The organism is Shewanella sp. NKUCC05_KAH (assembly GCF_019345585.1).
GTDB classification, from domain to species: Bacteria; Pseudomonadota; Gammaproteobacteria; order Enterobacterales; family Shewanellaceae; genus Shewanella; species Shewanella oncorhynchi.
Window position 1 is genome coordinate 1 of the sequence record NZ_JAHKQZ010000032.1, and the last position, 44140, is coordinate 44140.

The 44140-nt window shown below is 44.0% G+C and carries 36 protein-coding genes and 3 pseudogenes; 18 read left to right on the forward strand and 21 right to left on the reverse strand.

Going from position 1 to position 44140, the window contains the following annotated elements:
- Nucleotides 1-141 precede the first annotated feature (141 nt).
- Entirely contained in the window at nt 142-1398 is a 1257-nt protein-coding gene (gene mtr / locus KO533_RS21360; protein WP_105250637.1) for a tryptophan permease, read from the reverse strand.
- Nucleotides 1398-3821 carry a glycerol-3-phosphate 1-O-acyltransferase PlsB gene (gene plsB, locus KO533_RS21365; protein WP_105250638.1) on the reverse strand — a complete coding sequence of 808 codons (2424 nt, stop codon included), beginning with the start codon at nt 3819-3821 and terminating at the stop codon, nt 1398-1400. Before plsB ends, mtr begins: the two co-directional genes overlap by 1 nt.
- Before the next feature lie 160 nt (nt 3822-3981).
- Between plsB and lexA the strand changes: the two genes are divergently transcribed.
- The 6 genes from lexA (at nt 3982) to KO533_RS21395 (ending at nt 10106) form a co-directional block, all read left to right on the forward strand.
- Nucleotides 3982-4602, forward strand: coding sequence for a transcriptional repressor LexA (lexA, locus tag KO533_RS21370; protein WP_105250639.1), 621 nt, complete (start codon nt 3982-3984; stop codon nt 4600-4602).
- Nucleotides 4599-5111: a SulA-like leucine-rich domain-containing protein gene (locus tag KO533_RS21375; RefSeq protein ID WP_131524817.1), complete on the forward strand. Its 513-nt coding sequence runs from the start codon at nt 4599-4601 to the stop codon at nt 5109-5111. Before lexA ends, KO533_RS21375 begins: the two co-directional genes overlap by 4 nt.
- 402 nt (nt 5112-5513) lie before the next feature.
- Nucleotides 5514-7049 (forward strand): cytochrome c oxidase subunit II, encoded by a 1536-nt coding sequence (gene coxB / locus KO533_RS21380; RefSeq protein WP_219255998.1) that lies wholly within the window; start codon nt 5514-5516, stop codon nt 7047-7049.
- Between the two features lie 9 nt (nt 7050-7058).
- Nucleotides 7059-8651 (forward strand): cytochrome c oxidase subunit I, encoded by a 1593-nt coding sequence (ctaD, locus tag KO533_RS21385; RefSeq protein ID WP_105250642.1) that lies wholly within the window; start codon nt 7059-7061, stop codon nt 8649-8651.
- A 1-nt stretch (nt 8652) separates the two neighbouring features.
- Nucleotides 8653-9234 (forward strand): cytochrome c oxidase assembly protein, encoded by a 582-nt coding sequence (locus KO533_RS21390; RefSeq protein WP_219256000.1) that lies wholly within the window; start codon nt 8653-8655, stop codon nt 9232-9234.
- On the forward strand, nt 9231-10106 hold the full coding sequence (locus KO533_RS21395; RefSeq protein ID WP_219256002.1) for a cytochrome c oxidase subunit 3: 876 nt from the start codon (nt 9231-9233) through the stop codon (nt 10104-10106). The genes KO533_RS21390 and KO533_RS21395 overlap by 4 nt, the downstream gene beginning before the upstream one ends.
- Nucleotides 10107-10110: 4 nt before the next feature.
- Here the strand turns inward: KO533_RS21395 and KO533_RS21400 are convergent, their stop codons facing one another.
- The gene (locus tag KO533_RS21400) at nt 10111-10329 is read right to left on the reverse strand and encodes a DUF2909 family protein (protein WP_105250645.1); all 219 of its coding nucleotides are present in this window, start codon (nt 10327-10329) and stop codon (nt 10111-10113) included.
- Here KO533_RS21400 and KO533_RS21405 point away from each other — a divergent pair.
- From KO533_RS21405 to KO533_RS21425, 5 genes are all read left to right on the forward strand, one after another.
- Nucleotides 10328-11092 (forward strand): SURF1 family protein, encoded by a 765-nt coding sequence (locus KO533_RS21405; RefSeq protein ID WP_219256062.1) that lies wholly within the window; start codon nt 10328-10330, stop codon nt 11090-11092. The genes KO533_RS21400 and KO533_RS21405 overlap by 2 nt on opposite strands.
- 90 nt (nt 11093-11182) lie before the next feature.
- Nucleotides 11183-11728 (forward strand): hypothetical protein, encoded by a 546-nt coding sequence (locus KO533_RS21410; protein ID WP_219256004.1) that lies wholly within the window; start codon nt 11183-11185, stop codon nt 11726-11728.
- Nucleotides 11728-12705 carry a COX15/CtaA family protein gene (locus KO533_RS21415; protein ID WP_219256006.1) on the forward strand — a complete coding sequence of 326 codons (978 nt, stop codon included), beginning with the start codon at nt 11728-11730 and terminating at the stop codon, nt 12703-12705. Before KO533_RS21410 ends, KO533_RS21415 begins: the two co-directional genes overlap by 1 nt.
- Before the next feature lie 14 nt (nt 12706-12719).
- Nucleotides 12720-13625, forward strand: coding sequence for a heme o synthase (gene cyoE / locus KO533_RS21420; RefSeq protein ID WP_105250648.1), 906 nt, complete (start codon nt 12720-12722; stop codon nt 13623-13625).
- A gap of 47 nt (nt 13626-13672) precedes the next feature.
- Nucleotides 13673-14305, forward strand: coding sequence for an SCO family protein (locus tag KO533_RS21425; RefSeq protein WP_173497969.1), 633 nt, complete (start codon nt 13673-13675; stop codon nt 14303-14305).
- Here the strand turns inward: KO533_RS21425 and KO533_RS21430 are convergent, their stop codons facing one another.
- On the reverse strand, nt 14306-15352 hold the full coding sequence (locus KO533_RS21430; RefSeq protein ID WP_219256008.1) for a polysaccharide deacetylase family protein: 1047 nt from the start codon (nt 15350-15352) through the stop codon (nt 14306-14308).
- Nucleotides 15353-15374: 22 nt separating this feature from the next.
- Here KO533_RS21430 and KO533_RS21435 point away from each other — a divergent pair, with 22 nt between their 5' ends.
- Together KO533_RS21435 and KO533_RS21440 are read left to right on the forward strand one after the other, a co-directional pair.
- Complete coding sequence (locus KO533_RS21435; RefSeq protein ID WP_219256010.1) at nt 15375-16742, forward strand: MATE family efflux transporter; 1368 nt, start codon at nt 15375-15377, stop codon at nt 16740-16742.
- Between the two features lie 80 nt (nt 16743-16822).
- Nucleotides 16823-18760, forward strand: coding sequence for a S9 family peptidase (locus KO533_RS21440; RefSeq protein WP_219256012.1), 1938 nt, complete (start codon nt 16823-16825; stop codon nt 18758-18760).
- 84 nt (nt 18761-18844) lie between these two features.
- On the opposite strand, the gene nfuA is transcribed toward KO533_RS21440, so the two are convergent.
- Together nfuA and KO533_RS21450 are read right to left on the reverse strand one after the other, a co-directional pair.
- Complete coding sequence (nfuA, locus tag KO533_RS21445) at nt 18845-19423, reverse strand: Fe-S biogenesis protein NfuA (RefSeq protein ID WP_006079591.1); 579 nt, start codon at nt 19421-19423, stop codon at nt 18845-18847.
- A gap of 241 nt (nt 19424-19664) precedes the next feature.
- The gene (locus KO533_RS21450; RefSeq protein ID WP_219256014.1) at nt 19665-20456 is read right to left on the reverse strand and encodes a ComF family protein; all 792 of its coding nucleotides are present in this window, start codon (nt 20454-20456) and stop codon (nt 19665-19667) included.
- 32 nt (nt 20457-20488) lie between these two features.
- Between KO533_RS21450 and bioH the strand changes: the two genes are divergently transcribed.
- Nucleotides 20489-21283 (forward strand): pimeloyl-ACP methyl ester esterase BioH, encoded by a 795-nt coding sequence (bioH, locus tag KO533_RS21455; protein WP_219256016.1) that lies wholly within the window; start codon nt 20489-20491, stop codon nt 21281-21283.
- Nucleotides 21284-21344: 61 nt separating this feature from the next.
- Entirely contained in the window at nt 21345-21902 is a 558-nt protein-coding gene (locus KO533_RS21460; RefSeq protein ID WP_173248241.1) for a hypothetical protein, read from the forward strand.
- 99 nt (nt 21903-22001) lie between these two features.
- Here KO533_RS21460 and KO533_RS21465 read toward each other — a convergent pair whose 3' ends face one another.
- The 3 genes from KO533_RS21465 to greB all read right to left on the reverse strand — a co-directional run bounded on the left by KO533_RS21465 (nt 22002) and on the right by greB (nt 27214).
- The gene (locus tag KO533_RS21465; protein ID WP_219256018.1) at nt 22002-23966 is read right to left on the reverse strand and encodes an LTA synthase family protein; all 1965 of its coding nucleotides are present in this window, start codon (nt 23964-23966) and stop codon (nt 22002-22004) included.
- 218 nt (nt 23967-24184) lie between these two features.
- Nucleotides 24185-26548, reverse strand: a complete 2364-nt coding sequence (locus tag KO533_RS21470; protein ID WP_219256020.1) for a Tex family protein — start codon at nt 26546-26548, stop codon at nt 24185-24187.
- Nucleotides 26549-26710: 162 nt separating this feature from the next.
- Entirely contained in the window at nt 26711-27214 is a 504-nt protein-coding gene (greB, locus tag KO533_RS21475) for a transcription elongation factor GreB (protein WP_219256063.1), read from the reverse strand.
- 359 nt (nt 27215-27573) lie between these two features.
- Between greB and KO533_RS21480 the strand changes: the two are divergent.
- A pseudogene (locus KO533_RS21480) lies at nt 27574-28007 on the forward strand (transposase); the annotation flags it as partial.
- A gap of 232 nt (nt 28008-28239) precedes the next feature.
- Here KO533_RS21480 and KO533_RS21485 read toward each other — a convergent pair.
- Nucleotides 28240-29439 (reverse strand): cytotoxic necrotizing factor Rho-activating domain-containing protein, encoded by a 1200-nt coding sequence (locus KO533_RS21485; RefSeq protein WP_173248247.1) that lies wholly within the window; start codon nt 29437-29439, stop codon nt 28240-28242.
- An 865-nt stretch (nt 29440-30304) separates the two neighbouring features.
- Between KO533_RS21485 and KO533_RS21490 the strand changes: the two genes are divergently transcribed.
- On the forward strand, nt 30305-31237 hold the full coding sequence (locus tag KO533_RS21490; protein WP_251073514.1) for an SGNH/GDSL hydrolase family protein: 933 nt from the start codon (nt 30305-30307) through the stop codon (nt 31235-31237).
- A gap of 280 nt (nt 31238-31517) precedes the next feature.
- On the opposite strand, the pseudogene KO533_RS22685 reads toward KO533_RS21490, so the two are convergent.
- Nucleotides 31518-31625 (reverse strand): annotated as a pseudogene (locus KO533_RS22685) (transposase); the annotation flags it as partial.
- A 22-nt stretch (nt 31626-31647) separates the two neighbouring features.
- Nucleotides 31648-32568 (reverse strand): LysR substrate-binding domain-containing protein, encoded by a 921-nt coding sequence (locus tag KO533_RS21495; protein WP_219256024.1) that lies wholly within the window; start codon nt 32566-32568, stop codon nt 31648-31650.
- 1175 nt (nt 32569-33743) lie between these two features.
- Here KO533_RS21495 and KO533_RS21500 point away from each other — a divergent pair.
- Nucleotides 33744-34292, forward strand: a complete 549-nt coding sequence (locus KO533_RS21500; RefSeq protein ID WP_219256057.1) for a winged helix-turn-helix domain-containing protein — start codon at nt 33744-33746, stop codon at nt 34290-34292.
- 592 nt (nt 34293-34884) lie between these two features.
- On the opposite strand, the gene KO533_RS21505 is transcribed toward KO533_RS21500, so the two are convergent.
- The 9 genes and pseudogenes from KO533_RS21505 to KO533_RS21545 all read right to left on the reverse strand — a co-directional run.
- Entirely contained in the window at nt 34885-35103 is a 219-nt protein-coding gene (locus KO533_RS21505; RefSeq protein ID WP_242068362.1) for a FliM/FliN family flagellar motor switch protein, read from the reverse strand.
- Nucleotides 35104-35739: a hypothetical protein gene (locus KO533_RS21510; protein WP_173248256.1), complete on the reverse strand. Its 636-nt coding sequence runs from the start codon at nt 35737-35739 to the stop codon at nt 35104-35106.
- Between the two features lie 13 nt (nt 35740-35752).
- Nucleotides 35753-36757: a hypothetical protein gene (locus KO533_RS21515; protein WP_173248258.1), complete on the reverse strand. Its 1005-nt coding sequence runs from the start codon at nt 36755-36757 to the stop codon at nt 35753-35755.
- Nucleotides 36744-37139, reverse strand: a complete 396-nt coding sequence (locus KO533_RS21520; RefSeq protein ID WP_251073515.1) for a hypothetical protein — start codon at nt 37137-37139, stop codon at nt 36744-36746. The genes KO533_RS21515 and KO533_RS21520 overlap by 14 nt, the downstream gene beginning before the upstream one ends.
- Nucleotides 37129-37971, reverse strand: coding sequence for an OmpA family protein (locus KO533_RS21525; RefSeq protein WP_219256065.1), 843 nt, complete (start codon nt 37969-37971; stop codon nt 37129-37131). The genes KO533_RS21520 and KO533_RS21525 overlap by 11 nt, the downstream gene beginning before the upstream one ends.
- Nucleotides 37964-39010 (reverse strand): EscU/YscU/HrcU family type III secretion system export apparatus switch protein, encoded by a 1047-nt coding sequence (locus tag KO533_RS21530; RefSeq protein WP_219256059.1) that lies wholly within the window; start codon nt 39008-39010, stop codon nt 37964-37966. The genes KO533_RS21525 and KO533_RS21530 overlap by 8 nt, the downstream gene beginning before the upstream one ends.
- A gap of 4 nt (nt 39011-39014) precedes the next feature.
- Nucleotides 39015-40898 (reverse strand): FHIPEP family type III secretion protein, encoded by a 1884-nt coding sequence (locus tag KO533_RS21535; RefSeq protein ID WP_173248262.1) that lies wholly within the window; start codon nt 40896-40898, stop codon nt 39015-39017.
- Entirely contained in the window at nt 40895-41491 is a 597-nt protein-coding gene (locus KO533_RS21540; protein WP_173248264.1) for a hypothetical protein, read from the reverse strand. The genes KO533_RS21535 and KO533_RS21540 overlap by 4 nt, the downstream gene beginning before the upstream one ends.
- Nucleotides 41492-41628: 137 nt before the next feature.
- Nucleotides 41629-44140 (reverse strand): annotated as a pseudogene (locus tag KO533_RS21545) (hypothetical protein); the annotation flags it as partial.

Consider the following 44140-nt stretch of genomic DNA (forward strand, 5'->3'; position numbering starts at 1 on the left):
GCTGGATGGTAAACGGGAAAGGGCATATCCACGAGTTCTTAAAATGAGCAAAAACAAGTTCCCGGTTAGACCAAGAAAAATGCCGTTCACTCTTAAGTGAACGGCATTACTCACATGGAGGGCTTAAATCATCACAACAAATTAGGAATATTGCGGCAGTAAATTTGCCATCGCGAGCAGATGACATGCACCTGTGACGATGCCAAATAACACCACAAGAATAATCAGCGGTGTACCGCCTATCACTCTAAAACCTGTGCTATCGGGGAACAACTGCCGCGATTTATAGGCCATCAGCGCCGGGACGATTACCGCCCACACAGTTGCCGCTAATGCCGCAAAGCCAATCGCCACTAAGAAGCCGTCGGGAAACAGTAATCCTAAAATCGTTGGCGGCACAAAGGTCACTAACGCGGTTTTCATTCGGCCAGAGCGTGAATCATCAAAACCAAACAAATCAGCAAGATAATCGAACAGACCTAAGGTCACCCCTAAGAAAGATGAAGCCACGGCTAAGTTAGCAAACAGGGTCAACATACTGTTTAACCAGCTACTCGCCATCACCTCAGACAAAGCGCCCACCAACACACCCATATTGCCGCCTTGGGCAATAATGTCGATAAACTGGCTGCGGGGAATATTGCCCATAGTCGCCACTAACCAACAGACATAAATCACCAGCGCGATAAAGGTGCCGACGAAAATCGCCTTGATAATGGTGGAGGAATCTTTGCCGTAATACTTCACTAAGCTGGGGACGTTACCATGGTAACCAAAGCTGGCGAGACCAAAGGGCAGCGCCGCCCACAGATAAGGTGAAAAGCTGTTATTACCATCGGGTTCGAGCAACTTAGTCACATCAATTTCGATCAATAAATTGCCGATAGCGAGGAAGAAGGTAATGATCATACCGCCGAGCATAATCGTGGTAATCCGATCCACGGCTTTAGTACTGATCAACACTATGCTCGCCAATACTATGGCGAACACTAGCCCTGCCACACTTTGCGGTAACTCAATTCCCATGCCCTGCAAGCTGTGATTCACAATCGAACCACCGCCGCTGATATAGGCATAAGTCAAAATATACAACACAAAAGCGATAGAAACGCCGTTCACTATCCGCCAAAACTGCCCAAGAGTTTGCTTGCTTAAGGTATCGAAGCTAGCACCGGGTTCGAAATGTAAATTGGTTTCGAGCAACAATAAACCCGACATCAACATGCAAAACCAAATGCCCAATAACATCAAAATCGAATAGCCAAACCACATACCTGCACCGACCACGGGCAGAGAAAACATCCCAGCACCTACGGTCGTGCCAGCAATAATCATGGCACCACCGAGCAAGGACTTACCTGCGGGCTTATGCTTAGCCGCATTCATATGATTTGCCATTAAACTGTGTGCTCCGCGGTGACACTCGCCACTATCGTTTGTCTCACTGACGGACGTAATAAGCTATTGGCCTGATCTCGTATGCGATTGATATTGGACTTATCTTCACTATCCGCCAGATATCCCAATTCTTTGAGCTTCACGCTCAAAGTACCGTAGAGTTTTTTATCGTAGAACTCAGGCGCGGTAATGCCATGTAAAGCCCCTAAACGCTGGGCGAGTAAATGGCTCTCAGACTCAAGTTCTGAGCGCTCCATCTTAGGTCTGTTCGCTAACAGATTGAAAATAATAGCGTAGCGTTGCAAAGTTTCACTCACTGAACTGGCTAACAACAATAATTGGCTTGAGTGCTCAGGCACGACAGCTAAAGTATCTGTCTCAACTACTAAACCTTGCCCAATCAGGAAATCCAGTACTTGCTCAACATAGGCTGGTAAGTCTTTAATTCCCATGAAGAGTTCGGCTTTCAGCAGTGGATAAAAATCGGCAACGATTGAAACCACTTGCTGGCGCAGGATCTGTTCATTGTGGGTTAAACAACTCGCAATTAATGAAGGAACAATAAATAAGTGAATGATATTGTTACGATAGTAAGTCATAGACACAGCCTGACTCGCTTCGATAGACACTATTTCCCCTAAAGGATCGGCACTAACAACAAACTTGTTCAGCTCTAAACCTTGCTGCACTAAATGCTTACCATCACCTTCGGCAACAGATGTATAAGAAGTGTAAGGCACTTTTTTGAGTAGGGTCAGATACAAATCAAGCTGACGCTCCAGCAGACTACGTTCTAAGGCGTTTTGATCTGTCGCCAGTAAAACTAAGCTGGTCAAAGTCACCGAACTCGCCGCTGCGGCATCATTGATACGCGTCATCACCCGATTAGCCAGCACGTTTACCGCTGGCGTTAACCAACTTGGTTTCTGCTCGGGATCATCGGCCAACTCAGCACGCCAGTTTGGCGCACGCTCATTTAAGAAATTTTGCAGGGTAATAGGCTCGCCAAAATTCACATAACCTTGGCCAAAATTACCTAATTTGCGAATGGCACCGAACACCTGCCACACAGATTCTTTTTTCTTTTTCTTACCGCTTAACTCTTTATGGTAAGTCGCCACTTCCATCACATGGTCATAGCCTAAATACACAGGCACAAGTGTGACAGGACGTTCAATACCGCGCAGTACGCTGTTCATCGTCATGGCGATCATGCCAGTTTTCGGCGCCAACAGACGGCCAGTACGTGAACGGCCGCCTTCGGAGAAGTATTCCACCGAATAACCTTTAGCAAACAGCTGGTCTAAATACTCACGAAATACTGCGGTGTATAGCTTGTTGCCATTAAAACTACGGCGGATAAAGAAGGCACCACCGCGACGGAACATAGGTCCCGCGGGCCAGAAATTGAGGTTAATGCCGGCAGCAATGTGCGGCGGAACCATGCCTTGATAATACAAAATATACGATAACAGCAGGTAATCCATGTGGCTGCGATGGCAAGGCACATAAACAATCTCGTGGCCATCGTGGTGTAACTGCCGAACTTGCTCGGCGCCTTTAATGTTGATCCCGCTGTAAAGCTTGTTCCACAGCCAAGTTAAAAAACGCTCGGCAATACGCACTAAACTGTCTGAGTAATCGGCAGCGATTTCATCGAGATACTCAATAGCCGTCTCGCGCGCTTGGGTCTCAGAAATCTTTTTACTAGCGGCCTCTTCTTGAATCGCTTTGCGCAGCGACTCAGATTTGAGTAACGAATGAAACAGTGCTTGGCGGTTTGGCAGCACAGGCCCTGTCATTACCTTACGTTGACGACGGAAATGCACGCGTGCAACCCGTGCTAACTTATGGGCAATCCCCATGTCGGTGCCATGTTCGTCAGCCATGTAACGCAGGGATACGGCATTCGAAAACTGCACGAAGTTATGTCGACCTAAGAACAAAATCATCAAGCACTTGCGCAGCCAAGTCGGGTTTTCCCGCTCAAATACGGCCGCCTTCATAGTGTCGTCTTCTTTCCCTGGCGTTCGACCCCAATACAAGCTCACGGGCACAAGTTGAATATCCAATTCAGGACGTTCCTTATGCACGGCTAACAAACGCATAAAGCATTCGAGGAAAGGCTCATTACCAGCACGTTCGCCAAACAGTGGCTTACGTCCTTGAAGACAGACAACCCGAGGCGCAGTCACACCATTAGCCACTAGAGGCTCATAAGGGCTTGGTAAGCCTAACTTAGCCGTTATTTCGCTCAAAGCAGCGATGTCACTGAGGGATTCTGTTTTCATCACATAAACAAGGGGTCTGGAAGCATCCAGATTCAGATCGGCAAAGGGATCCTGAGGCACCACAATAGTGTGCACTAAGTGTTTTTGGATCCAACGTAATGATTTCAACCAAAGAGAGTCGTGTTTAGGCATTATTCTTATGCAATTAAGTGCGTTTACTAGCCCGATAGAATACCAGACTATGGGTAATATTCGCTAATTCTCTCCAACATAGCTAAAAAGTGGTTAATACTTGCGCTGCAAACAATACTGTATATACTAACAGTAACTGTATAGAAAAACAGGAAACACCATGAGACCTTTGACGCCACGCCAAGCTGAAATTTTAGAGCTAATTAAACGAAATATTGCCGATACTGGCATGCCACCCACTCGGGCAGAAATCGCAACCCGTTTAGGTTTTAAGAGCGCCAATGCGGCTGAAGAACACCTTAAAGCGTTGGCGAAAAAGGGCTGCATTGAGATCATGCCTGGCACATCTCGGGGCATTCGTCTGCCTGCGGAAATCGAAGATTTGACTGAAACAGGTTTACCGCTCATCGGCCAAGTGGCCGCGGGTGAACCTATCCTCGCCCAAGAACATGTTGAACAGTACTACCAAGTCGACCCAAGCATGTTCCATCCCGCCGCCGATTTTTTACTGCGAGTAAAGGGCGACAGCATGAAAAATATCGGCATTCTCGAAGGTGATTTGCTGGCAGTTCATAAAGTAGAACAAGCTAGGAATGGTCAAGTGGTTGTCGCTAGAGTCGATGACGATGTCACTGTTAAACGTTTCGAAAAAAAAGGTAATGTAGTCTATCTACATGCCGAAAATGAAGATTACTCCCCGATTAAAGTGGATTTAGGCTTCCAAAGTTTAACAATTGAAGGACTCGCCGTCGGTGTGATCCGTAATGGAGATTGGCTATGAATAAACTACTTGGCAATGCCCCCCGCCATCCGGGCCTGTGGCTCGATGAAGTCCGTGATGCCGACTATGACTGGCACCATGCGCCCATCGCCTGCATGCCAACCAAGACTCAAGGTCGCCAAGAATTAATTCATCTGAGTGCACAACTCGCTCAGTTAAGCCAACAGGGCCGTTGGTTAGTGCTCATCAACCCTCCAAGTATTGGCTACAAGCAAATGCTCGCCAGCGCAGGTGTGCGTATGGATAGAGTTTTGCTGGTACATGCTAAAGATGAAGTTGAAACCCTGTGGGCGATGGAAAAAGCCCTGACAAGTGGTACGTCCAGTGCAGTCATTACTTGGACTCAATCATTGGATGCACGGGATAATCGACGCCTACAAATCGTGGCTAAAAGTGCCCGAGCTATGGGCATAGTGCTTGAAGACGTAAACAGTCACTTACATGCAGACGTACGTATTGAGCAAGGCAATCTCTTCGGTCAGCAATCTTTTTTTAGCGCTGTACACTAAATATTCATTTAATTTTTTACCTTGAAAGCCGCCTCACCTATGAATGTGAGGCTTTTTTTGGCAATTTTTCAGATAATTAGATAAATAAGTGATCTTGATCAATATTTAAACAGCAAGTATGGTTGGTTAAGCTGGTGATGATATATCACCTTCCGTGGTCAATGAATCGAGTATTTATCGAACTCGAAGCGCCACTAAAAATAGAGAACAGATTTATTTCAGCAGTATGTGCCAGCGTGGCTAATTACCAGCAGTAACAATACTTGATTAAAAGTAACAGCCGCCAACGCACGTTGAAGTCAAAAAAGCTTTTTTGGGAACTGAAGAGTTTGCATAGAGTTGAGACTTACTGTGTTGCTCTTCTTTGTAGTTGCTATTCGCAATTGGCAGAGGAGAAGTCTTGTGAAGCAATTGTTGTATTGTTTACTCGTGGTGCTTTTCGCACCACCGTTGACCGCCGCGGACATGCGGTTCAACATGACCCCTGGCGTGACCGAGATCAGTGGCAAGGTTTATCACTTGCACATGACCATCTTGTATATCTGCTGCGCAATAGGCCTAGTGGTCTTTGGCGTCATGATTTACGCCATGATCAACCACAGAAAATCCAAAGGCGCTGTCGCGTCCCACTTTCACGAAAGCACTAAAGTTGAAATCGCTTGGACGATTCTGCCATTTATCATTTTGATCTTAATGGCGATTCCAGCGACAAAAACTTTAATCGCAATGGAAGATCCCAGCAACGCCGATCTCACCGTAAAAGTCACGGGTTCCCAATGGAAATGGCATTACAGCTATTTCGATCAAGATATTGATTTTTATAGCATACTGACAACACCCAGAGCACAAATCGAAGGCACCGAAACCAAGGGTGAAAACTATCTATTGGAAGTCGATAAACCGCTCGTTCTACCAATAAACCGCAAAATCCGCTTTCTGATGACTTCAGAGGATGTCATCCATTCTTGGTGGGTACCCGCCTTTGCCATTAAGAAAGATGCCAACCCTGGATTTATCAATGAGGCTTGGACTCGCATCGACAAACCCGGCATTTACCGCGGTCAATGCGCCGAACTCTGCGGAAAAGACCATGGTTTTATGCCTATCGTAGTACAAGCGTTGCCCGAAGCCGAGTTTGAGGCTTGGGTCACAGAGCAAAAACAAGCCGCAGGTGCTGCGGCTGAAGCCGCTCAAGCCGCTTTATCACAAACCCTAAGTAAAGAAGAGTTGATGACTCTAGGCGAACAAGTTTACCTCGGGCACTGCGCAGCCTGCCACCAGCCCAATGGCGAAGGGTTGCAAGGCGTATTTCCGCACCTTAAAGGTAGCCCGATTGCAACGGGATCACTCAGCGGCCACCTTGAAATCGTGCTCAATGGTAAAACGGGTACTGCCATGCAAGCGTTTAGTAAGCAATTGACCGCACAAGAAATCGCGGCAGTGACTACCTACGAGCGGAATGCTTGGGGCAATAATACTGGCGATGCAGTGCAAGCCAAAGACGTCAACGAGTACATGAACGGCAATTCTGCACAAACATCCGCCACGGTACCAAGCAGTACAACCCCGACACCCGCGCCTGCAACAGACGTCTCAGCTGCAGTCGATCCCGCAAGCCTCCCCACACTCAGCCATGACGCCCTCATGGCCGAAGGTGAAACTGTCTACGCGACCTTCTGTGCTGCCTGCCATCAAGTGACAGGTGCAGGAGTACCACCCGCCTTCCCCGCGCTAGTGGGTAGTGCTATCGCCATTGGACCAGTCGCCAATCACATTGATATTGTGATGCACGGTAAAACAGGCACGGCTATGCAGGCATTTGGCAAACAGCTTAGCCCACAGCAACTTGCAGCAGTCATTACCTATGAACGCAATGCTTGGGGCAACAATACCGGCGATACAGTGCAACCTGCTGATATCGCAAGTCATGGACAGTAGGGGATAATGATGAGCACTACGACTCAAGATCAAACCGCAGCCCATGATGACCATCATCATGGTGCGCCAAAGGGCATCATGCGCTGGCTGCTAACCACCAACCATAAAGACATAGGTACTTTGTATTTATGGTTCAGCTTCATTATGTTCTTAACCGGTGGCGCTATGGCCATGGTGATCCGCGCTGAACTCTTTCAACCTGGATTACAATTGGTCGAGCCCAACTTTTTCAACCAAATGACAACTGTTCATGGGCTGATCATGGTATTCGGTGCGGTAATGCCAGCCTTTACAGGGCTAGCTAACTGGCTGATCCCTATGATGATAGGGGCGCCCGATATGGCGCTGCCACGGATGAATAACTGGAGTTTTTGGATACTCCCCTTCGCCTTCACTATCCTTCTCAGTTCGCTATTTATGGAAGGTGGCGGACCTAACTTTGGTTGGACCTTCTACGCACCACTATCAACAACTTATAGTCCAGATAGCACGGCGCTCTTTGTATTTTCTATTCACATCATGGGGATAAGTTCGATCATGGGCGCAATCAACGTGATTGTGACCATAGTGAATTTACGCGCGCCAGGCATGACATGGATGAAGTTACCATTGTTTGTCTGGACTTGGCTTATCACGGCATTCCTACTGATCGCGGTTATGCCCGTACTCGCGGGCGCAGTGACTATGGTGCTGACAGATAAGTTTTTCGGCACGAGTTTCTTCGATGCGGCTGGCGGCGGCGATCCTGTGATGTTCCAGCATATTTTCTGGTTCTTCGGCCACCCTGAAGTCTACATCATGATCTTGCCGTCCTTTGGCATCATCTCTGCCATAGTCCCAGCCTTCAGTCGTAAACCCTTATTTGGCTATGCATCCATGGTTTATGCTACGGCTAGTATTGCAATTCTGTCGTTCCTCGTGTGGGCGCACCATATGTTCACCACAGGTATGCCTGTGTTTGCCGAGCTGTTCTTCATGTATTGCACTATGTTGATTGCAGTGCCAACTGGGGTGAAAGTGTTTAACTGGGTTGCCACTATGTGGCGCGGCTCACTCAGTTTCGAAACGCCCATGCTGTTTGCTGTAGCCTTTATCATACTCTTCACTATTGGCGGTTTTTCGGGATTAATGCTCGCCATTACGCCCGCCGACTTCCAGTACCACGATACTTATTTTGTTGTGGCACATTTCCATTATGTACTCGTAACTGGTGCGATTTTCTCCATCATGGCAGCGGCCTATTATTGGCTACCTAAGTGGACGGGGCACATGTACAACGAACGACTGGGACAATGGCATTTCTGGTGTTCGGTGATTTCAGTCAATGTGCTATTTTTCCCGATGCATTTCCTTGGGCTCGCAGGTATGCCAAGGCGTATCCCTGACTACTCGATTCAATTTGCCGATGTTAATCAAATCGTCTCGATTGGTGGGTTCGCCTTCGGCTTATCGCAATTGATTTTCTTAGTTTTAGTAATTAAGTGCATCCGTGGCGGCGAAAAAGCCCCCGCTAAACCTTGGGAAGGTTCCGAGGGTTTAGAGTGGACATTGCCAAGCCCTGCGCCTTACCACTCCTTCACGACACCACCTGAGGTGAAATGAAATGGCAACCCAACACCAGCAAGATAAACCTAAGTCAAATCGTAAACTTATCAGCATGTTAGTTATCGGCTGTATTGGCATGTTTGGCTTTGGATTCGCGCTGGTGCCGCTCTACGATGTGTTGTGCGAGCAACTCGGTATCAATGGAAAACCCTCCAATACCGCGAGTAATTATCAAGCAATCACAGTAGATACAAGCCGAATAGTGACTGTGGAATTTATTTCTCAGGTACAAACAGGCATGCCATGGACATTTGCGCCACAAACCAAACGGCTCGAAGTTCACCCTGGCGAGCTAATCCATACGGCATTTCTGGCGCGCAATATGTCCGATAAAGCAACGATTGGCCAAGCGATACCTTCAGTTTCGCCCGGCCAAGGTGCCGCTTATTTCAATAAAACAGAATGCTTTTGCTTTAATCAACAACCCTTAGCGGCGGACACTAGCGCTGAGCTGCCGCTCATTTTCTATGTGGATCCTCAGTTACCTGAGTCTATCCACACTCTGACCCTCTCTTACACTCTCTACGACATTACCGACAAGCAGTTAGCGTCTGCCATAGAGCAAGGAGCTGCAAAATGACAACGAAACATCAGACTTACTACGTTCCATCCCAAAGTGTCTGGCCTATTGTAGGTGCCATTGGCTTGTTCTTAATCGCCTCTGGTGCAGGCCTTTTCGTGCAACAGTTGAAATCAGGTGCATCCGGTGGCGGTTATGTGCTGCTGGCTGGGATAGCTGTGATCCTATTCATGCTGGTGGGTTGGTTTAGAACCGTGATCCAAGAGTCGATGGCAGGGCTCTATTCTAGCCAAATGGATCGATCGTTTCGCCAAGGTATGAGCTGGTTTATTTTTTCGGAAGTCATGTTTTTCGGGGCTTTTTTCGGGGCACTATTTTATGCCCGCATGTTCGCAGTGCCTTGGCTCGGTGGCGCATCGAATAATGCCATGACCCACGAAGTGCTCTGGCCTCAGTTTGAAGCTATTTGGCCGCTCATTACTACGCCAGATGGCACTAAAACCCAAGCTATGCCATGGACTGGACTGCCATTAATCAACACTATCGTACTGCTAACCTCCTCAGTTACCTTACATTTCGCCCATGTCAGCCTAGAAAAAGGTAAACGTTCTGCCATTACTCTCTGGCTTGGTATCACCATACTCTTGGGTATGGGTTTCCTTGCCTTACAGGCAGAAGAATATATGCATGCCTACCGGGAAATGGGACTCACCCTGACCTCTGGGATTTATGGCAACACCTTCTTCCTGTTAACTGGCTTTCACGGCATGCATGTCACACTGGGGACGCTCTTTTTATTCGTGTTGTTTTTCAGAGTGTTGAAGGGGCACTTTAGCGCAGATAAACATTTTGCGTTCCAAGCGGGGAGTTGGTATTGGCACTTTGTGGATGTGGTCTGGCTGTGTTTGTTTATTTTCGTTTACGTTCTCTAGTGCTTTAGTAAGGCGTGGGATTGGGGCTAATTAACCCAGTCCCTAAGGCCACCAACAATAACAAGATAACGAGCACAGAGAAAATCACTCGCCGACCAAGATAACGGCTCATAGGCACTTTTTCATCACCTTTCACCATAATAAACAAGGCGCGACCTAGATTAAAAATGATGAATAGCAACAGCAGAACTAAGACCAACTTAAAAATAAACAGGCTATTCATACAATATCCTCATGTTCTGCTGAATAAATTAACGGTTTTTCTACTGATATTGACTGTGGCTGTATTAACTATATTGGTCAAGTTGGGTTTATGGCAGTTAGCCCGTGGTGAAGATAAAACGACGCTTTTAGCCCAAATGGAAGCAAGGCAAGCTTTGCTGCCATTAAGTTTTGAGCAGCTCCAACTCAAGGTCGGCAAAGAAGGTGTGACTGGTTATCAACTGCGAGTACACGCCACTCCCGCAAGCTCACAAATCTGGCTGCTGGATAATCAAATCTATCAAGGTCAAGTGGGATATTTAGCCTTCCAACCTCTACAAGTAGAAGTTGAAAAACCTTGGTTGCTGGTCGAATTAGGCTTTGTTGCCGCAGGCTCCCATCGTGATGAGTTGCCTCACATCACTCCCCTAAGCGGGGAATTAAATATCGAAGGCAGGCTTTATCAAAAGCAAATCAATCCCTTAAGCCAAGCTTTAATGGCAGAAACAGGGACAAGTATTCGCTTTCAAAATTTAAATATACCCGAAATGGCTAAGGTATTAGGGCACCCAGTGTTACCTGTCGTGTTGCAACCAGAGCAATTACCTTCCCTCACATTGCCCCATCCTTGGCAACCTTTCCCACTGTCGGCACAAAAACATTGGGGCTATGCGTTGCAGTGGTTTTCGATGGCAGCCGTATTTGCAGGGCTAATGCTGTGGCAAGGGATTAAATATGTAAAACGCCATAGCGCCCAAACAGTCGCAAACTCAAGGAGCAAATAGGGAAATTAGTACCATACTTAGCAAGACACTAATAAAACTAAATAAATATAAAACAATAAATTAGGGATAATTTGAATGAGAGGAGCAAGCATGAACTCCCAGAACAAATCTAAACACAAAGCATTAGGGCTATTACTGCTGGCGTTTATTGCACCCGTAGTGATTGCTAAGCTAGTGCTGAGCCTCAATTTATACCATGGCGGTGCCACCAATCATGGCGAGCTGATCAGTCCCGAAACCAGCTATGCCAGCCTTGGGGTTGATAATTCTAATCCCAAAGAATGGCAGCTACTATATTTATTACCCGCCAAATGCAACGATGCTTGCCGCGAACGCCTGTATATTTTGCGCCAAAGCCACACAGCGCTAGGGCCAGATCAGGCGCGAGTAGAACCGCTCATCCTCACTCATCCCGACAGCGATCTTAACGCCTTAAGCACATTTAACTTCAATACTCGTCCCGCCAATGCAGACTTAAGCAAATGGTTAGATGAACAGCAGCTAATCATAGTCGATCCCTTAGGCAGCTTAGTCCTGCGCTACCCTCAAGTGCAGGGCAAAGAAGCACATTTAGCTCAAGGCAAGGCGCTGATTGCGGATCTGCGTAAGTTGTTAAAACTGTCGAGGGTAGATTGATGCAACTAACTTGGATCCTACGCTTAACCTTAGTCTTTACCCTATTGGTGATTTTAATGGGCGCTTACACCCGCCTATCGGATGCAGGGCTCGGCTGCCCCGATTGGCCAGGCTGCTACGGCCATATTAAAGTGCCCACCCAAGACCATGAAATCGCCCATGCGCAAACTATATTCCCAGATCACGATATCAATCCAGAGAAAGCTTGGCTGGAAATGATCCACAGATATATCGCAGGCGGACTTGGCTTACTGGTGTTGTTCATCTTAATTTTGTGCTTAAAAACACCGGAAGCACCCAAAAAGTTGCCGATCATCATAGTGCTGCTGATCCTCTTTCAAGGAGCGCTAGGCATGTGGACAGTGACCATGAAACTCATGCCAATAATTGTGATGTCGCATCTTATTGGTGGCTTTAGCCTAATCTCACTGCTGTTACTCCTTTACCTGCGAACCAGACCTCGGCGTATATTTAATAGCGAAACCCATGCTCGACATCTCGCACCGTTAGCGTTGGTGAGCCTATTCGTCCTTGTGGGTCAGATTATGCTGGGGGCTTGGACATCATCGAATTATGCGGCGCTCGCCTGCACCTCTTTACCCATCTGTGAGGGAAATTGGGTAGATAACTTAGCAATAGCCGAGGCATTTTCACCGCTCCAAGGCCAACACCCTAGCTTCGAATTTGGGGTACTCGATTACCCTGCACGAATGACTATCCACGTAGCCCACAGAATTGGCGCTATCGTCACTGCCAGCTTGTTACTCGTGCTCGCCTACCGATTATTTGTGGGCGCTACGGGACTTAAGGCTTTAAGCCTTTTATTAGTGGGGCTAGTCATACTACAAGTGAGCTTAGGTATTTCTAACGTAGTGATGCATTTGCCACTCGGTATTGCTGTGTCTCACAACGGTGGTGCGGCACTACTGCTACTGACCTTAGTCACAATCAACTATTTTTTATGGCGCAAAGCATAAGCGAGGGATCCAAGATGGCAAAACCACTCTCAATCACCAGTAGCCTGCCCACTTTCAGCGTAACATGGCGCGCCTATTTTGAAATGACCAAGCCTAAAGTGGTCGCACTCATGCTGCTCACTGTCCTCGTCGGCATGTGTCTGGCTGTGCCCCATGCGGTGCCCGTTCAGCCTTTGCTCGCGGGTATGCTTGGAATTGCCATGATGGCGGGTTCGGCGGCGGCGCTCAATCATCTGATCGATCGCCGTATCGATGGCTTAATGGCACGCACCTACAATCGCCCGCTACCCAAAGGGCGTATTTCGGCCACGCGCGCGTTAATTTTCGCCGCTAGCTTAGGTAGTTTTGGTTTTATCGTCTTATATTCCTTAGTCAATCCACTCACAGCTTGGCTGACCTTTGCCAGCCTGATTGGCTATGCCTTGGTTTATACTGCCTATTTGAAGCGCGCAACATCACAAAATATTGTGATCGGTGGCCTTGCGGGAGCTATGCCACCCTTGCTGGGATGGACGGCAGTGACGAACGAATTTCACGGCCATGCGTTATTGCTAGTGATCATCATTTTTACGTGGACGCCGCCACATTTTTGGGCACTGGCCATTCACAGACGCGCCGAATATGCCAAAGTAGATATTCCCATGCTACCAGTCACCCACGGTGTCGAATTTACGAAAACCTGCATCTTGCTCTACACAGTATTGCTGGCGATTGCTTGCCTGTTACCTGTGCTGGTTGGTATGTGTGGGCCAGTGTATTTCGTCAGCTCGAGCTTACTCAGTACGGGATTTATCTATAAAGCATGGCAACTTAAATATCGGGATCATGATGGCTTAGCGATGCAAGTGTTCCGCTTCTCTATCTACCATTTAATGTTGTTATTTATGGCATTACTGCTAGACCACTATTTGTGGAACTAGTGTATGGAACGAGTTTGTCGCGCTAACCTGTATTTATGGAGCGAATAATGCAGAAAAGAATTTTAGTCATCGCCATTTTGTTGTTCGGTCTTGGCGGCCTATTTGCGGTGAAATTTAATCCCCCAAAACCTATCGAGTTAGAGAGCGGTTTTCTGTTTCCACAGGCCTATGAATTAGCGCCCTTTGAATTGGTTGATCAACACAAGCAAGCTTTTACCAATGCCAGTTTGCAGGGGAAATGGAGCTTATTTTTTATCGGTTTTACCTTTTGTCCCGACATTTGCCCTACGACCTTAAATAAACTTGCGGCGGCTTATCCTGATCTAAACAAAATAGCGCCATTGCAGGTAGTGTTTTTATCCGTCGATCCCAAACGGGACACACAGGATAAACTCCTGACCTATGTGAATTTTTTCAATCCAGAGTTTAAAGCGGTAACGGGTGAACAAACGCAGATATTTCCCCTCACCCGCAGCTTAGGACTCACTTATGCCATGGTGGGTGAAGGAGAAAATTACCAAGTCGACCATAGTGCGGGTTATGTTTTGGTGTCGCCGCAGGGAACGCGAGTTGCGGTATTTAAACCTACGGCAGCGTTAGGCAAACCGCCGCAGGTATTAAATGATAAATTAATTAGCGATTTTGAAAAAATAGTGGCGCAATACAAACCTAGCCGCTGATCACTCTTTAACCCAAGAGCCATCGTCCTTTGGCCTTACCCAAGGCTGAGAAAACCAATAGTAGCCATTACGCGCCTTACTCGGCGCTGTGCAGTTATAACGCGAGCGCCCCGCGGGCAAGGCTAAATCCGCTTGAACACTAAACTCGTTTTCATTGAGCCAAGTCGGCTGTTTTGAACCTTGCCCTTGGATGTAACACATCACTTGCTTAGCAGAGATATCACTCATATCGAGGGTCACTTTAAGCTCTGGACGCCAATGACCGCCCTTTAACTCAGGATCACTTGGGGTTTGTGCAATCACAGGCATATTTAAGCTGTATAACTTTGCCTTAAGGCTTTTTAGGTCAGCATATTGTCCAGCAACGGGGAAACGCGGCAGGGCCGTTAATGGCGAATAGGGCCCGGCGGCACCGGACTGTTGCCCAAAAGCGACAAAGCTGTTCTCAGTTAACATATCCTGCAACGCTTGATTGTACTCACCGTAGGGATACGCCAGCATTTTAAAATTGTGCCCAGTGGCATCTGCAATCGCTTTTTCTGTATCTAAGATATTGGCTTTTATCCGCGCTAACCACTGCGCCTGTGATTCGTTTTCTAAGGCGCGGATCAAATGTTCGTGCGCCCAACTGTGATTAGCAATATCGGCGCCTTCCTTGGATAGTGTGATGAGTTCATCCCAAGTCATCATCTCGGTAAACTTTTGTTTAATCGGCTCAATTGCCACAAACAAGGTGTAGGGGAATCCAAATTCCTTTAGGATAGGATGCGCCGTAGTCGCTATACTGCGATAACCATCATCGAAGGTAATTGCGATTGTTTTAGCCGGTAAATCTTGTTTTTGCTTGATCGCTTCAACCACTTTAGAAAGCGGGATCACCTTAAAGCCGTCATCGACGAGAAACTGCATTTGCTCACGAAATTGCGCGGGCGTAACGCTAGTTGCCGTCGGAGTGGTTTCTGACACATGGTGATATTGCAGAATGACCACGGCATGGGCAGAAAACGTCATTAGCCCTATGAGTGCCAACAGCACACGTTTAACCATAATGTGAACACCTCTGAAATTAATGAATACTGCTAAATCAACTTGGCTCGACCTCATGCTCAACGGCGCGAAAAATCGCCAGTTACTAGCGCTCGCCCTGCCGATGATACTCTCCAATATCACTATCCCGCTGTTGGGCTTAGTCGATACGGCTGTTATAGGCCATCTGAGTGAGGCCTATTATTTAGGGGGAGTCGCTGTCGGGTCAACGATTATCACATTAATCATTTGGTTATTGGGATTTTTGCGTATGGCGACGACAGGTTTAGTCGCGCAAGCCTTTGGTGCTGACGATCTTCACGCCCAGCACAAACTCTTAGTCCAAGGCGCTATGCTAGCGATGTTATTGGGCGCAGGCGTTATCGCACTGCAAGTCCCGATATTGAATTTAGCGTTAGGATTATCCGAAGCGAGTAGCGAGGTCGAACGTTATTGCCGCGAGTATTTTCAGGTACGGATTTGGTCAACGCCCTTCGCCCTGCTCAATTTAGTGATGTTAGGTTGGCTCTTAGGGCGACAACAACCTAAAGCCGCCATGTGGCAGCTGATTTTAGCCAACCTTGCCAATATTATTCTCGATGTGGTGTTTGTCCTCGGCTTAGGTTGGGGAGTCAAAGGCGCTGCCCTCGCCTCAGTCTTTGCCGATATCACCGCTTTCTCAGTTGCACTCACTATGGTGTTACAACAACTCAAGCGCGCACCCGAGTTTCACTTATCTCAGCTATTCCCCTATGTCACCTTAACGGGTTATGGCAAATTACTGAGGCTCAACACAGATATTTTTGTCCGCAGTCTCTGTTTGCAGGCAGCTTTTGCCTTTATGACATTCCATGGTGCAGGTCTAGGTGATAATACCGTTGCGGCCAATGCCGTGTTATTGAATTTACTGCTATTAATCTCCTATGCACTCGATGGCATTGCCTATTATGCCGAGGCAGAAGTCGGTCGAGCCTATGGGCAAAAACAGGCAGAACAATTAAGGGAAGCTGTGATCTTAGCTTGGTGCTGGTCGGCCATAACGGCACTAGGATTCTGCGCTGTATTTAGTCTTTTTGGCAGTAATATTATCGCGTTATTGACCAGCATTAATGAGGTCAGAGCCACTGCGCAAACCTATCTTATCTGGCTAATATTCTTGCCTTTATGGTCCTTTAGCTCGTATTTATTCGATGGTGTTTACATAGGTGCCGCTAAAGGAAAAGTGATGCGCAATAGCATGATACTCGCCACCTTTGGCGCGTTTTTCCCAACATGGTATTTACTGCAGCTGCTATTACTACCAGAGCAAGGCAACCATGCCCTCTGGGCCGCGATGAGTGTCTTTATGATCGTCAGAAGCCTAACGCTCGCGGGGCATTATTATTTCAGTCAGGCCTTTTTACATAAATAAATCTGTAAAGACAGTAGTTTACTAATCTCAAAATCATTATTATGTTGATTTTACAATTGTAACAAAGATGTGAATCGATAATGAAAAGGATTTTACCGCTGCTATTGCTGTGGCTATGTAACTATACGGTTGCCAACACTGCGCCACAATTACCCGTTGAAGCCTTTGCAAGCATCCCAGATGTTAGCTCTGTGCAGCTCTCGCCTAATGGCAAAAAAATCGCTTCTGTTGTACGGGTCGATCAAGCCAAACTCAAAGGTACTGTCGTTAGTATCCAAGATATAGAAACAGGCGAAAAAAGCATTCCGCTGCACACAGATAACCAAAAATTTGTCATCCTGTCTCTGCAGTGGGCAAACGATAATATCTTACTGATCAGTGCTAAGTTTCCGGCTAACCGTTACGGTACACCTACAACCGAAACCCGCCTTGTTAAGTATGATTTGACCACGAAAAAGACCTCGAGTGTCCTTCCGCGCAGCGTCTTAGACCGTCTTAATTGGATCCCGCAACATCAGGGACAAATTATCGATCTTATGCCAGATGATCCCGATAATATTTTACTGTCATTAGACGGAATGGGAGAAAACGTAGGCGAAGACAGCGTTCTGAAAGTCAATTTAGCGCAGGGGAAATCCAGTTACACCCAAAATGCTAAAAAGAAGATCATCAGTTGGATTACCGACAGGCAGCACAAAGTCCGAATTTCTATCTACAACGATGATACTGAGTACCGCATTTATGAACAGGCCGAGCAAAAGAGTGATTCACGCTTGCTTTGGACCTTTAAAGCTTTTTCTGAGGACACTGTTTGGCCATTAGGTTTTGATGCAGACCCTAATATCCTCTACGTTCGCGCCTATCACCAAGGTTTCGAAGCCATTTTTAAAGTGAACCTGACCGACCCTAATCTTACAAAAGAGTTGGTTTACGCCAATGAAGCAACTGACGTCGAAGGGGATTTACTCTACTCGCAATTAAAGAAAAAAGTCATTGGTATCAGTGAAGGCGACGGCGAGGAATACACCTTCTGGGAAACAGAATATGTCGGACTACAAAATGGTCTTAAGGCTGTATTACCCGATGCTCACAACTATATTACTCAATTCAGTGCAAATGAACGCCGCTACATAGTGTATTCCACCAGCTCGACCGAGCCTGGCACTTATTATTTCGGCGATAGGGACGAAAAAACGTTATATCCCATCGCGAACAGATACGGCAAGCTCAATAGTGAGCTACTCGCCAACACCCAACATCTAACTTACGAAGCAAGGGATAAGCTCAAAATCGATGCTTACCTAACAATACCAAAGGGACTCGAAGCTAAACAGCTACCGACGATTATTTTCCCCCATGGCGGCCCGATCAGTTACGACAGTAACGACTTTGACTATTGGGCACAGTTTTTCGCTAATCGGGGTTATGCAGTATTTCGAATGAATTTCAGGGGGTCGGCAGGTTACGGCTATGAGTTTATGAAGGCTGGCCTAAAAAGCTGGGGGCTCGAAATGCAAAACGATGTTGAAGACGGGACTCGTTACCTAATAGCGCAAGGGATTAGCGATCCCAAACGCATTTGTATTGCCGGTGCGAGTTATGGTGGTTACGCGGCCTTAATGGGGGCTGCCATGACTCCCGATCTTTACCGTTGCGCCATCAGTGTAGCTGGTGTGACCGATGTGGCCTACCTAGTAAAATCAAGCCGCAGACATACCAACTATGAAGTGGTTAAAGAGCAAATAGGAGATGATCTCGATGCCCTCTATGAGCGATCACCTATCAGTAAAGCAGATAAAATTAACATCCCAGTATTACTGCTTCATGGCGATAAAGACAGAGTCGTTAAGGTTCAACATAGCCGAGAAATGTATGACGAGCTCAAATCACTGAATAAACCAGTGGAGTATATTGAGTTGGAAAATGGTGATCATTACCTGAGCAATAACGACAACAGACTCGCGACGTTTAAAGCCTTAGATAAGTTCTTAGCTGACAATCTTAACCCAAAGTTATAACTTAACAACAGCACTTAAAGCGGAAGCCAAATATAAAAAACGCGACTCTAAGGTCGCGTTTTTCATTCAGCTTAACAAACAAGATTAAGCGTAAGAATGTTCACCATGTTGGTGATCTGTCACGTCACGTACGCCAGTCAACTCACCTGGGAACATGTCTAACAATTGTTTTTCGATACCATCCTTCAGGGTGATATCAACTTGAGAACAACCATTACATCCACCGCCGAACTGCAGTACGGCTACGCCTTCTTTGGTAATTTCAACCAGCATGATATTACCACCATGGCCGGCTAACTGAGGGTTGATTTCAGATTGGATCACGTATTCGATACGCTCGACTAAAGGTGCATCACCAGACACTTTACGCATTTTTGCGTTAGGTGCTTTGAGCGTGAGTTGTGAACCTAATTGGTCAGTCACAAAATCGATGGTGGCATCTTCAAGGAAAGGTGCACTCTTCTCATCGACCATAGCATTGAAGCCAGTGAACTCGATTTCAATATCATCACTTTCCACTGCATCCGGTGGACAATAAGACACACCACACTCGGCTTGCGAGGTACCAGGACTGATCACAAATACGCGAATATGAGTGCCTTCAGGTTGATCTGCTAACAACTTAACAAAATGGGCTTGAGCCGCATCGGAAATGGTAATCATGAAAACCTGCTCCGTCAGGGGATACCTGAGTGTTTTAGTAAGAATTAGCCGTATGATACTCCGACTCACCTTCGCTTTGTAGTCCTTTGGATAGCAAGTTTATGGATTTTTGCCATAGCGATCACGATTTGACTTAGTCATTTGGACTAATTAAACGATAAAAACTCAACGCATCAAAATCGAATAATGCTACTAAGACAGTCACTTGAGCGGATATTATAAGACGTTATCAACATACTTCTCATTCATTATCGTGATCATCCAACAAGCCTGGCGCTTCAGCCCTTGCCAAACACCATACTTGAACATGTACATAACGCGCTTCGAATAAGCGAGCAATTTCAGAGACTGTGGTGCCAGTGGTGACCACATCATCCACCAATGCAACACGCTGGAACGCAAAATCATCCGCTAACATAAAGGCATCATGTAAGTTGCGTCGTCGCTGTGCACCCGAAAGCCCCGCCTGCGGTCGAGTGTCTTGTTGACGCGTTAACCCTTCGCTCACTAACGGCAATTGCAAGAGCTGCGATAACTCATGGGCAATTAACCAAGCCTGATTAAATCCCCGTTGTTGCAAACGTTTTGGATGCAATGGAACTGGCACTATCGCTTGAGGCAGCGAGATTAATCCTTGCTGTTCTAATACCTTAAGTCGTGCCACTAAGGCGCGACACAGCACGGGCAAAGCGGCAAGTTGACCTTGATATTTAATCGCACCAACCCAAGCACCCAAACCTTGATGATAACTACAAGGCGCAATAACTTTACGTGGCTGGCGCTTTTGGCATTCACCGCAATAATCGACTTCTATTTGCATCGACTTACCGCAACCTAAGCAAATAGGCCCATGATATAAGCCAGATTGAAGACAAATGGCGCAAATGCCAGTCTCGGGAAGTGATATGGATTGGTGGCACAGCAGGCAACGGTTAGGTAAACTGCCCGCCAACCACCTTGTACCGAGTTGATAGCCTAAACGCATTATCCGCAAAGCAGATTGCGGCCAAATCCTTTTGACAAAGTGCGGCATACATTCACCTAATCCATTTTTGAGGCACTCAAGTGAGCCAAGTGACATCCACAAACCAAGCAAATTTGCATATTGAAATCAGCGGCCAAGGGCCAGATCTGGTGATGCTTCACGGTTGGGGAGTGAATAGCGCTGTGTTTACGCCATTACATGAGTCACTGTCTCAGTATAGGGTGCACTATGTAGACTTGCCGGGCTTCGGCCATAGCCAAATGGTTGAAGGTGGCCTATCAACCTGGGTCGATACCTTAGTCGCTGCATTACCTGAACACGCTATTTGGGCCGGCTGGTCACTCGGTGGGCTCGTTGCGACTCAGGCAGCGTTAAGTTATCCACAAAAAATCAAAGGCTTGATTACTATTGCCTCATCCCCTTGCTTTATGGCAAGGGAAGACGAAGCATGGCCGGGCATTCCGCCACAAGTCCTTCATCAATTTAGAGAACAAATCGGCCAAAATTTACCTAAAACTATAGAGAGATTTCTGGCGATTCAAGCCATGGGTAGCGAAACCGCCAAGGAAGACATCAAACAACTGCGCGATCTTGTCCTCGCACGTCCTTTACCCAATACCAGAGCCTTAACTCAAGGCCTAAATATGCTGACCGACGTCGACTTAAGGCAACAACTGATAGAGTTGCAACAACCTTGGCTAAGGATCTGGGGCCGACTCGACGGGCTAGTGCCCAAACGCGTACCACCTAAAATGCCCATCACAGCTCAAAGTGAGGATGTGATGCTCGCCAAAGCCTCTCACGCGCCCTTTATTTCCCATCAGCAGGAGTTTTTGCAGGTATTTATGCCTTGGTTAACGTTACAGACACGTTAACGCTTTATCTTTGAGCGATTAATGACTAGTATTTAACCATTAATGTGCCAAGGAATTTTCCATGTTAGTTGTCAGTAACTACCCCCAAGTCCCGCTAGCGACCAGTAATGTCGCGACGGACTCGGCTCGGGTCGACAACCAACTGAAACCTGTGGTCATCCCACCACAAGCGGCAACTAAAGGTCACGAAGAACGCGCCTTTAATCCACAGAATGAACGCACAGCGGATCAAGCTCAACAACAGGCGAAAACGCTCGAGCATAATCAGCAACAAGTTCAAGAAAAACAGCAGCAACAGCAATCCTCACAGCAACAGAACCAACAACAGCAAGAGAAAAAAGCGCCCCTTGTAGTGGCCGAGCGTGTTTTACCTAAAACGCTAAAAATTGCTGCAAGAGGCCAAGCGGCGCTGCAACGTAAGGATATACGCTTAAAGGTCAGTCAAGGTGCGGCAAATTATGCCAGCAGTAACGCCAAAGCGAATACCAGCAGTACGGCAAGGCAATCGCTTCAAGGCGAATCGAGTCAATTTTATCAACAACTTGGGCAACGCATTAGTCAGTTCTATCAACAACAGACTCAGCCAGAGCAAGAATCTATTATGTCGACGTGGATTTAACCTATTCCAATCGTATGAATCCGTTTGCGAACAAAATTAACCTGAATGATAAACAAAAATGCCGCTAAAAATAGCGGCATTTTCCATTCTGTTTAACGCTTATTTAGGCAAACGATACAGCTCTTGCTGGTAGGCTAAACTGCCCCACAATGCCCAACTTAAGGCTTTCTTCTCTAGCGCGGCAGCAGCGGGTGGATGAGGCGTTAACTGCTCGTTTTTTTCATTATATTCGAAACCCTGTGCCTCTTTCTCTGGTTGCAGAATGACAACATCTTTACCTTCCATCAGCGCAAAGTTTTTATCGTATTGCATCAGAGCACGCCCTGGCCAATCATCGCTGACTTGGGTCAAATCTCGGCCCAGCATAGGGTAAGAGTCAGATATTCCAATCAAGGATAACAAAGTCGGCGGCAAGTCAATTTGACTCACGATACGATGATCGCGTTTTGGCGCAACATTATCCCCAAGAATTAATCCCGGAATACGAAAACGCGATACTGGCACCAGATCCGCGCCACCCACTCGGCTGTCATGGTCGGCAACCACGATAAAAATCGTATCTTTCCAATAGTCTGCGTTTTTCGCCAATTTGAAAAACTCACCAACCGCATAGTCGGCATATTTCGCCGCATTATTGCGAGTTTGCTTAGGTTGTTCATAAAGTTCGATACGATCATCTGGGAATTCAAATGGATCATGGTTGCTCGAACTAAACACTAAACTAAAGAAAGGCTTACCTTCGCTATGCAGACGCTCAAACTCACTGTTGGCCTTACGCATTAAATCTTCGTCTGACGCGCCCCACGAGCCCACAAAGGCCGGAGATTTGTAATCTTTCTGATCTATGATGTCACTAAAGCCGTTGCCCAAGAAGAAGCTACGCATATTGTCGAAATGGCTCTCACCACCATAAATAAACTGCGTTGTATAACCATGATTTTTAAGCAATTCAGCAATACTGAAAAAGCCAACTTGGCTCTTACCTAGCTTCACCACAGCGCGAGCGGGCGTTGGCGTAAAACCTGTTGTCACGGCTTCGATTCCGCGTACAGATCGTGTACCAGTAGCGTACAAGTTATCGAAATACCAACCTTCTTTAGACAAGGCATCGATATTCGGTGTCAGGGGTAACCCACCTAAACTACCGACAAAACGGGCGCCTAAGCTCTCTTGCAGTAGGATCACTAAGTTCTTTGGCTTACCAGTATAACTGGCTTGGTTAAAGCTCAGTGATGGGATATCCGTTGAAGTAAAGGCACTTTCAGGGCGACCACTTTCCTGCCTAATCGTTGCAATAACCTCCGCGTTATCTAGCTTGCCATACACTTTAGAAGCATCTTCTTCACTATCCATCTGCTTGATGGCAAACACCAAGGAATAGGCAGAGTTAATCACTAAAGAGTTCACTAATGGATCGTCAGCAAAGGCCACCAGAGCGGGGTTAAGCGGACGATGACCCAAGGTTGAACGGGCACCTAATATCGTAATTGCGATAACGATTAGCGCTAATACTGGACGCCAATACCAGCGTGGAAAGCGCAGGTTTCTCGTCAGTTTACCACTGAGAACCCAACCGCCCCAGAGTGTACCTATGGTTAATAATATTGAGAAAATAAGCTCAAGCTTACGACCCGCCCACAGCATAGAAAGCACTTCTTTCGGGTAGATCAGATATTCCACATACAAACGATTCGGACGAAAACCGTATTCTTCAATAAAGGCGGGGGTCGATGCTTCTAAAAACAGTATGATCCACAGACCGACAGTTAACCACACCCGCAAAATCGGCTGCCACAGACGGCCAATAAAATGATCACCTGAAAATAATGCGGTTCCTAAGGCAGCAATACCCCATAACCAGCACAGGGTAGCGATATCGACGCGTAAACCTTGGATTAAGAGATGCGACCAACCATCCACAGCGGCAACGCGATCGGCTTGCCACAGCCCTAAAGCGATACGGCTCGCGGTGGCAATGAAAAGCACTAATAACGAAAAAATAAAGATGGCGCGGAAAGGCCCATGGGCATTGTTTCGCCCGCGAGGTGATAAACCAGATTGCATGTGTTACCCCAAAACGTGTAAAAAGAGCCACTCTGCTTTGGAGTGTCAATTTGAAAAATCGGTGAATAAGCTGTGCTATGACAACCGATTTTGCTTAACGTTGCATTAAATGCCGACTTTATATTCCCTAAGACGACATTTATGCAACAATTTTGTGAGTAACAGGTTAAAAAGTCGACTCGGACATGACGTATGTCCGAGTATTTACATTACAGCGTCTACTTTTTCAGCTTAGCGAAGGCATCGGCAAAGGCATTGCCCATGGCCGCGTTTGCTGGCGCTTTAGGTGTTTGCTTTTGCGCAGGACGCGCAGCCGGTTTCGCTGACTGCGGTGTTTTACCATGATTAGTTCTGGCAGGATTGTGTGGTCTTTGCTGTGGCTTGCTCTGGTCGATAGCTTCATCCAAACGCATGCTCAAACCGATGCGGCGGCGCTCAACGTCAACTTCCATAACTTTGACTTTCACCACATCTCCCGCTTTCACCACTGTGTGCGGGTCGCTGATGAACTTGTCGGTTAGAGAAGATATATGCACGAGTCCATCTTGATGTACGCCAATATCAACGAAGGCACCAAAATTAGTCACGTTGGTCACTACGCCTTCGAGTACCATTTCAGGTTTCAGATGTTTAAGTTCTTCAACACCATCTTTAAACTTGGCGGTTTTGAACTCACCGCGGGGATCGCGTCCAGGCTTATCCAGTTCTGCTAAAATATCTGTGACCGTCGGCAAACCAAATTCCGCCGTAATAAACTCTTCTGCCTTGATGCTGCGCAGCAAATCAGAGTTACCCATCAGGCTCGCCAACTCTACTTGCTTAGTCTTAGCGATAGTTTCCACTAGCGAATAAGCCTCTGGATGCACAGACGAGGCATCGAGTGGATTGTCCCCTTCTCGAATACGCAAAAAGCCCGCCGCTTGCTCGTAGGCTTTAGGCCCTAAACGCGGTACTTTCAGCAGCTCTTTACGATTCTTAAACTGACCATTGGCATCGCGATAATCGACCACATTTTTCGCTAACGTCTTATTTAAACCAGCCACTTGTGACAATAACGGCACTGAGGCCATGTTGAGATCTACACCCACGCCGTTTACACAATCTTCCACCACGGCTTCCAGCGAACCCGATAATTGGCTTTGACTCACATCGTGTTGATATTGACCGACACCGATAGACTTAGGCTCAATCTTCACCAACTCGGCTAATGGATCTTGCAAGCGGCGGGCGATAGACACAGCGCCACGAATCGACACATCAAGATCAGGAAACTCCAACGCCGCCAATTCCGATGCAGAATACACAGACGCACCCGCCTCACTGACCATCACTTTGGTCAAATGTGGATGGGTATCTTTCACTTCGGCAATCAGCTCAGCGGCCAGCTTGTCAGTTTCCCGTGATGCAGTGCCGTTACCAATCGCAATCAACTCAACCTTGTGCATTTTGACTAAGTTAGCCAAAGTACGGATCGACTTTTCCCACAGATTTTGCGGTGCGTGTGGGAAAATAGTCGCATGGCACAACAACTTACCTGTGTTATCGACCACAGCGACTTTAACACCGGTACGTAAACCAGGATCGAGTCCCATGGTGGCTTTCGCGCCCGCAGGAGCGGCCATCAATAAATCACCTAGATTACGGGCGAAAACTTTAATCGCTTCGGCTTCAGCGCGTTCGCGCATTTGCGAAATAAACTCAGTTTCCATCTGCAGGGCAATCTTAATACGCCATGTCGCCGTCACCACGGTTTTCAACCACTGATCAACGCTGCTATCGCCTAATTTCAGCCCTAAATGATCACAGATAATCACTTCGCAGTAACTACCTTGGCCCGCTTCAGCGGCTGGGTCAGCATTCATAGATAAAGTTAAGAAACCTTCATTACGCCCACGCAGCATAGCCAGCGCACGGTGTGATGGGATCTTAGCTAACTGTTCTGTATGCTCAAAATAATCGCGGAACTTCGCGCCGTCTTTCTCTTTGCCAGCAATTAAACGGCTTTCTAACACACTGTTTTGGCTTAAATGCTCACGCACTTTACGCAGTAATTCAGCGTCTTCGGCGTAACGCTCCATCAGGATATAACGCGCGCCCTCGAGCACAGCTTTAACATCGGCAAAACCCGCTTCGCTATTGATATAGCCTGCCGCTGTAGTCTCGACATCTACGCTACGATCAGCCAGTAATGCATCGGCTAATGGCTCAAGCCCAGCCTCGATAGCGATTTGGCCCTTAGTACGACGCTTAGGTTTGAAGGGCAGGTATAAATCTTCGAGACGTGTCTTACTGTCTGCCTCGTCAATCGCCCATTGTAATTCTGGCGTTAACTTACCCTGAGCTTGGATGCTAGACAGGATCACTTGACGTCTGTCGTTCAGCTCACGCAGGTAACCTAAACGTGTGTACAAGGTACGCAGTTGTGTATCGTCTAAACCGCCTGTGGCTTCTTTACGGTAACGAGCAACGAAGGGAACTGTCGCGCCATCGTCGAGCAAAGTGATGGTTGCGGCAACTTGTTGCTCACGAACATTCAGTTCTTGAGCGATAATCAGAGCGATGTTATGTGCATTAGTTTGCATAAATAAAGTGTCGTGCCTAACTGTAAAGTAAATCGTTATTGCGCCAAAGATACCACAGGCGCCCCGTATGTTTCATGCTAAAGCCTAGGTCAAATCAGAGAGTTTGATCTTTCCCGCAATCCCGTGACTACCGCCGCTATTTTAAGAGCGGCAAGTCTGTGGTTAATTCGCCTCGCTGGCGAGAGTAGTTTCAAAAGGGGTATAACGGATCTGATTGATATACCACTCTTTTGGACCCGAGGGTGTTTGCACTAGCACCTCATCATCCACTTGCTTGCCGATTAAGGCACGCGCCATGGGCGAGTCGATGGTGATATAGCCTAATTTTGTATCGAGCTCATCTTTACCGACGATCCGATAACGCACGCGATCACCGGCTTCATTTTCAAGCTCAAACCAAGCGCCGAAGAATATTTTACCTTCCTGCTGCGGCGAGTAATCGACGATTTTTAATTCTTCTAACCGCTTAACTAAGTATCTGACTCGGCCATCAATTTGTCTTAACAAACGCTTGTTGTAGGTGTAGTCCGCGTTCTCACTACGGTCGCCCTGCGCCGCCGCTTCTTGGACTTTAAGGGTGATTTGCGGCCGATATTTCTTCCACAAATACTTCAATTCTTTATCTAAAGTTTGCCAACCCTGTCGGGTGATCAAATGCGCTTTCATACTCATTACTCAATCGTTGGATTAAACGACCACAATTGATGCGGGATAATATATTAGACTGATGATACTCAGACTAGACGCTAAAGTTAACTCACTAAATCATCTCTGTGCATAATGGCTTTTAAATCACCTCTTTCACTGATGCCAATTTAGTAACCATTTCAGCTTCGATCGGCTGATACATTACTGTTTTCTATCAATATCAATCCAATAAATACAATAGCTGTATTGCCCATCATTAAGCTGGCGGTTATTGCTGGTCAGCTTGGGCTATAAAAGAGCTTTGTTTCCTAAATCGATTGAACTAAAACACTGTCTGCTGATCTGATCAGCATAATCCACTTTCTTCACTATCAATCGTGCCAAAACCTCACGACAAAACCACTCACTGGAAACGCTATAACCAAGCCTTGATAAACCGTGGTTTGCTTACCTTCTGGATTGATGAAGAGGCTATCGCAATGTGGAAAACGAAAACTGAGCATTGCAATAAAGGCGTCCCCGCTTGTTTAGTGACCTTAGCTATTACCACCGGATGGTTAAACATGTTTTCTCTATGCCGTTGCGAGCCCTGCAAGGCCTTATCAATTCAGTGCTTAAACTAGGCGACATCCAACTATCTTGCTCTCATTACACCTATATCATCAAGCGAGCAAAAAGCGTAAATATCGCCTTAAAAACCAAGACAAGAAGCACCATTGAACACTTTGCTATCCACTCGACGGACTTGAAAATCGATGGCGAAGGCGAGTGGAAAATTAAAAAGCATGGGACAGATGGGAAGCGCCGAGTGTAGCGTAAACTGTAGATACGTATAGCCACGCAATTTAGCCGTGAGCTTTCAGAAACTTTATAGTTCAAAGAAAAAACCAACGACCGCTAGTTATAATTTAACCTAATAAATGACTTTTTAAAAAATTAACAATTTTCTTAATAACATTTTCAGCAGCTAATAGTTGTTTCCAACTGATTAGCTGCTTAATTAGTTAATATAATAGAGCAAAATTAGCCAATTAACGAGAAAACTATTTGTCAGTAAATAATGCGAACATCGAATGTTGCAATGATCGTGTTTCAAAGCTACCGCTATCTATACCAAGATCATCTCCTAATACATTCACACTGATTTTACCTTTATTTTTACTAACTAAAGCCATGGCATTTCCTACACGGGGTTCATCTCGCTGTGGTCCCATATTATAATCAAAGCAGTTTACATTGGGTTGGCTCATGACTGACTCTCCGTGACCACAATAAATAAAAGCAGATTGGTCAAAATGGTTTGATAAATAACTTACTAACTCTTGGTTATTAGTGCATGATAACGTATTTGATGTGCCATTAGCTAAAAAATCAGCACTTTGTGCAATCGATTCCGCACCTTTCTCGGCTGTAATCCAATGTTCTTTTTCATTTGGGCGTTGACCAGCATGGAAAGCAAATAACTTATTCGATTTAGTGGCAAACACAACTGAGCAACCCGACAAACTCCTACAATGAACTAAAATAGGCTGGCCCTCTTTGACTTGATTTAAATCAAATGAGATACCAAAAGTACCTTTATTGCCATTATCAATAGCGAGAATGTGCAAGTTTTTATCAAATAATGCTTGATGAAAATACTGCCCAATTGGGCTCCCTGGAATTATTTCTTCCGGTGCGATATGCTCGCCAGTGTAATATCCTAACCCAGCTTTACTTTCAAGAGTATCCGAAGATACATGTTTACCATCCTTATCATTTTGAATATGAGTAATAGGAAAAGGCAAGTATTCGTATTTTTTATGACAACCAATAATCCCCTTACCGATTAAGGGTGACAATTGACCTTTAAGAACAGTTTGCTTGTCCGATAATAGGCTGTGTAACGATAAGTCTGCAGACTTGAAGTGATTTCGTAGCGGGTCATTTTTCCATTGAGCACTTGCTTCTTCAGTTGAACCTTTTTTAACTTCAATAGTTAAGCCTCGCTTACTTAACATTTTGTTCTTACCAGAGCTATTATCAAATAAAGATTTAATTTTAGTCAGTACGGTTGCAGACTTGATTGATTTGTTATTTTTAATAAAGTTAGAATAAGTTTTATTTTTTGTTAAATTTTTCTTCTCTTGTTCAGTCAACGGACGAACAGAAACCAATTGAATCGGTGACGCATTATCGCTATTTTTTAAATTCGGCGTCAATAAGTCATAAGAGTTAGCTTTACTAAATATATTCATGCGCATGTCAAGTTTTCCACTGAGTTAAAAAATGAGCATATTCGATATCAGTATATTTCCTTAATGAAAAAATATAATATTTCATCACTTTTAATTATCAAAAACTATTTAAGAGAACTAACGTGAATAAACATGAATAAATATTATCACTCCTCCTTCACTAAGCAGGATTGATAGACTTAAACTTTAGCCACAGAAAACACGTTTGAAAAAAATAAAAATTAGTAAATACAATGCATAGGTGGTGACTATAAATGGCTAATGCCGCTACCTCACCTTTAAAATACTCACCATGTAAAGGTGAGCTATATCGGTAAATTGTTATAAACAGTCCATCAGCCCGAAATTGAGTCTGCGGGATTACAACAGTCAGGTTTAAAAGTGATGAACAAGTCATAAGGCTAGCTATGCCCATCCGCCAGAGGGTCAATTAGCACAGGAAACAAGGTAGGAATGGGGTCACTGGAGAGTGATTTAAGTAATAAGGCCTCTTGGATAGAAAAATATTTTCAAGCCAATACAGTATGATCGTCTAGAAACCATATAGATACAGACCTCAAGCTCTAATTCAATAATCATCAGAGTATTTCATTATTTTTATGGTGTACATCTGTCTAATAAGTCTGATAGTCATAAAACCGACAGATAACCAATAGGAAATATCCCTATGCCATTTCGCATAGTTCAAGGAACAATATTCGTACCACTCAATACGAACACCCAACACCGCAATCCTACAATCTCAATAAAACATGTTCGGCCTCTATTAGCATCATCCCAATCTCCACACTCACGACTAAAGTATCAGCACCATAATAGTGTGGTGAATGGACCTGTATCGACACAGGATACGATTGATGGACCCACTCAGATGACAGACTTCAGCCACCGTTTATTTGAAGTCGCAGTAAATGATCACCAAGAGCGTCAACAAAGGCTTTCTAATATATTAACCCCTCATGATCACGCATCACTGAATCATATTAAACGTTTGGTCGTGATAGGAGATAGTCTATCGGATTCAGAAGGCCGAATGAAATCAAAAACCTTGGGAATAATGCTTTCCTCTAAACAATATCACGCTGGACGTTTTACCAATGGTTTCGTATGGCCAGATTTTATATCTTCACCTGCCTATTTGAATAAAGAACTGGTAAATTATGCCGAAGGTGGTGCTGTAGCGGCTAAATATTCCAAGTTAAATCCCACCTTCTGGTTTATTTCCAACATGGAACGTCAAATTAAAAAACATGATTTTAAATCTGATGACTTAGTCATACTCGCTCTGGGCAGCAACGATTATATGACGTTCGATAAGAAAGACACTCAAAAAGTGGTACACTGTTACGAGAAACAAATCACTAAATTAGTGGGAAATAAAAAAATAAAAAACATCTTAGTTACAGGGATTCCAGACTTCACGAAGACCGCCTATGCCCAAAAACAAGACGAAACATATTGCACCAGTAATAGTGCTCTCGCCAGTGAACATAATGCTAGCCTAAGCCAAAAAATAGCAGAACTCGCGGAGCGATATAAGGCCGAAGGAGTAAATATACAGTTTTTCGATTTCGATAATCAATTTACTGAATTACTAGATAAAGCTGATAAGGTAGGTTATGACACTCACACAGCAAATAGTGTCGGTTATGTGGATATCTTTGGCACGAGTAAAGCTTTTGATCCTGCACATCGGCATGTATTTCATGATGAAGTTCATCCAAGCCAAGAGGTACACCAAATGTTAGCATCTCGAATGAGCGATTATATTATCTATAAATTTGGAAAATTAACCGATAATTAAAAAATTATCAATTACATAAGATTTTATTGCGTCCATATTAATTAGACGCAATAATTTAATTATATTATGGAACAACAAAAAATCTAGCCCCCATGTTAAAAAAAATATTATGTGCGTTCGAGCGATAGTTCCCGAAGTCGATTTAATAAGAAATACTAAAAGTAGTTAAATACAGAATAGAGGTAGAAATCGAGCTAATTCTTTCAAAAATAACATATTTAAGTTTCGCCAACTCACTGCCTAAAGGTTGGCGGTTTAAAATAGTTTTGGTGTCAGTTTTTTAAAAGTGCTGACAGCTTGTCGTAAAATGCCGCCGTCGTTTTTCTAAGTGTTCACAGTAATAGGTGAGTTCTTGCAGAGCCGTCACCACAGGGCTATAAAATATCTTAATCTAGATTTACCCTAATAAATTAGCTATGCGATTTTATGAAATCAAAATATGCAAAGCGAATTTCATTAACGAGATTCAATGCAGCTGGAGTTAATTTTTTGTTACGAGGAAAAATCAAGCTATAATGGCCCTCAGGAAGCTTATCCTTAATTGGAATAATAGATATCAAGTCTTTGTGATGTGGAGCTAAAAACATAGGTCTAGGACCAACAAACAAATAGTCCTCATTTAATACAAGTTTCCGAGCGATGGCACTTGAATCACCAAAAATTACCGAACCACAAGATTTGACTCCATGAGGAAAAATTACTATTTCTAAATCGCTATAATATCCATGACTTGCAGCTGGAATATACCATTTTGCAGCCTGTAGTTCAGCTAGTGAAGTACTATTAGCAAGAGGATGTCCTTTGCGAGCTACGACCGAAAAACTACACGATGTCAACCTCTCTTCAACAAACTCATTAAGCATTAAATCGGAAGATACAACGCCAATAAAAAAATCTAGCTTCCCCATACGTAAAGAGCTTAGTAATTCAGAAAGCTGCCCTTCAATAATAGTAATCCGAGTGGAATTATGGCGTTCTTGGAACTTTTTAATAACATCAGGAACAATACTAGTAGCTGGGAAATGAGAGCAACCAAAAGCTATTTTTCCATCTGATAATTTCTCAATTTGTCGTAATTCATCAACTGCTCTCTCTAACTCATTCAGGATTAAATTCATTCTAGGCTCAAACATCATGCCGGCTTTAGTTAATACAGTGCTATTCATCCCTCTGTCTAACAAGGTAACACCCAGCGTCTTTTCAAGCTCCTGGATACTTCTCGTCAATGTCGACTGTGTCTGATGAAGCATTTGTGCAGCAGCACTAATATTTCCATGTTGAATAATAGCCCTAAGATTTCTAAGTTGATTTAGTTTCGGCAACGCTTTCATTCTATCTCCTTCAATATAATGGACTTTCTTTTTTACTACATTTCCATACGCAGGATAGCTGTAGATAGGATCACTCTGAGTAATAACTAGAACTTAAAAGCAATACCTCCATTGGCAAAACAACACTCAATTAATAATAGTAATAATTCTTGTTTAAGATAAAGGGTATTTGCTACTAAGTAGTGACTTATTAAAATTTGGCTTCAGCATACAACGACTTAGTATCGCAGACATTCCTAGTTTTAGCCCATGAGACCTAATGTGTACTGCAACCTCATTCGACTTATAGCAGAAAATATTATCAGATAAAAACCTCTTGACTGTAGGAAGGTGTGTTGGCATAGATCAATCACTGCAATGACTTTTTTAACAACCTCAAGGTCATTTTTGACAAATAATACAACAATATAATTACCATAAAACCATCAAACCATCAAACCATCAAAAAACAGTGTGTTATGAAAATTAACTTCGCAAGTTAAAGGGCAAAAGAACAAAAAATTCATAGCCATGAAAAAAATATAGTTTTTTTTTTAAGCAAGTCTCGCTAGTATGCCTCTCCGTTATTGAGCACTTGACGCATAGTTTTGTTGTTTAGTACATATTAAAATCATAAATATCAATTCGATATACTTGCAGATTTACCAAAAACTATCATGACACAACTGGGAAATGTGAAAATTTTTATCCAGAAAATCACGAAAATATCCAAAAAAAACAATTACAAAAAAAATATAAATTACTAACTTACTTACAAGGCGGTGTTTTTCGATTGATACATAGTTTAACTATTGAAGTAAATTAAACTTGATCAACAACAATATTTGAAATGACCGAACAAGGAATAACACAGAAATCAAGTGCTGAGGGCAATACAAAGTTATCTCCTAAACTTAATAAAATGACTAATTTTTAATTTATAAAACACAATATAGCAAAATGAGTCGCTAGCGATGAATAAATTGCTGCACGATGTAAGCGCATAAATAGACTAAAGACTGCTTTTGACAGTAATGAGCACGGCAAGCAAATGACACAGCAAAAAGCTGTCAAACAAACTAGTCTAATAACCAAGAAAAAATCATTAAATACCTTATTCATAAAACGAATAGGGTCCATTTATCATACTTAACACTAGACTTATATCAAGCGAGTGAGCTTAAGAGGGCTAAAAAATGACAAGAAACTATGTGTTGGGAAATCAGTTAGTATTTGATGTACTTAAAAGACAGATTAGTACACAAGAAAATACAGTGAAAATAGGTGGTCGCGAGGCAGTAATCTTAAAGTTACTATGTGATAATTTTAATAGTGTTGTAAATAAGGAATATATTCAAGAAAAAGTTTGGGGGAAAGTATTTGTAAGTGAAACATCCTTGACAAAAGCTATTTCAAATTTGCGAAAAACCCTTACCCAATTCGACAACTTAGCTTGCGAAATCAAAACAATTTCAAAAGAAGGTTATGTACTTATTTTAGATAAAAGTACCACGGACATTCAAATTCCCGATAAAAAAGATATAATTGAAATCAAAAGTATCGAACAAGGAAATAAAGTTTTAAACAATCACGGCATGATTTCATATTTTATAGAGAGAACGGAAATGATGCGAGAAAATTTGTCTATTAATCATGTATATTTTTTCTTAGTATGCTTAATTTCTTCACTACTTGCATCGATGTTTACCGTTGTAGCTATTGTTACCATAAATAAAATATTTTAATAACTATAGAAGCTGTTTTTTTAAATATCTCATTATATATTAGAAGCATGTAAAAATTAGCTGTAAATATATTCCATAAAAATCAAAATACACTAGTATTATATAGCCAAGGCATTGGCTAATGATATTATATAATTCAATAAATCTAGCTCAGATATAGTGATGAAGAGTGAATAGCTACGCATTAACTCTACAGAAATAAGTTCTCCAAAGACATCAGCAAGCGAAATACATAATTATAATAGAGCATTTACACTTTAGAATAGGAGGTAGTACCTTACTAAAAAATCTATCAGCCTAATTATTTGCAATAAACACGTCTATCTAATTAACTTCGCATCTACTCAAATCTGATTAAATTTTTTCATAGTGCTTTATATCTAAATAAGTTACTATTGATTAACACTTGCTTGCATAATATATAAACTCTTAATGCCAATCAATATAGTTAGCAGAAAAACCTTACTAATAAATAAAATATAAAGGCACAAGATATCCTCTGATATACATGCGCCACAAATATATAGATTTAACCAATAGATAAATCGTTATATTAATTTAACTATTACAGGTTTTAACTTGAAAATATAAATTAATTCACGATGTTATTAACTTGCTCAATAGAAACATAAAACTGGTCATCTACTTTTATTAATGAGCCTGTTGCTATCAGTTCATTACCACTTTTTAATAATACTTCAGATTGAACAAAGTCGTTTACTGGCTTAATTTGACTTGTTTGTAAATGATTAAGTTCATCCAATGTCATAGTACAATTTGCAATAACAACATCTATCGCGATGCGCATCATTTAGCCTCCCTGAGAAATAGAAATAATTGAGCGACGGACATCACGGATCTCTTCTTGAGCAGAGGTAATTTCTGTCATAGTATTTTTAAACTTTTGTTGCTCAGTATCTAAATCGACTTGGATGGTGTCACAATATGCTGTCATAGTTGCATTCATAGATTGGAGTTGATCATAAGTTACGTTCTTAGTGCTCCAATCAGTACCCGCGATCTCTCCAACGCCCTGAGGATTGCCAAGTTTAGTTTTAATGATGTCGTCTATTTGACTCAAAAATCCCGCTGCACTGCCTCCATTTAACTTAGTGCTTTTATCATCACCAGGTTTAGTGTTCGGTAATCTATCACTCATAATTAACCCCCATAGGCGGTTAATTTCGGCAATGGCCTCTGACTTTAATGAAATATTGTCAGCTTTAGCTTCAGCACTTTTTGTCTGTTCTGAAATATATTTTGAAAGAATTGTATCAATCAGACTCAACGGGTCTCGATTGCCCGCTGAAAATAAATAATTTGAAGATGATGCTTTAACCGCTTTAGTCGCTATGGGAAGCTGGTTCAAGGCCAATTCGAGCGCCTTAGCCTCGGACTCAGGAGTGGGAATAGCACTGGTCATAGATCTAGCTTGAATATCTAGCATTTCAGTTTTCCTATTATGATTGAATAAAATATACGCGTGTTTGATTGCGGTCTTTAAAAATGACCTTATTACGTGAAATAGACTGAATCACACCTAGAAGTGGTACATTACTACCAACCCAATATCGATACTTGTCGTCATATATATACCCTCTTGATGTCGATGAGTAAAAGATTGAATATGGAAAGTTGGCATTATCAATAACTTGAGTGCTATCATTCCGAACTGAAACGGATGGGATAATATCCTGTAGCCCATTAGCTCTTAGCACAATTGCAGCTTTGGCGTTATCATTGACAAACCAAGTATCATTTATTTTATTAAACGACAAACCATATTCGCCTAACACAGCCATAACTCGATTATCAGTTTCAAAGGTCTCAACCTGGATTTGATCACGATCGACTTTATTTATTACCTTATAACTAACAGGCTGCTTCGAATCGCTTGAGACTAATTCCACAACAGGTTGTGAGAGAATTTGCAAATTATTTGCTTCAACAATCTCAGCATTTGCTTGCAAAACCTCAGGCAACAACAAAAAGGAAGCGCTATTGGGCACCTTAAGCTTGCCATTCTTGACGTAACTACCGTTGAGTTGAGTTAAGTGTTCTGCAATTTGCGTGTACTGGTTAGCTTGATATACCATCCACATACCTAGACCCAATCCAGCATTAAGCAACAAAGTTAACATAATGAGTGCTTGATATTTTCGAGCTAGATAGCTTAACCATTGTGGTTTACGTTTACCTTCTTGATAAACAAAAAAGGCTATGCCTCTTAAGCGATAGATACGGCCTGACTTCAGTTTTTTTAATCGGTCGTTTTTTCTTGATCCTCTAATACAGATGATATTTTTATCATTACAAAACTCCCAACGAGTACTTACAGGCAAAATTTCTGGAACATAAAGCGTTTCTGCATCTATATCTTTATTTGACCCTGTAATAACTAGTTTTGGTTCGACTGGTAATATTACGCCATGCAGGTGGCCATCAACGAATTCAACTAACCACATGCAAGTTCAACTCTTGTCTCAATATATTTGCAATACTCACAGTATCACTCAACGCTTTTAATAAACCTTGAGGATGGTCCGGTAAAGGCATATTACGCACATAGAAATAATCATTCGACTTAAACTTAGCAATATATCCACCCGATGTTAATGAAAAATTAGCATTTATCTTTAACGCAGTATCTGCAGGGAAATGCTCAATATCGAGTTCAACCATAATCAAGATAGTGTTTGCAAGACCAACGCGAGCACCATCTTCAATGCGGCAGCTTACATCACCAAAATGACACAATAATGCTTGGTGTTCATCTAGCGATAGGCTTGAAGCTTGCACTAAGTGAGTAAATTCCATTATAAATAAGGTAAATTTTTTATTTTTCATCGTAATTAAACTTCATCTCAATCATAAAGCGGCGCTGAGTAATACGCTGTTCAGCAGTTGGTAAACCATTTTCAACACTACCGCGTAAAAAAATGGGCGTATTTCTCATACCTTCAGTTTGTAAAAAGTATTTCACGCTTTTAGCGCGCGCATCAGCTAAACGTCGATTACTCTCATAAGCTCCTGATGAATCAGCAATGCCATAAACCAATATGCTTTCTATTGGCTTTCCACGCAGATCTTCAATCATGCGAACCAACATATTTCTACCATCTGGTGTCAGAGCTGATTCATTCACCATAAATAGCTCATTAAATACTAAACGTACGTGTTTAGACTGAGTACGACAAATATCGAATATATTATCTAATGCGCATGATGATTTATCGTCTACTATCCAATATTTCCCATCGTCCGAACTCCAACGATCACCCGCTATAGATCGACCGGTATCAGCTACAGTTGAACGGTCACTGCCATAAAATTTATTACCCTTCACTACATTAATAAGATTTGAATAGAGCCAATAGTCACCTTGACAACTGCTTACCTCGCTTAACGCATAGGTATGTAAATTAGCGAGATAGAGCCTACTTGGATGAGAAGGCGTAGAAACTTCAATACATGTCGTTTGATGCGGTGAACCATCTACATATTCAGGTATTCTCTTTACCCAATAACGTAGATGATCTACATCATCAGTCTCAGAAAACAGTAAATTATAAATATCTTGTTTCCACTCATGATCCCATATTATTGAATCATCTTTCACATTCTGGGCACATGAAGTGAGTCCAACTATCACCCCTATCCAAAGCCAATTTCTAAACATTTTTTGCACTTTCCTGCTTATTTAATTCTAAGAGAATAAAAGCGATATGGCGGTAAAACTCTTTAGGAATATAGTCTTCACCAGTACGCATACTTTTATAGAATGCCCTTGCAAGCCCTATATGTTCCAAAATCGGAATATTAAGCGCCTCTAATCTACGGCGTTCATCCAATGCAAATGATTCAGTTGTAATCTTGAGCACGACAGGGACTTTATCTATCATGCTGTCATAGCAAATAGGCACTAAGATATGCGTAGGATTTGCAATAGCAAAAGTTGGTGTACGCCCTTTAGTTATTGGCGCATCCATGACTTCTCGCATTTGCCGTTTGCGTTCAGACTTCATTTCTGGCGAGCCTTCCGTTTCTTTCATTTCATTTTTCATTTCAGTAAACGTCATACGGTTTTTATGATTAAAGTGATAACTCTCAGCCATAAAATCTACACAACCTAAACTTACGCCATAAACAAAAAACAATAAGGAAACCAAACCCACATACAGCATTAGATTATAAATAAAGTATGACACATTGTTTATTTGTGCCAACCTAGTCAATTCTGCGCCACCAATATCAAAAACATATTTAAGCAAAAACAACAAAAACGTTAACTCTAGCACCTTACGTAATGAACGGGATATTGCCTCAATTCCAAATATATTTTTAGCCCCCGTAACTGGGCTAATCTTTTCCATTTTAAGACCTAATGACTCAGTATTAATAACATTCTTATTTAGCATTACCCAACTAATAGCTGCCATGACGAGCTTAATCATTAGCAGTATGAATATACCCCACGCAATCACAGTGTAAATAATGTCTAAGCCTGTCTGTATATCTGCATATAACATTACCTCAAACCAATCATTTGACGAATCAAAAATAAAATAAATTGTACCAATAAATATCACTGCAAATACCACTAACTCCATGGTCGGTTCTGCTAGTTCAGTTTTTGGAAACTGACCTTTTTTTCTTAACTCCCGAAGCTTCTTCTCCGTTGGCGGATATTTTTTGGGTTCAGTTGATTCGTTTGACATAAATTTAGATCAAAACTTGTAGTGGTTCGGAACTCACAACACAACTTGGATCAGCTATATCACCATGGCTACATACTGAAATAGTTGATACCACCTGCTGGAAGAAAGATTTAACCGAATTAATTTCATTATCGTTCACAACTAAAGTCGGCTTACTTCCATATAGTGAGGTCATTCGCAGAACTTCCTGGCGTAATGCTGACTGAAGCTCAATTAAGCTATCTAAATCCTCACTCTCCCCCATGACAAAGGTTTCAATGCACTCGGTTAGTTCAGAACTCAACAGCGCAACATAGATTTTTCCCTCAGAATTCATTAAACGTGAGGTGATTTCATATCTTGCTTGATTTCGAATCCGATTGAGCCAATTTTTAGACTCATTATCGATACGAGACCAATAAATTAATGCCTCAAAGAAAGTCACCCTATCGAGATAAAACTCGCGAGCACGGATCATTTCTTTAATCACATCATGGACACGGTTCAAACCAAGTGCCGAGTCGATTTCGTTTTTAATCACTTCACTTTGGCTTGCAAGTCCTTCAATAATATTGCTGGTGTATTGAAGGTTATACTTTTCAACTAAGCATTTCCGTAAAAAATATTGCACAATCGTAGCGATATTTTGGGTGGCAGCATCACTAACAAAAATTTCGTCCCCAAGTACTTCGATTAGCTCTGCAGACTCATCATGTGAGAAGCTATAAATACGAATACCCGAAATATGAACTTCTATATCAACAGTAAGTTGCTCATCTACTGTGATAATAGGGGCGCCGAGGGCTTGGCCCCAAAGTGCTTTTTCAATCTGTACAAGACTAGTTTCTACCAGGGTGCAATGCTGAGGTTCCCTTAGCACAAATGTAAGAGATTCATATAGTCCACTGCCGGCAATGCCTGTATTTACGACAGTTTTTGGCTTGCCTTGCACTCGCCACAGTAAGAACGCTGACAGCGTACATAAGATAAATAACGTCATACACACATAGAACAGACTTGGACTGAGTAGACCGAGTAGTAAAATCAAGGCTCCAATAACTAACAGGCTTTTCCAAAAACGGCTAACCTGCTTTGCCATCTGCCCCATAAATGAACTAGATTCTTCATCCCCTTTAATACGCGTGAGATACACACCGCAAGCGATTGATAACAATAAGCTGGGGATCTGCGAGACAAGACCATCACCTATCGTCAGTACAGAGAATCGGCTAACACTTTCAGATAGCGAGAGATCAAACTGATTAACCCCCACATAAATGCCACCAAATAGGTTAACCAAGCTGATCAAAATACCAGCAATAGCATCACCTTTGACGAATTTCATTGCCCCATCGAGCGAACCAAATAGCCGATTTTCGGTGCTTAAATCAGAGCGTAACTTTTGTGCTTGTTCACCTGTAATAAGACCGCTTTTTAAATCGCCGTCAATCGTCATTTGTCTACCAGGTAAGGCATCCAGAGAGAATCTGGCCCCCACTTCCGCGACCCTTTCGCCACCTTTGGTAACAACTAAAAATTGCACTATGGTGATAATGATAAAGATGAGTAACCCTGAAATAAGGTTCCCTCCCATCACAAACTCCCCCACGGTTTCAATCACATTACCTACATCTTCATTCGCAATAATGTTTCGGGTCGTTGCGATAGACAATAACAAGCGAAAGGTCGTCAGTAACAATACGACCGTTGGTAAAAATGTCACCATTAGAGGTTGATCATTCTCAAGCATGATAACCAGCAGCAATACTGAACTAATAAAACTAATTAAAATAAACAGATCGATCACCACTCCGGGAAGGGTGAACAAAATAATAGTTGGCAACGCAAATGCGATAATCACACTGCTGGGATTAAACTTGATAGGAAACCGACGAAGACGCTTAATCATACCGTCTCCAAGCTAGTCCGTAGTGCTTCAACAATCGACTGAGTTTCTATGCTAATAATCTTGTCGTCATTCTCTATCGTCAGCACGGCGAATCCATTGACATAGGTATGCTCTACAGACAAATGTCTTGCCTGATCGTCTATTTCAGCATGGAGTAAGTCCACAAGATGTCCGATTAAATACTCATTAAGACTCAGTTCTGTTAAACGCAATTTTACGGTTTCAGCGAGTCGGTTTTTCAATTCATCTTTCAACAAACTAAGACTTTGATACTGTTCTTCAACAATATCGACAAGCTGTTGATTGGCTTCGTCAAACCAACGCTCTTGATTAACCTGAAATTCTTCTTCTATCTCATTATATAAATTATTAGCGTGAAGATTGAGCGCCTGCTCTTTCTCCTCGATCAGTTGCACCACTTGCTCTTCAAGCATTTGCTGGTATTGCTCGACTCTCTCTTCTAAAGCAGATAATAACGACTTAGCCTCGTTATAAATAAGAAGATCAGACTTCTTTATTACGTTTGAGTGACGCTCTTTCTTAAATGCAATCTGTGGAACTAATCGATGCAATGAATTGATTTCTATATACAAGACATACCTCATTCTGGTTTAGAATTTAAGCTTACTAAATCCTTAAATCTCACTACAAAAGAAAAAAAAAGATTAAACCTGAACTCTTATGATTTAATCTTTTCAATTGATGGAGAGTCTGGTGGTTAGCTATTGATTCAAGGCGCTAAAACCAGATTACTTCGAATAACCGGAGAGGTAACAATCAGTTTTCCACTGGCAGTCCCGAGTAAATATGAGCGTCCGGTCGACACTAGATCCAACCCTGAAATTTGCTGGTAATCAGATTTATTCATTCGATTAACGGGATTTAACTGCGACTTAATCTCGGCCCGATCCCTTAAATTATTTAATTTACCGGCAAAATGATTTTGTCCCCGCATACTGGTAGCCCCTTGAGTCAACAGGACCTTCGAATTCAAACTTTTCAAATACTGACCTAAATCTTGTTTTCGCCACTCTTCAAATTCAGCAGAATCTTTTTTACCTCGTAAAGACTCAGGTATAGGTCGCCAAGATCCCATTAACGTGCCAGCCTCTGGACGATCTAAGAACTTAGGTACCCTATGTTGAATATGTCCCCCCGCTCGGCCTACTATGCGCGATTCGATCTTACCTAGGTCAAGTTGTGGTTTAGCAGTACTTTTTTGACTCTCAGCGGTAATAACAGGACCAGCTGTCTCAGTCGACACAGGGGTTAATGTATTAACTAACGTTGCAACAACACCGACTTCACCATCCGTCATCGATGGCGAACCATTACCCGTTGCAGCTGAGGTTGTACCGCTGCCATTACCTGCCGCGGGACCACGAGGATGACCAGTCGCGGTACTCGGCGCTGCATCTGGGGCTGTCCCCAAATTACGTCTAGGTCCTTGGGTGTAATTGCTGCCCGTTTGCGCACCGTGGCTCAGATTCACAGATGTTGAACTACTCACCTCCCATTTACGGCCAGTGTATCCTTGCGCAGCATTCGCCTCAGGCACTTCTGTTGCAGGGGTGTCGTCCGTAGGCACGCCATCCGTCTGTGACACTGCGGGCGTTGTAGTTTGACGCGTGTTTGTGGTCTTCGCCGCGACAGGCGGACGAGCTGGTGTACTCCCATTCGTCGGTGTATCTGCGACAGCTGTAGGAACATCGGTTTGAGTGCCATCATCTGTTACATTCGCCACCGATGGCGAACCGTTGCCCGTTACCGCTGGGGTTGTACCATTGCCATTGCCAGCCGCAGAATCAGGCTCAGCACCAAGTGTCGTACCAAGATTACGTCTAGGTCCTTGGGTGTAATTGCTGCCCGTTTGCGCACCCTGACTCAGACTCACAGGGGTGGGACTACTCACCTCCCATTTACGGCCAGTGTATCCTTGCGCAGCATTCGCCTCAGGCACTTCTATCGCAGGGATGTCTTCCGTAGGCACGCCATCCGTCTGTGACATTGAAGGCGTTGTAGTTTGACGCGTGCTTGTGATGTTCGCCGCGACAGGCGGACGAGCCGGTGTACCTGTATTTGTAGGAACATCGGTTTGCGTGCCATCATCTGTCACATTCGCCACCGATGGCGAACCGTTGCCCGTTACCGCTGGGGTTGTACCGCTGCCATTGCCAGCCGCGGGACCACCGGGATGACCAGTCGCTGCACTCGGCGCTGCATCTGGGGTTGTCCCCAGATTACGTCTAGGTCCTTGGGTGTAATTGCTGCCCGTTTGCGCACCCTGACTCAGATTCACAGGTGTTGAACTACTCACCTCCCATTTACGGCCGGTGTATCCTTGTGCAGCATTCGCCTCAGGCACTTCTGTCGCAGGGATGTCTTCCGTAGGCACGCCATCCGTCTGTGACATTGAAGGTGTGTTTGTGGTCTTCGCCGCGACAGGCGGACGAGCTGGTGTCCCCGCATTCGTCGGTGTGTCCGCGACGGCTGTCGGAACATCAGTTTGCGTGCCATCATCTGTCATCGATGGCGAACCATTACCCATCACTGGTGGGGTTGTACCGCTGCCATTGCCAGCCGCGGGACCACCGGGATGACCAGTCGCTGCACTCGGCGCTGCATCTGGGGTTGTCCCCAGATTACGTCTAGGTCCTTGGGTGTAATTGCTGCCCGTTTGCGCACTCTGACTCAGATTCACAGGTGTTGAACTACTCACCTCCCATTTACGGCCGGTGTATCCTTGTGCAGCATTCGCCTCAGGCACTTCTGTCGCAGGGATGTCTTCCGTAGGCACGCCATCCGTCTGTGACATTGAAGGTGTGTTTGTGGTCTTCGCCGCGACAGGCGGACGAGCTGGTGTCCCCGCATTCGTCGGTGTGTCCGCGACGGCTGTCGGAACATCAGTTTGCGTGCCATCATCCGCCACCGATGGTGAACCGTTGCCCATCACAGGTGGGGTTGTACCGCTGCCATTGCCAGCCGCGGGACCACGAGGATGAGCTGTCGCAGCACTCGGCGCTGCATCTGGGATTGTCCCCAGATTACGTCTAGGTCCTTGGGTGTAATTGCTGCCCGTTTGCGCACCGTGACTCAGATTCACAGGTGTTGAACTACTCACCTCCCATTTACGGCCAGTGTATCCTTGCGCAGCATTCGCCTCAGGCACTTCTATCGCAGGGATGTCTTCCGTAGGCACGCCATCCGTCTGTGACATTGAAGGCGTGTTTGTGGTCTTCGCC

Coding starts and splice junctions, on each gene's coding strand:
- mtr (WP_105250637.1), bottom strand. CDS start 1,398: ATGGCAAATCATATGAATGCGGCTAAGCATAAGCCCGCAGGTAAGTCC.
- plsB (WP_105250638.1), bottom strand. CDS start 3,821: ATGCCTAAACACGACTCTCTTTGGTTGAAATCATTACGTTGGATCCAA.
- lexA (WP_105250639.1), top strand. CDS start 3,982: ATGAGACCTTTGACGCCACGCCAAGCTGAAATTTTAGAGCTAATTAAA.
- KO533_RS21375 (WP_131524817.1), top strand. CDS start 4,599: ATGAATAAACTACTTGGCAATGCCCCCCGCCATCCGGGCCTGTGGCTC.
- ctaD (WP_105250642.1), top strand. CDS start 7,059: ATGAGCACTACGACTCAAGATCAAACCGCAGCCCATGATGACCATCAT.
- KO533_RS21390 (WP_219256000.1), top strand. CDS start 8,653: ATGGCAACCCAACACCAGCAAGATAAACCTAAGTCAAATCGTAAACTT.
- KO533_RS21395 (WP_219256002.1), top strand. CDS start 9,231: ATGACAACGAAACATCAGACTTACTACGTTCCATCCCAAAGTGTCTGG.
- KO533_RS21400 (WP_105250645.1), bottom strand. CDS start 10,329: ATGAATAGCCTGTTTATTTTTAAGTTGGTCTTAGTTCTGCTGTTGCTA.
- KO533_RS21410 (WP_219256004.1), top strand. CDS start 11,183: ATGAACTCCCAGAACAAATCTAAACACAAAGCATTAGGGCTATTACTG.
- KO533_RS21415 (WP_219256006.1), top strand. CDS start 11,728: ATGCAACTAACTTGGATCCTACGCTTAACCTTAGTCTTTACCCTATTG.
- cyoE (WP_105250648.1), top strand. CDS start 12,720: ATGGCAAAACCACTCTCAATCACCAGTAGCCTGCCCACTTTCAGCGTA.
- KO533_RS21425 (WP_173497969.1), top strand. CDS start 13,673: ATGCAGAAAAGAATTTTAGTCATCGCCATTTTGTTGTTCGGTCTTGGC.
- KO533_RS21430 (WP_219256008.1), bottom strand. CDS start 15,352: ATGGTTAAACGTGTGCTGTTGGCACTCATAGGGCTAATGACGTTTTCT.
- KO533_RS21435 (WP_219256010.1), top strand. CDS start 15,375: ATGAATACTGCTAAATCAACTTGGCTCGACCTCATGCTCAACGGCGCG.
- KO533_RS21440 (WP_219256012.1), top strand. CDS start 16,823: ATGAAAAGGATTTTACCGCTGCTATTGCTGTGGCTATGTAACTATACG.
- nfuA (WP_006079591.1), bottom strand. CDS start 19,423: ATGATTACCATTTCCGATGCGGCTCAAGCCCATTTTGTTAAGTTGTTA.
- KO533_RS21450 (WP_219256014.1), bottom strand. CDS start 20,456: ATGCCGCACTTTGTCAAAAGGATTTGGCCGCAATCTGCTTTGCGGATA.
- KO533_RS21460 (WP_173248241.1), top strand. CDS start 21,345: ATGTTAGTTGTCAGTAACTACCCCCAAGTCCCGCTAGCGACCAGTAAT.
- KO533_RS21465 (WP_219256018.1), bottom strand. CDS start 23,966: ATGCAATCTGGTTTATCACCTCGCGGGCGAAACAATGCCCATGGGCCT.
- KO533_RS21470 (WP_219256020.1), bottom strand. CDS start 26,548: ATGCAAACTAATGCACATAACATCGCTCTGATTATCGCTCAAGAACTG.
- greB (WP_219256063.1), bottom strand. CDS start 27,214: ATGAAAGCGCATTTGATCACCCGACAGGGTTGGCAAACTTTAGATAAA.
- KO533_RS21485 (WP_173248247.1), bottom strand. CDS start 29,439: ATGCGCATGAATATATTTAGTAAAGCTAACTCTTATGACTTATTGACG.
- KO533_RS21490 (WP_251073514.1), top strand. CDS start 30,305: ATGACAGACTTCAGCCACCGTTTATTTGAAGTCGCAGTAAATGATCAC.
- KO533_RS21495 (WP_219256024.1), bottom strand. CDS start 32,568: ATGAAAGCGTTGCCGAAACTAAATCAACTTAGAAATCTTAGGGCTATT.
- KO533_RS21500 (WP_219256057.1), top strand. CDS start 33,744: ATGACAAGAAACTATGTGTTGGGAAATCAGTTAGTATTTGATGTACTT.
- KO533_RS21505 (WP_242068362.1), bottom strand. CDS start 35,103: ATGATGCGCATCGCGATAGATGTTGTTATTGCAAATTGTACTATGACA.
- KO533_RS21510 (WP_173248256.1), bottom strand. CDS start 35,739: ATGCTAGATATTCAAGCTAGATCTATGACCAGTGCTATTCCCACTCCT.
- KO533_RS21515 (WP_173248258.1), bottom strand. CDS start 36,757: ATGTGGTTAGTTGAATTCGTTGATGGCCACCTGCATGGCGTAATATTA.
- KO533_RS21520 (WP_251073515.1), bottom strand. CDS start 37,139: ATGAAAAATAAAAAATTTACCTTATTTATAATGGAATTTACTCACTTA.
- KO533_RS21525 (WP_219256065.1), bottom strand. CDS start 37,971: ATGTTTAGAAATTGGCTTTGGATAGGGGTGATAGTTGGACTCACTTCA.
- KO533_RS21530 (WP_219256059.1), bottom strand. CDS start 39,010: ATGTCAAACGAATCAACTGAACCCAAAAAATATCCGCCAACGGAGAAG.
- KO533_RS21535 (WP_173248262.1), bottom strand. CDS start 40,898: ATGATTAAGCGTCTTCGTCGGTTTCCTATCAAGTTTAATCCCAGCAGT.